Raw genomic sequence first — 56,591 nt, 5'->3', positions numbered from 1 at the left:
TCGATCGCCCTGGTCAGGTCGTCGGACTTCACCAGCACGTGATCGGTTTCGAAGGTGGACAGGGTGAACAGCGCCACCCCGGCCGCGGCCAGCTCGCTGGCCAGCGCGGCGATGATGCCGGTCAGCGTGAAGGCCAGCGGCCCGCGCACCGACAGCAGCCGCCAGTCGGCCTCCACCCGCGCGCCCTCCGGCGCGAACTTCACCGGGCAGATGATCGACACCTCGCGCTGCGTCCTGGTCACCGAGACCAGCACCTGCCCCGGGTGGGAGAACAGCTCGGACGGCACGGCCTGGTCCGGTTCCAGCCTGGCGACCGCGTACTCCAGCGGCTGGACGTCGATGACGAGTCGGCGCACGGGATCAGCCCTCGAGAACCTTCGGGCTGGTGGCGATCTCGGTACCGTCGGGCAGCGTCGAGATGGTGAAGTCGGCGAACACGTTCGCCGCCGCCTTCTGCAGCTGCCGCAGGCATTCCACGGCCAGCGCGCGGATCTCCACGTCGGCGTGCTCGGTGGCCCGCATGGCGACGAAGTGCCGCCACGCCCGGTAGTTGCCGGTCACCACGATCCGCGTTTCGGTGGCGTTCGGCAGCACCGACCGCGCGGCCTGGCGCGCCTGCTTGCGACGCAGCGTGGCACTCGGCGCGTCGGCGAACTTCTTCTCGAGACCGGCCAGCAGTTCGTTGTAGGCGTCCGCGCTGGCCTGCGTCGCGGCGACGAACTTCTCGTGCAGTTCCGGGTCTTCGCGAATCACGTCGGGCTCGACGAAGGCCGCGTCGCGCTCGGGCACGTACCGCTGCGAGAGCTGCGAGTAGGAGAAGTGCCGGTGACGGATCAGCTCGTGGGTCAGCGAGCGCGAGATGCCGGTCAGGTAGAAGGTCACCGAGCCGTGCTCCAGCACCGACAGGTGGCCCACCTCGATGATGTGGTCGAGATAGCCGGCGTTGGTCGCGGTTTTCGGGTTCGGCTTCTTCCAGGACTGGTAGCAGGCCCGGCCGGCGAACTCGGCGAGCGCCTCGCCGCCGTCGGCGTCGGTGGACCACGGCACGTCGTCGGGCGGGAAGAACTCCGTCTTCGCGATCAACTGCACCCTGGGTGCCAGCGTTCCGGCCACGTTCCGCTCCCTCGTTTCGCGCTCCCCGCCGATCCTCCGGCAGCCTAGGCGCTGCCCGGTGAGTCTGGTCGATGGGCTTCGTGATCCAGGTGGTTCCTGGCGGTGCGGGCGGGTCGGCCTCGTACTGGCCGTACTCGGCCGATCCGCCCGTGCCGCCAGGGGCCGCCTGGGCGCGAAGACCGCGACCGTGACTCACCGGGCAGCGCCTAGCCCGCCACTAGGGGGCGACTGGGGGATGTCACTGATGATGTCGCGATCGCCTTGAAAGACACCACGAATGACGTCACAGTGGTGTCATGGACCTGACGACGTACATCTCCAGCCTCCGCGAGGACCTCGCCACCGCGGCCTCGGCGGGTGACGAGCAGACGCGGCAGACCGCCGCGGTGCTCGCCGCCGCCCTCGAACCGGCCATGCGGCTGGCGCTGATGAACGCGCTCGCCGACCTCGCCGCCGAGGTCACCGCCAACCAGCCCGACTACCTGGTCGACGTCCGGCTCGACGGCCGCGACGTGCGCGTGGTGGTCACCGGCACCAGCTCCGCCGGTGCCAAGACCGAGAGCGAGCCCGCCGCCGAGAAACCGCGCGAACCCAAGCCCGAGAACAAGATGCCGTTCGACAGCGGGGAGATCAGCCGGATGACGCTGCGGCTGTTCGACCAGGTGAAGAACCAGGCCGAGCGAGCGGCGGCCTCGCAGGGCGTCTCGCTGAACACCTTCGTCACCCAGGCCGTGCAGGGCGCGCTCCAGGGCAAGGCCCCGTTCGAGCAGGGTGAGCAGCGGCGCGGGCCGAACAGCGGCACCCGCATGCACGGCTGGGTGCAGGGCTGATGAGCGCCGGAGTGACGGGCGAAGGCCCGCAGGAACAGCCGGACGAGCAGCTCGTGCGCACCGGGAACTTCGCCGCCACCGGCCCCATCGAGCTGGATGTCAGCATCACCGTCGGGCGCGTCGAGATCGTGCTGACCGACGCCGAAGCCGAAACCGAAGCCGAAGCCATCGTCGAGCTGCGCCATGAACCGAGCGCGCAGGCACCGTGGGCCGACGGCGTGAACGCGGTGCTGAGCTGGGTCACCGAGCGCTTCGGCGACCAGTTCGACACCGACATCCTCGGCTCACCGGCCGAGGCCGTGCGCCAGTCCCGCATCGAGCAGGTCGGCGACCAGGTCATCGTGCGCGGACCCAAGGCGCTGCCGCTGCGCAAGGTGCCGCTGCACGTGGTCGTGCACGCGCCACGCGGTTCGCACCTGGGCATCCGCGCGGGTGCCGCCGACGTGACGGTCACCGGCACCGCCGGACGCGCCAACATCTCCACCGGATCGGGTGACGTCTCGCTCGGCGAGACCAAGGCCGCGGCCAACGTGCGCACCGGCTCGGGCGAGATCCAGCTCGGGCCGACCACGTACGGGCTGCAGGTCCGCTCGGGCAGCGGCGCGGTGCGGCTGGCCGCGCCGTCCGGTTCGGCCACCGTGGTCACCGGCACCGGCGACATCTGGCTCGGCGCGGTCGCCGGGGACGTGATGGTCCGCAGCGGCAGCGGCGACCTCACCGTGGCCGAGGCGAAATCCGGCTCGATGGAGCTGAACACCGGCTCCGGCGAGATCCGGTTCGGCGTGGCTTCCGGGGTGATCGCGGAGGTCGACGTGTCCACCGTTTCCGGGCGCGTGTCGAGCGAGCTGCCGGTGCGCGAAACCCCGCCGGAGGAGCCGGCCGCGGTGCGGGCGCGGATGCGCACGGGCTCCGGCGACGCGGTGGTGACCAGCGCGGGGACGTGAAGCGGCGCCGATCACCCGATGCGGCGATAAACTCGGGGGCAAATGAGCCTCCAAGTGGTGAGCCCGGTGCTGGTCGGGCGCGACAGCGAGACGAGCAGGGTGGCCGATGCCTTCGACCGGGTCGCCGGTGGGGGCCTGGCCACCCTGCTCGTCGGCGGTGAGGCCGGGATCGGCAAGTCCCGGCTGGTGGCGGAGTTCACCGACCGCGCGGGCGCGAAGGCGACCGTGCTCTCCGGCTGCTGCGTCGAACTCGGCGCGGACGGCCTGCCGTTCGCGCCCTTTGTCGCCGCCCTGCGCGGGCTGGCCACGGCCGCCGGCCCGGATGTGTTCGACCGGCTGCTGCCGGACAAGGCCGCGCTCGCGCCGCTGCTGCCCGGCGCCGCCCGCGGGCAGGCCCCGCTCGGCGACGACGCGCGCCCGCGGCTGTTCGAAGGCGTGCTCGCGCTGCTCGCCGGGCTCGCCGCCGAACGGCCGGTGGTGCTGGTCATCGAGGACGCGCACTGGGCCGACCGGTCCAGTCGCGACCTGCTCGAGTTCCTGGTGCGCAACCAGGGCGCGGTGCCCGGCTCGATGATCGTGGTGACCCACCGGTCCGAGGAGCTGAACCGGGCGCACCCGCTGCGGCCGCTGCTGGCCGAGCTGACCCGGGTGCCGTGGGTGGACCGGCTCGAGCTGGGCAGGCTCGGCAAGCGCGAAGTGGTCCGGCTGGTGCGCCACATCCTCGACCGCGAACCGGATCCGGAGCTGGTCAGCGAGGTTTTCCAGCGCAGCGAAGGCAATCCGCTGTTCGTCGAAGCGATGCTGGACTGCCAGAACGCCTGCGAGGGCACGGCCGACCTGCCCGCGTCGCTGGAGGACCTGCTGTCGTCCCGGATCGACCGGCTGCCGCCGGACGCCGCCTACGTCGCCGGGCTGATCGGGCTGAGCGAGGTCACCGTCTGCCACGCGCTGCTGAGCGAGGTCGCCGAACTCGACGAGCGGGCGCTGTCCGCCGCCGTGCGTGCCGCGGTAGACGCGAACGTGCTGGTCATCGAGGGCGAGGGCTACCGCTTCCGGCACGCGCTCATCGGCGAGGCGGCCACCGCCGGGCTGATGCCGGGAGAACGGCGTGCCCTGCACGCGCGGTACGCCGAGGCCATGCGCGCGGACCCCGGCCTGTCGGCGGGTGCCCCGTCGATCACCGAACTCGCGCAGCACCTGTACCGCGCGGGCGATTTCCGCAGTGCGATCTGCGCGGCCTGGCAGGCCGCGGGTGAGGCGCAGCGGCTGCTCGCCTACGCCGAGCAGGTCCGCATGCTCGACCGCGTACGGGAACTGTGGCCGCTGGTACCCGACCCGTGCTGCGAACTCGGTGGCGTCGAGTACGCGACCGTGCTGGAGCAGGCCGTGGAAGCGGCAAGCCGGGCCGGGGACAACGTCAACGGCGAGCGCTTCGCCACGATGGCGCTGGCCGAGATCGACCGCGACGCGCAGCGCGTGCGCGCGGCCACCCTGCTCGACCAGCGCGCGCGGTTGCGGGCCCAGCTGGGCCAGCCCGGCGCGCTGGAGGACCACCGCGAAGCGATCCGGCTGGTGCCCGAGGACCACCCCGCGCGCGGGCACCTGCTGAACTCCTACGCCGCGCGCCTGATGGAAATCCCCCGTGCCGACGAGGCCCGCGACGCGGCCGAGGCCGCGCTCGATTCGGCCTGCCGCAACGGGGAACGGTCCGCCGAGGCCTCCGCGCTGATCACGCTCGCCGTGCTCGACGCGCGGCTCGGTGATCTCGAAGAGCAGCTGCCACGGCTCAAGCGCGCCGGGGCGATCGCCGAAACGCTGGGCGAGCACCGGGTCCGGCTGCGGGCCATCCACGCGGAATCCTCGCTGCTGCGGGCGTTCGGCAGGCTGGCCGAGGCGGAAGCCAAGGCACGCCACGGATTGGCGGTGGCACAGGAGGCCGGGCTGCGCCGCGCGGCCGGTGCGCAGCACAGCCTCGACCTGGCCGGCGCGATGATCGACGGCGGCCGCTGGGACGAGGCGATGACCGTGCTCGAGCAGGCGCTCGACCTCTCCCCCGCGCCCGCGTTCCGCGAACACCTGTTGTGCCTCAAGGGATACATCGCGCTGCACCGCGGTGATGCCGAACTGCCGGAGCGGCTGCTCGCTCGCGCGCACGAGCAGTACGGCGAGGACGTCCGGTTCAACCTGGACCCGTTCCTGGTGGCACGCCTGGAAACCGAGCTGCGCCTGACGCAGGGCCGGTACGGCGAAGCGCGGACCGTGCTCGAACGCGCGCTCACGCATCCGCAGCTGAACGCGGCGGGCAGGCTGCTCTGGCCGTTGCTGGTGCTGGGCAGCAGGCTCGCCGACCACGACCCGTCCTGGCGCGGCACCGAACTGCTCACCCGGCTGCGCCGCATTGCCGCGGAACTGCCGGTCGCCGGTCCGGTGCAGCACGCCTTCTCCCGGCTGTTCGACGCCCACCTCAGCGGTGAGCGCGGCGACTGGGACGCGGCGACCGCGGCCTGGCGTGAACTCGGCCAGCCGCTGCGGCTCGCGCAGGCCTGTCTCGGCGCGGCGGCAGCCGCGATCACCACCGACGGCGACCGCGAAGCCGCCACCGAACTGCTGCGCGAGGCCTACGGGCTGGCCGGGCAGCTGGGCGCGAAACCGCTGCGCGACCGCGTCGCCGACCTGGCCAGGCGGGCCCGCATCCAGGTGGTGCCCGGCACGCCGGAGCCGCTGGGCAACGGGCACACCCGGCTCGGGCTGACCCCGCGTGAGCTGGAGATCCTGCGCCTGGTGACGGCGGGCAAGGCCAACCGGGAGATCGCCGACGAGCTGTTCATCTCGGCGAAGACGGCCAGCGTGCACGTGTCGAACATTCTCGGCAAGCTCGGCGTGGCCAACCGCGTGGAGGCCGCCGCCACCGCCAACCAGCTCGGCCTGTTCGACTGACTTAGGCAGCATCCCCGCCTTAGGCAGGCAAATAGGGCTGGTGCCTCATGTGCGCCGGGGTGCCTTATCGCGAACCTCGATTCCAGCGGGCCGGAACCACCGGCCCCGGGGAATCGGGAGGACAAGATGGGCGCCACTGGGGTCAGGATCCTGGGCATCGCGGGCAGTCTGCGTGAGGGCTCGTTCAACGGCAGGCTGCTCACCGCGGCGAGCTACGAGCTGCCGCGTGGGCTGGAACTGCACCGCTGGGGCGGGCTGAGCCTGGTCCCGCCGTTCGACGAGGACGCCGAAGCGGGCCCGGAGCCGGCCGGGGTGGCCGAGCTGCGGCGGGCCATCGCGGAGGCCGACGGGCTGCTCTTCGCGACACCGGAGTACAACGGCTCGATCCCCGGCCAGCTGAAGAACGCGCTGGACTGGGCGTCGCGCCCGTACGGCGCAGGCGTGCTGACCGGCAAGCCAGCCGCGGTGATCGGCGCGAGCAACGGCGTGCACGGCGCCGCGTGGGCGCAGGACGAACTGCGGAAGGTGCTCAAGCTCGCCGGTGCCGAGGTGCTCGACAGCACGCTGCCGGTCGGCCGGGTGGCTCGGCAGCTGGACGAGGACGACCGGCTGCTCGACCACGACCTGCGGCGCGGGCTGAGCAGCCTGCTGCACGGCCTGCGCGACCGGATCCGGCTGGGTGCGTTCGCGTGACGGCACCGGTGGAGCGCACCAGCTGGGGCGCGATCACCGTGGCCGCGCTCGGGGTGGTGCTGGCCGCGCTGGACATGACGATCGTGGCGGTCGCGCTGCCGTCGATCGGCGAGGAGTTCGGGGTGCGGCCGTCGGCGGTGCAGTGGGTGCTGCTGGCGTATTCGCTGCCGCTGGTGGCGTTGAGCGTGCCCGCCGGGCGGTGGCTGGACCGGGCGGGCCCGCTGCCCGCGTTCGTGCTGGCGACCGCGGGGTTCGGGGTGACCAGCCTGCTGATCGCGGTGGCGCCGTCGTTCGGCGTGCTGCTGGCCGGGCGGGTGCTGCAGGGCGTGTTCGGCAGCCTGGTCGGGGTGGTCAGCCTGCCGATCGTGGCGCGGGCCGCGCGGCCGGAGCATCGGGCACGCGCGATGGGTGTGGTGCTGACGCTGATCCCGCTGAGCGGGGTGGCCGGGCCGGTGGCGGGTGGCTGGCTGGCCGAGGCGTTCGGCTGGCGGTCGGTGTTCGCGGTGAACCTGCCGATTGTGGTGGTCACGCTGTGGCTGGCGCGGCGGGTGATCCCGGGTGGCGGCGGGCTGCCGTGGCCGGACGGCGGGTTGCTGCGGGAGGCGCTGGTGCTCGGTGCGGCGGCGGTGTCGTTGTTCTCCGGGCTGCACTTCGCCGGGTCCTCGGCGGGGTTGCGCGCGGGCTTGGTGGCGCTGGCCGTGATGCTGACGGCGGTCTGGGCAAGGACGACCGGGGCCCGGCCGGTGCTGTCCCTGGTGCGCCGACGGGAGATCGCACTCGCGCTGGGCGCGATGGCGGGGGTGACCACGGGGGTCGGGGCGCTGCACTTCGTGGTGCCGTACCTGTTCGCCGACGTGCTGCGGGCGTCACCGAGCACGATCGGGGTGGCGCTGCTGAGCGTGTCGGCGGCGATGGCGGTGACTTCGCCGCTGGCCGGGGCGCTGGCCGACCGGGCCGGGAAGGCGCCGGTGGCGCTGGCGGGCACGGTGGTCGCGGCGGGCGGACTGGGCTGCCTGCTGCTGGTGGGGCCGGACGCCGGGCTGCTGGACGTCGCCTGGCCGCTGGCCGTGGTCGGGGTGGGGAACGGCCTGTTCGCGGGCCCGAACTCGGCCGCCATCCTGGAGGACACGCCACCTTCGCTGCTGGGCACCTCGAGCGGGGTGGCCACGCTGGTACGCACGCTGGGCTTCTCGATCGGCCCGGCGATCGGCGCCCTGACCTGGACCGGCACCACCGGCGGCTTCCACGCGGGCGTCCTGGCCCTGACCGCGGCAGGCGCGCTGAGCGTCGCCCTAACCACCCTCGGCAAACGCCCGACACACGCCGCCACCTAACCGTCCACCCTGGACTCACCCGCCCCCGGGTCAGCGCACAACCTCGCCTAATGCCGCTCGGCAAGCACCCCGCCCGACTGTCCACTCGGGACACACTTGGCTAGGCCAGTGCACAGCCCTGCCAAGCGGCGCCCGGGTCACCACACGGCCGAGCGCGCATACCCGGCGCGCGGTCCTCGCTCGGCAAACGCTCATCGCACACCCGGCCATTCACTCCGGACACCCAGCCCAGATCAGCGCACAACCTCGTCCAACACCGCTCGGCAAGCGCCCCGCCCCACCGTCCACTCGGAACACACCGGGCTAGGCCAGTGCACAGCCCTGCCAAGCGGCGCCCGGGTCACCACGCGGCCGAGCGCGCATACCCGGCGCGCGGTCATCGCTCGGCAAACGCTCATCGCACACCCGGCCATTCACTCCGGACACCCAGCCCAGATCAGCGCACAACCTCGTCCAACACCGCTCGGCAAGCGCCCCGCCCCACCGTCCACTCGGAACACACCGGGCTAGGCCAGTGCACAGCCCTGCCAAGCGGCGCCCGGGTCACCACGCGGCCGAGCGCGCATACCCGGCGCGCGGTCATCGCTCGGCAAACGCTCATCGCACACCTGGCCATTCACTCCGGACACCCGGCAGCGGCCAGCCCGGCGCCCGCCGGGCCAGGCCGCCCCGCGGCCACACGGGCGCATGCCCGGCAAGCCATCCAGGCCGGGCGCGCGTCCGTCTACCCGGCAAGCCGTCCGCGCCGGGCGAGCGTTCAGCCCACGCCTGACCGTCCACTCAGGACACGCCGGGGGCAGCCGGGCCTTGGTCATCGCACAATTTTGCCCAGCGCCGCCCCCAGATCTCCGCGCGGCTGCGCGACCACCCCCGAAAGGTCCAGCCACTCCGCCATGTGCGCCAGCTCCGCCGCCAGCTCCGGCAGCACGCGCCCGTGGTCCACCCCCGGCTCGGCGAAGGCGCCCTGCACCCGCAGCACCCCACCCGCCCGGTCGGCCTTCAGGTCCACCCGCGCCACCAGCTCGCCGTCCAGCAGGAACGGGAAAACGTAGTAGCCGTACTCCCGCTTCGGCTCCGGCACGTAGATCTCGATGCGGTACCGGAACCCGAACATCCGCTCGGTCCGCGCGCGCTCCCAGATCAGCGGGTCGAACGGGCACAGCAGCGCCCGCCCGGTGATCGAGCGCGGAGTCCGGGCGCCCACGTGCCGGTACGCCTGCGCCTTCCACCCGCGCACCCGCACCGGCTCCAGCTCACCCGCCTCGACCAGCTCCGCCACCGCCTGCCGCGCGACGTCCGGGCCGAGGCGGTAGTAGTCGCGCAAATCGGTCTCCGTGGCGATGCCCAGCGCGGTGGCCGACTTCCCGATCAGCCGCCGCGCCGCCTCGTCCTTCTCCACCCGCGTCGACAGGATCTCCGGCGGGATCACCCGTTCGGTCAGGTCGTAGAGCCGTTCGAAACTCCGCCGCGTACCGGTGGACAGCTGGCCCATGCCGAACAGCCACTCGCAGATCCGCTTCACCTCCGACCGGTCCCACCAGGCGCCCTGGCGGCGCATCTGACCACCGGCCAGCTCCCGCTCGATCGCCCCCGCCCCGATCGGGCCGTGCTCCTTGACCACCGCCAGCACGTCCTCGGCCAGCGTCGGCGAGCGTTCGAGCAGCTTTTCGTACCCGCGCCACCAGCCCATCCGCTTCGCCCCGGACCGCAGCAGCGGCCAGTCCTCCACCGGGATCAGGCTCGCCTCGTGCGCCCAGGTCTCCACCAGCAGCCGCGGCCGCCGCGCGGAATGCGACCAAGCCGCGTCGTCGACCAGCGAAGGCGCGTACGCCCCGAGCCGCGCGAACAACGGCGCGTAGTGCGCCCGGACCGCCACGTTCACCGAATCGAGCTGGAGCAGCTGCACCCGCGACAGCACCCGCTGCAAATGCCGCCGCGTGGGCTCGCCGCCCGGCCGCGGATCGGCGAACCCCTGCGCGGCCAGCGCCGTGCGCCGCGCCACCGAATCACTCACCGTCTGCATGATGGCGACATGGTGCCAGGGACCACCGACAGTCTCGGCGGGACCGGCCGATAGGTTGCCCCCATGAGCCAGGCCAAGGTCCGCGCGGCCACCGCAGCCGACGTCGCCGAAATCGCCCGGATCCAGCGGGACACCTGGCGGATCGCCTACGCGGAGTTCCTCGGTGAGCAGGCGCTGGCCGCGCTGGCGGACCCGGAGACCGAACAGCAGTGGGCCGCCGCCGTCGAGCACCCCGGCACGGCCGTGCTGGTGGCCACCGAAGGCGAGTTCACCGTCGGCTTCTGCGTCGCGGGCCCGGCCCCGGCCGACGAGGCCGCCTCCGCCGCGGGTGAGCTGCCCGAAGACGCGGACAGCGTCGGCCTGATCGCCACCGTGCTGGTCGAACCGCGCTGGGGCCGTCGCGGCCACGGCGGCCGCCTGCTCGCTCACGCGGCGACTGCGCTGCGTGAGCTCGGCGCGGCGCGAGGCATCACCTGGGTGGCCCAGTCCGATGCCGCCTCGCTCAGCTTCTACAAGCGCGCGGGCTGGCACCCCGACGGCACCGTCCGCACCCTGGACACCGGCGAGAAGACCATCCGCGAGCTGCGCCTCACCGGTCCGCTGGACCTGCAGCTGACTCCGCCGGCTTCCTGAACACCACCCAGCGCATCACGCTGTACATGAACACGCCCTCGCAGGCACCGGCGATCAGGCGCGACAGGTGGTACTGCACACCGAGCGCGACCAGCCCGCTGCCCACGCCGAGGATGAACGCCAGGTAGTTGATCGCCACCGCGATCGCGTACAGCACCGCCTGCTTGCCCACCGGCGCGTGCGACTGGAAGTTGAACGCGCGGTTCAGCACGAAGCTCAGCCCGAACGCGATCACGTAGGCCACCGTGATGGACAGCGGAACCGCCAGGCCCAGCTGTCCGTGCAGCAGGGTGAGCAGCAGCAGGTCCACCCCGAAGGTGAACCCGTTGATCACGCAGAAGCCGAGAAAGGTCGGCGGCACCAGCCGCGCGAGCCCGAACGGCAACCGGCTGGTGACCGCCGCGCACAGGTCGATGAACCGGTCGGCGGCGGTTTTCTCGGCGACGGCCACCCGGTCGACCCTGCCAGCGTCAGGTGTCCGGAATACGACAATCAGGTGATCTTCCGGTGCGCAAGCCGGGGGCTGGCCCCCGTGCGCGTCCTTAGGAACGGCAGCTAGCTTGGACAGCGGGATCCCCACAGGAGGTGCGATGATCGGCTGGCTCTGCGTGACGCTCGGCGTCGCGTTCGGCTCCGCCATCGTGCCCCTGATCAGCGTCGAGGTTTTTGTGATCGGCCTGGCCAGCAGCGAGCCGGGGGTGCACTGGCTGGCCATCGGCGCGGCGGTCGCGGTCGGCCAGGTGGCTGGCAAGCTGCTGTTCTACCTGGCCGCGAAGGGCTCGATCAAGCTGCCGAAGTTCCTGCACGACCGGCTGCACCGGGAACGCCCGATGACCCCGCGCCGCGCCCGCTGGCAACTGCGCACCAAGCGCCTGCGTGCCTGGCTGGAGGCGCTGCGGGAGCGCTGCCACCGCCATCCGGCCTGGATGACCGGCACCTACGGGGTCAGCGCCGTGGTCGGGCTGCCGCCGTTCATGGCCACCACCGTGCTGGCCGGGCTGGTGCGGATGCCGATGTCGTTGTTCCTCGGTGCCGGGCTGGCCGGGCGGTGGGCCCGGTTCAGCCTGCTCGCCGCGTCCCCGGCGATGTTCGCCGGCTGGCTACACTTCTGAGTCCGCCGGATCGGCGGCTTCCAGCTCGATCGCCTTGCGCATGGTCTCGCGGGCCCGCCGCCGGTCCCCGGCGATGTCGTAGGCGTGCGCCAGCCGGTACCAGTGCCGCCAGTTCTCCGGATCGGCCTCCAGCTCGGCCCGGCGCTGCTCGAACCACTCGTCCGCGGCGTCCCGGTCCACCCGGCCCGACGGACGGCGAGGCAGGTCGGAGACGTCGGGCAGGCCGCCTTCGCGCTCCAGCCGCCGCGCGAGCCGCTGGATACGCAGCCCGGACCGCCACGTGGTCACCACGATCCAGACGCCGAGCACCGGCAGCAGCAGCACGCCGACGCCGAACACCACCGGTACCACTTCACCGGTCTTGAGCAGCGCGATCGCCCGCCCGGCGAGCAGCACAAAATACAGCACCAGCGCCGCGGTCAGCAGCAGCGCGAAGTTGCGAGCCTTCACCGCTAGAGCTCCAGCACGTTCTCCAGCCCGACGGTCAGGCCGGGGCGCTTGGCGATCGACCGCACGCCGAGCAGCACCCCCGGCATGAACGAGGACCGGTCCATCGAGTCGTGGCGAATGGTCAGCGTCTCCCCCTCGGCGCCGAAGAGGATCTCCTCGTGCGCGATCAGCCCCGGCAGGCGCACCGAGTGCACCCGCACGTCGCCGACCAGCGCGCCGCGCGCACCGTCCACTTCGGAAGTGGTCGCGTCGGGGCCCGGCTCGATCCCGGCTTCCGCGCGGGCCTTGGAGATCAGGCGCGCGGTGTGCCCGGCGGTGCCCGAAGGCGCGTCGGCCTTGCGGTTGTGGTGCAGCTCGATCACCTCGGCCGAGGCGTAGAACCGCGCGGCCTGCTCGGCGAACCGCATGGCCAGCACCGCGCCGAGCGCGAAGTTCGGCGCGATCAGCACGCCCAGCTCCGGCTTGTCCGCCAGCCAGCCGGCCAGCGTCTCCAGCCGGTCCTGCGTCATCCCGGTGGTACCGACCACCGCGTGCACCCCGTGCTCCACGGCGAACTCCAGGTTGCCCATCACCGCGTCCGGGTGGGTGAAGTCGATGAGCACGTCGGCGCCGTTGTCCACCACGTCGAGCAGCCGGTCGCCGGCGTCGATCGCGGCGACCAGTTCGAGGTCCGCCGCACCCTCGACGGCGTTCACCGCCTGCGCGCCCATGCGCCCGCGCGCGCCCAGTACCGCCACCCGGATGCTCATGATGCGATCACCTCGTGCAGATCGTCGGGAAGGTCGTCGGCGTGAGCGTACGGCCCGACCACCGCGGCCGCGGACACCCCCACCGCCCGGCCCGGCGCCCTGAGCAGGGCTTTTGCCAGCGCGGCGGTGTCTTCGGCGGTGACCGCGTCGATCCGGTCGATGGTTTCGGTCACACCGAGGTACTCGCCGTAGTTCAGCTCACCCTTGCCGATGCGCGACATGCGTGAGGCGGAGTCCTCCAGGCCGAGCACCATCGCGCCACGCAACTGGCCCTTCGCCCTGGCGACCTCGGCGTCGGTGAGCCCGTCACGCGCGACCTCGGCGAGCACCTCGCGGATCACGCCAGCCACCTCGCCCAGCTTCTCCGGCTGGCACCCGGCGTAGACGGCCAGGTGCCCGGCGTCGGCGTAGCTCGCCACCGACGAGTACACCTGGTACGCCAGCCCGCGGCGCTCGCGGACCTCCTGGAACAGCCGGGAACTCATGCCGCCGCCGAGCGCGGCGTTGAGCACGGACAGCGTGAAGCGGCGCTCGTCGTGCCGGGTGAGCGCGCGCAGGCCGAGCATGACGTGCGCCTGCTCGGTGTCGTCGGTGTGCAGCGCCAGCTTCGGCGCCGACGCCAGCCGCGCGCGGCCACGGCGCGGCGGTACCGGGGTGTCCGAACCGGACAGCCGGTCGCGCAACGCCTTGCGCACCAGGCGGAGCACCCGCGTGTGGTCGATGTTGCCCGCCACCGCGAGCACCATGCGCGGCAGCGTGTAGCGGCGCTTGTAGAACCCGCGCAGCGCCTGCGGTGACATGCCGGCGATGGACGCCTCGGTGCCCAGCACCGGCCGCCCGAGCGGGTGGTCACCGAGGATCGCGCCGACGAAGGTCTCGTGCAGCAGGTCCTCGGCGTCGTCGTCGCGCATGGCGATCTCTTCGAGCACCACGCTGCGCTCGGTGTCCACATCGGAATCCGCGCACAGCGCCTCGAACACCACGTCGGTGACCAGGTCCACCGCCAGCGGCAGGTCCTCGTCGAGCACCTGCGCGTAGTAGCAGGTGTGCTCCTTCGCGGTGAACGCGTTGAACTCGCCGCCGACCGCGTCGATCTCCTCGGCGATCTGCTTGGCGTCGCGGTTCGCGGTGCCCTTGAACAGCAGGTGCTCCAGGTAGTGCGCGGCACCGGCCACCGGCAGCGGCTCGTCACGCGAGCCGACGCCGACCCACAGCCCGACCGTGGCCGAGCGCGAGGCCGGTACGTGCTCGGTGATCACGCGCAGGCCGCCCGGCAGCACCGTGCGCTTGACCACCGCGCCGTCGGCGGTGGAGTCGAGCAGGCGGGTCGACCCGGCGGGCTGGGCGTACCCGGGCGTCTTAGACGGCATGGAAGTTCTTTCTCCGGAAGTGCGAGAGGGGCATTCCCGGCGTCTCCACCGGGAATGCCCCACTCAGGAACGAGCTGTTCGCCTACTTGGCGTCGGCCTTCTCGGCCTTGGCGGCGTCACCGGACTCGGCGGGCTTGTCACCGGCGTTGTCCTCTTCGTTCACCAGCACCAGGCTGATCTTGCCGCGGTTGTCGATGTCCGCGATCTCCACGCGCAGCTTGTCGCCGACGTTCACCACGTCCTCGACCTTGCCGATGCGCTTGCCGTTGCCCAGCTTGGAGATGTGCACCAGGCCGTCCTTGCCCGGCAGCAGCGAAACGAACGCGCCGAACGCGGCGGTCTTCACCACGGTGCCGAGGAAGCGCTCCCCGACCTTGGGCAGCTGCGGGTTGGCGATGGCGTTGATCTTGTCGATCGCCGCCTCCGCCGACGGGCCGTCGGCCGCGCCCACGTAGATCGTGCCGTCGTCCTCGATGGAGATGTCGGCGCCGGTCTCCTCGGTGATCGAGTTGATCATCTTGCCCTTCGGGCCGATGACCTCGCCGATCTTGTCCACCGGGATCTTCACGCTGGTCACGCGCGGGGCGTACGGGCTCATCTCGTCCGGCCCGTCGATCGCCTCGGCGATCACCTCGAGAATGGTCAGGCGCGCGTCCTTGGCCTGGTTCAGCGCACCGGCCAGCACCTCGGACGGGATGCCGTCGAGCTTGGTGTCCAGCTGCAGCGCGGTGACGATCTCCTTGGTGCCCGCCACCTTGAAGTCCATGTCACCGAAGGCGTCCTCGGCCCCGAGGATGTCGGTCAGCGCGACGTAGCGGGTCTCACCGTCGACCTCGTCCGACACCAGGCCCATGGCGATGCCCGCGACCGGCGCCTTCAGCGGCACACCGGCGTTGAGCAGGCCCATGGTGGAGGCGCAGACCGAGCCCATCGAGGTGGAGCCGTTGGAGCCCAGCGCCTCGGAGACCTGGCGGATGGCGTACGGGAACTCGTCCCGCTTCGGCAGCACCGGCACCAGCGCGCGCTCGGCGAGCGCGCCGTGGCCGATCTCGCGCCGCTTCGGCGAACCGACGCGGCCGGTCTCGCCGGTGGAGAACGGCGGGAAGTTGTAGTGGTGCAGGTACCGCTTGGTGGTCTCCGGGGACAGCGAGTCGATCTGCTGCTCCATGCGGAGCATGTTCAGCGTGGTGACGCCCAGGATCTGGGTCTCGCCGCGCTCGAACAGCGCCGAGCCGTGTGCCCGCGGGATCACCGAGACCTCGGCGCCCAGCGACCGGATGTCGGTCAGGCCGCGGCCGTCGATGCGGACCTTGTCACGCAGGATGCGCTGGCGGATCAGCTGCTTGGTCAGCGCGCGGAACGCGGCACCGACCTCCTTCTCGCGGCCCTCGAAGGCCTCGCCCTCGCCGACACCGACCTTGGCCAGCACGGCGGCCTTGACCTCGTCGGTGGCGTTGTCGCGGTCCTGCTTGCCGGCGATGGCCAGCGCCTTGGCCAGGTCGTCGGTGGCCGCCGCGGCCACCGCTTCGTAGGCGTCGGCCTCGTAGGCCGGGAACAGCGGGAAGTCGCCGACCGGCTTCGCGGCCACCTTGGCCAGCTCCTGCTGGGCCTCGCAGAGCACCCGGATGAACGGCTTGGCCGCCTCCAGGCCCTCGGCGACGACCTGCTCGTTCGGCGCCTTGGCGCCACCGGCGACCAGGTCGAGCGTCTGCTCGGTGGCCTCGGCCTCGACCATCATGATGGCCACGTCGTTCGCGCCGTCACCGACGATGCGGCCGGCCACCACCATGTTGAAGGTGGCGCTCTCCAGCTGCTTCCAGGTCGGGAAGGCCACCCACTGGTCCTCGATCAGCGCCACGCGCACGCCGCCGATCGGGCCCGAGAAGGGCAGGCCGGCGATCTGGGTGGACGCCGAGGCGGCGTTGATCGCGAGCACGTCGTACGGGTCCTCCGGGTGGAGGCTCTGCACGGTGATCACGATCTGGATCTCGTTGCGGAGGCCCTCGGTGAACGACGGGCGCAGCGGCCGGTCGATCAGGCGGCAGGTCAGGATGGCGTCGGTGGAGGGACGGCCCTCGCGGCGGAAGAAGGCGCCCGGGATCCGGCCCGCGGCGTACATCCGCTCCTCGACGTCCACGGTCAGCGGGAAGAAGTCGAAGTGCTCCTTCGGGTGCTTCGACGCCGTGGTCGCCGACAGCAGCATGGTTTCGTCGTCCAGGTACGCGACGACCGAGCCGGCGGCCTGGCGGGCCAGCCGGCCGGTCTCGAAGCGGACCGTGCGGGTGCCGAAGCGGCCGTTGTCGATCACGGCTTCGGTCTCGTGCACGGCGGTGCCGCTCACGTCGGTCATGTAATTGTTCTCCTCGTTCGTCTCGGGCTGGGCGATCTCCCACCCTGGGACCCCATCCGGGGGACGCTCGAGGAACGAGGCCGGTCTTCGATCGAAGTCCCCGGGAAAGCTGTGCTCCCGGGAACCACTACCGAGGACCGGCGGACATGCCCTCGTGCGCGTCGCCTGCGCCCTTTGTGTTGTCTATCAGAAACACGCCGTCACCGGCCGGATACGGACCGGCCGCGGCAAGTCGTGTCCCTGCCTTCTTGCGCCGAGGGGGAGCGACCGCGTGGTCACTCCCCCTCGTCAACGCGCTATCGGCGGAGGCCGAGCCGCTGGATCAGCGACCGGTACCGCTCGATGTCCACCTTCGCCACGTAGTTGAGCAACCGGCGGCGGCGCCCGACCAGCAGCAGCAGGCCGCGGCGGGAGTGGTGGTCGTGCTTGTGCTGCTTCAGGTGTTCGGTGAGGCCGATGATCCGCTTGGTCAGCAGGGCCACCTGGGCCTCGGGGGATCCGGTGTCCGAGTCGTGCACGCCGTACTCGGAAAGGATCGACTTCTTCTCTTCGGTGGACAGCGCCACGCTGGGTTCTCCTTGAATCAGTGCCGTGCGGCCCGGACGAACCTTCACGCCGGGTGAGCCGGTCTCGGCCGCCACGGACTGCAGCCGGACCCAACTGTCAAGGCTACCAGCCTGGCTGCCCGTGCCCCGCACCCGTGTCCAGCGGGAACCGCTCCACCTGCGAATACACCCCCGCGGTGCTCTTCATCAGCACCACCTCGGCGGCGGTCCACGCGGGACTGGCGTACCCGCTCAGCCCGGCCGCGATCGCCTCCGCCTCGGGCTGGCTCGCCGCCGGGAAGCGCGCGAGGGTCAGGTGCGGGCGGTACGGCCGCTCGTCCAGGTCCGCCCCCGCGGCCGCGGCCAGCTCGGCCAGCCCGTCGCCTTCCACGCCCAGCCACAGCACCTTCGGGAAGGTGTCCGCCCCGGACAGTCGCAGGTGGACGGCGGGCCGCCCGGTCACCCTTTCGCGCAGCCAGGCCGCGCGCGTGGCGATGTCGTCCTCGCCGAAGAAACCCAGCGTGATGTGCCAGTTGACCGGCGGCGCCCAGCGGAACCCCGCCGCCCGCGTGTCGATTCGCGCTTCGATCGAGCGGACCACTTCGGACGGTGGGAGCAACGCGGAGAACAGCTGCAACTCAGGTGACCTTCGAGGCCTTGCGCAGCAGGTCGGCGATGGCGGGGAAGTCCTCGTCGAGCCGGTCGGCGGCCTCGGCCAGGTCCTCGTCCTCGGCGATCTCGCGGAGCGCGACCAGCACGGACTGGTCCTCGGAGACCGCGCCGACGGGGAAGCTGTCGCGGCCAACGGTCGGCCGCGAGTCGCGCACGTCCTCCAGCGCGGCACGCATCGCGGCCGGATTGCCCGCGGCCACGTCCGGGGTGAGGATCTTGCGCTCCAGCATGATCATCCTGGCCAGCACCACCGGGTTGCCGATCTTGGCCCGGCGGCCGCTCATCACCTGGCTCAGCATCGGCGCGCTGATCCCCAGCACCTCGGCCAGGAAGGCCTGGGAGATGTCGAAGGCCACCACCAGCCTGCGGACCCGATCGCCCAACGGCTCCCCATACCATTCGCGCTGCAGCGCGATGTTGCGCTGGACGATCTTGTGATCCTCCACGACTGCCCTTCTCCCCTGTTCAGCATCGCTCGATCGTGCGCACATCATCGCAGGCCCAGGGCCCGCGCGGGCGCGAAAGCCGAGATTACCCGGCCAGCACCTCCCTGGTGCGGACCACATCGGCCGCCATCTGGCGGATCAGGGGGTCGAGCGAGTCGTAGCGGATCTGGTCGCGGAGCTTGACCACGAAGTCCAGTGCCACGTCGTGGCCGTAGAAGTCCTCCTCCACGTCGAGCACGTACGCCTCGACGGTGCGCTCGCGGCCGGAGAAGGTCGGGTTGGTGCCCACCGACACCGCCGCCCGCAGCCGCTTGCCGGGGTCAGACGATCGGGTGAACCAGCAGCTGTACACCCCGTCGGCCGGGATGGCCGCGAACCGCGGGGTGGACAGGTTGGCGGTCGGGAAGCCGAGGTCCTTGCCACGCCCGGCACCCCGGACCACGATGCCCTCGACGCGGTGCGGACGGCCCAGCGCCTCGGCGGCGGCGGTCACGTCACCGGCGTCGATGCACGAGCGGACGTAGGTCGAGGAGAAGGTGATCTCGCCTTCGGCGTTCCCCTCCGCCGGACCGAGCGCCTGGCCCTGCAGTTCGGCGCCCTGCGCGGCGAAGCCGAACCGGCGGCCGAGCGTGCGCAGCAGCGCCACGTCCCCGGCGGCCTTGTTGCCGAAGGTGAAGTTCTCGCCGACGATCACCGCGGCCACGTGCAGCTGGTCCACCAGCACCTCGTGCACGAACTCGTGCGCGGTCAGCCGCGACAGCTCCGGGGTGAACGGCAGCACGCAGAACACGTCCACGCCGAGTTCCTCGACCAGCTCCGCCTTGCGCCGCAAGGTGGTCAGCTGCGCGGGATGGCTGCCGGGCCGGATCACCTCCGACGGGTGCGGGTCGAAGGTGAGCACCACGGCGGGCAGCTCGCGCGAGCGCGCCGCCTCCACCGTCCGCCTGATCAGGGCCTGGTGTCCGCGGTGCACCCCGTCGAACACCCCGATGGTCAGGACACACCGGCCCCAGCTGCCAGGAAGATCCGCCAAACCACGCCAACGCTGCACGGGCCCAACCCTATGCGGGCAGCAGGACAACCACCGCGCGGGCCACGGATCCGTCGTCCGCGGCGAGCGCGAGCGCGTGCCCGTCCGGGTCGAACACCCCGTAGGTGCCGCCGACCCCGGCCGCCGGGATGCGCTGCCCGTGCCGGACCGCGCGGGCGGTGGCGCCGTCGACGTCCCGGCGCGGGAACGCGGTGGCGACCGCTTCGTCCAGGTCGAACGACAGCTCCGGGCGCTCCTCGAGCACGTCGAGGGTGCGCGCGGCGGCGAGGGTGAACGGGCCGACCGTGGTCCGGCGCAGCGCGGCGAGGTGCCCGCCGGTGCCGAGCGCGGCGCCGAGGTCCCTGGCCAGCGCGCGGACGTAGGTGCCGGACGAGCATTCGACGACCACGTCGAGTTCGATGCCACCGGGTGCGCGCCGGGTGGCCAGCAGGTCGAAGCGGTACACCGTCACCGGGCGGGCGGCCAGTTCGACCTCCTCGCCCGCGCGGACCCGGGCGTAGGCGCGCTTGCCGTCCACCTTGACCGCGCTCACCGCGCTCGGGCGCTGCTGGATTTCGCCGGTGAGCGTGGCGATCCCGGCCGCGATCGCGTCGTCGGTGACGGCGTCGACCAGGCCGGGTTCGGCGGTGGCCAGCGGTTCGCCCTCGGCGTCGTCGGTGGTGGTCGAGGTGCCGAGCGAGATGGTCGCCAGATAGGTCTTGCGGTCGAGCGCGAGGTGCCCGAGCAGCTTGGTGGCGCGTTCGATGCCGAGCACCAGCACCCCAGTGGCCATCGGGTCCAGCGTGCCGGCGTGGCCGACCTTGCGGGTGCCCATGATGCGGCGGGCGCGGGCCACCACGTCGTGCGAGGTCATGCCCGACGGCTTGTCGACGACGAGGAGGCCGGGCGGCGGGGCGGGACGGCGTGGCTGTTGCTGGCGGGACACGCGCGAAACCCTATTTCGGGCTTCAGGCGGCGATCGCGGCGGGCTCGTTCTCCGGCGCGTCCCAGCGGCGCCGCCGGACCTGCACCGGGATCCGCTCACCGCGTGCCTGCGCGGCGAACAGCACCGCGCGGGCCCGGCGCCACCACACCAGCGTGCGGAAACTGCCCACCAGCAGCACCGCCACGATCGACAGCAGCGCGATCCGGAAGTTGCCGCCGGTCAGTTCGAGCAGCACGCCGACGCTGAGCGCGGCGATCGTGGTGGCCACAAAACCGCCGACGTTGACCACCCCGGTGGCCGTGCCGACGCGGCTGAGCGGGTTGTAGTCGCGGGCCAGCGCGAAACCGATCATCGACGCGGGCCCGCCGAGCGCGAAGAAGGCGAACGCGGGCGCCAGCACCGGCGCGGGCACCGCGCCCGGCCAGGACAGCAGCAGCGCCCAGATCAGCACCGCACCGGCCAGGAAGCCGACCACCAGCGGCATCCGCACCGACGGCCGCCGCCCGATCAGGTTGCCCACCACCGGGCCGCCGAGCATCGAGGTGAACACGAAGACGGTCAGCATGGCGCTGGCCGCGGCCGGGCTCATGCCCTGGTTCACCAGGAACGGCACGCCCCACAGCATCGACAGCACGTTGGCGCCGAACATGGTGGCGAAGTGCACCCAGAAGCCGAGCCGGGTGCCGGGCGTGCGCCAGGCCTCACGCACCCCGGCCAGCACGCGGCGGCCGGGTTGCACGGTGGTCACCGGCGGCTGGCCGGCGGGCACGTCCTTGATCCGCAGCGTGGCGACCACCGCGTAGAGCACGGTGACCAGCCCGGCGGCGAGAAAGGTCGGCGTCCAGCCGGGGCCGGCGAGCAGCAGGGTCAGCGGCACGGTGGCGGCGAGGTTGCCGACGTACCCGATGGCCGTGGTGAACGAGGTGACCACGGAGTACTGCCTGCCGGGGAAGTGCGCGGCGATCAGCCGCAGCACGCTGACGAAGGTGAGCGCGTCACCGAAGCCGAGCACCGCGCGGGCGAGCAGGCCCAGCGGGTAGGAGGTGGCCACCGCGAGCAGGACCTGGCCGAGGCCGAGGAAGAGCAGGGCGAAGGTGAGCACCTTGCGCGGGCCGAAGCGGTCGACCAGCACCCCGGTGGGGATCTGCATGGCGGCGTAGACACCGACCTGGAGCACGGTGAAGGTGCCGAGCGCGGCCGCGCCGACGCCGAAGCGCTCGGTGGCCTCCAGCCCGGCGACGCCGAAGGAGGTGCGGTGGAAGACGGCAAGCAGGTAGACGGCGGCGGCGGTCAGCCAGATGAACCACGACCGGCGGGTGGCGCGGCCGGTGGCGGGGGAAGGCAAGGGCTCCTCCTGGATCGGGATACGGGCAGGACGAGGACGCCGCCGATGCCGTCCCATTTGTTGTATCGCCTAAGCAACGCCGAAACATACCCGTTACCGAGGTGGCCTTCCCCACACCCGGGTTTCACGCGGCGCGGACCGCGCCCGCGCGGCCTTTGTCAGGGAGTGGTGACGTCACGAAGGTGGCCTTCGAGACGCTCGCCCGTCACCCACCGCCACCCTCTACGGGGCTTCGCCCGTCTCGAAAGCCACATTCGTGACATCGGCCGGCTCGCCACCCCGTCACGCGGCGCGGACCGCGCCGACCACCGCCCAGTTGCCGGATCGCCACCGCAGCACCACCGCAGCGAGCCGGAAGAACATGAACAGGGTCAGCCCCGTCCAGATCCCGGCCAACCCCCAGCCGAACGCCAGCGACAGCCAGATCAGCGGCAGGAACCCGGCCGCCGCGCTGACCAGCGTCGCCGTGCGCAGGAAGGCCGCGTCACCGGCGCCCAGCAGCACCCCGTCCAGCGCGAACACCACCCCCGCGATCGGCTGCAGCGCGACGAAGAACCACCACGCGTGCGGAATCTCCGCCAGCACCCCGGCGTCGGTGGTGAACACCTTCGGCAGCACCTGCGAAACCGCCGCGAACACCACGCAGAGCACGCAGCCCAGGATCAGCCCGTACCGGGTGATCTGCCCGGCGACCCCGCGTGCCTGCCGCCGCTCGCCCGCGCCCAGCGCGGCGCCGACCAGCGACTGCGCCGCGATCGCCACCGAGTCCAGCACCAGCGCGAGAAAGGTCCACAACTGCAGCACCACCTGGTGCGCGCCGACCGCCTCGGTCGAGGTCCGCGAGGCGACCGCCGCCGCGGACAGGAAGCACGCCTGGAACGCGAAGCTGCGCAGCACCAGGTCCCGCCCGAGCACCAGCTGCGCCCGCATCACACCGAACTCCGGCTTCAGCGGCACCCGCTCCTTCACCAGCGCGCGGACAAACAGCGCCGCCGAGATGACCTGCGCGACCACGTTCGCCACGGCCGAGCCCTCGAGCCCCCAGCCAACGCCGTAGACCAGCACCGGGCACAGCACCGCGGAGATCCCGTTGCCCGCGAGCACGTACCAGAGCGGGCGCTTGGCGTCCTGCACGCCGCGCATCCAGCCGTTGCCCGCCATGGTGATCAGGATCAGCGGCGCGCCGAACAACGCGATCCGCAGCCACGCCACCGCCTCACCGGCGATCTCGGCGTCCCCGGCCAGCCCGCGCGCGACAGGCGCCGCGAGCAGCTGACCCACCAGCAGGAGCACCAGGCCCACCCCGATGGCCAGCCAGGTCGCCTGCACGCCTTCCCGGACCGCTTCCTCACGGCGGCCGGCGCCGTGCAGCCGGGCGGTCCGCGCGGTCGTGCCGTACGACAGGAAGGTCAGCTGGGTGGACACCTGCGACAGCAGCACCCCGCCGAGCGCGAGCCCGGCCAGCGGCAGCGCGCCGAGGTGGCCCACGACGGCGGTGTCGACCAGGACGTAGAGGGGCTCGGCGGCGAGCACGCCGAGTGCTGGAACGGCTAATCCGAACACCCGTTTGGCGGGTACCCGGCCGGTGACGGAATCAGGCACTTGCTGAGCCTAACTATCCGTACCGACAATCCCCCGTTCGCTGGCCCGCAGCTAGCTCTGTCGGCGGTAGTAAACGCTCAGTTACCGACCATAAGCTGAGATTTGGTCTGGACCCGCCTTGAGCGCAACCCCAGGGGAGGACACGTGGGCAGCCCACGCGTGGTCGAAGTCGACTCGTCCGGCCTTCGCTGGATCAAGAGCTCCAGAAGCAAGGACGACGAAAACGACTGCGTGGAACTCGCCTTCGAGCCGCACCACGTGCTGGTCCGCGACTCCAAGGACCGACACGGCCCCCGCCTGCGGTTTTCCGCGGCGGGCTGGGCCGCTTTCCTCGCCGCCGTGCGCACCGGCGCCTGAGTTCTCCCTGACGTCACCGGATGAGGTGACCGCGGCGTTCTACCGCACCCCCGCACGCGCTCATTAGGGTGGACTAGGCCAGAATGGCCGCGTCAGCTGGCCGACCGCGCTTCGCCAGACCGAGACCCGTCACCCTGAAATCCAGCAGTCGGGAAGTGGTCCAACGGTAACCCGTCAGTCCGGCACCCGTCACATGGGTTCCGTCAGATGGACACCCGGCAAGCCGTGGTCCGTCAAAATGACACCCAACTTTCTGCGGTCGGCCCTTCGCTGGTAAGCACTGTGACTGATACCATCTGCCATATAGCAGGTGGCCAACCGACCACCAGGAGGACAGATACATGACGAGGGCGGACTCCCCCGTAGGCCAGCTCCGGAGACTGCGAGCTGTGCTGCGGCAGGAACGCGACAGCAAGGGGTACACCCAGCGCGACGTCGCGGAGGCCCTCGACTGGTCGCCGTCGAAGCTCATCCGCATCGAGAAGGGCACGGTCGGCATCTCGGTGACCGATCTGAAGGCCCTGCTGCTGCACTACGACATCACCGAACGCGAGCGGGTCGACCAGCTGGTCGACATGGTCAAGGCGGGCAAGAAGCCGGCCTGGTGGCACCAGTACCGCGACGTCTACCGCCCGCAGTTCATCAACCTGATCGGCCTGGAGTCCTCGGCCATCCGGATCCAGCAGTTCCAGGGCCTGGTCGTGCCGGGCACGCTGCAGACGCCGGAGTACGCCACGGCGATCATGCGCGCCTACGGCACGCCGGAGTCCAACCTCGAGCGCGGGGTCGAGGTCCGGATGCGGCGCCGGGACGAGCTGCTGCGCTCCGGCGGACCCGAGCTGTCCTACATCATCGACGAGGCCGCGTTGCGCCGGCAGGTCGGCGACCGTGAGGTGATGACCGGGCAGATCCGGCAACTGGTCGAGCTGTCCGCTTACAAGCAGATGCACATTCGCGTGATGCCGTTCAGCGCCGGGCCGAACTCCGCGATGGTCAGCTCGTTCATGGTGCTCGAGCTGTCCGAGGAGCAGGACGACTACGCGATGCTGCTCGAGACCCCGGACGGTGACCAGCTCATCGAGGAGCCGACCGAGCAGACCGCGCGCTACTCGAAGTTCTTCAACGAACTGCAGGACAAGGCGCTCTCCGAGGAGGACACCCTGGTGTTCCTCGACGAGCTGCTCGCACGGCTGGGAGAGGACGAATGAGATGAATAGTGGGGGCGGCCGCTGCTGGCACAGTGGCCGCCCCGGCGGAAACACACCACCACCCACGGCCAGCAGGCGGGAGTCGAACCGCGGTCTCAACGGTACCGCCGTCGCCACGCTCCCGGCCAGACAAGTAATTCCGGTGTCGTAAGGGGGAAGGGCGTCGGGGGCGTCCGGAAGGAGACCGATCCACATGCTGGAAGCCGGGAAAAACGTACCGTCACCAGGCAGGGCACCATGAGCGGGCTGGACCCGGGGCCGCCGGTGACCCGGGTCATCTTCGCGGTCGACATCGAGGGGTCGACCAAGCAGAACAACATGATGAAGGCGGGCCTGCGCGCGGCCATGTACAAGATGGTCGAGCAGAGCCTGCGGCAGGCGGGCATCGGCGAGAACCACCACGAACCGTGGGTCGACCGCGGTGACAGCGTGCTGGTGCTGGTCCGCCCGGTGGACGAGGTGCCGCGCACGGTGTTCCTCTCCGAGGTGGTGCCGTCGCTCGAAGAGATGCTCCAGGCGCACGCGGCCGCCGAATCCGGGCATCGCCTGCGCATGCGAGCCGTGCTGCACGCCGGTGAGGTGCACATCGACCGCTACGGCTGCTTCGGCGAGGCATTGGACATCGCCTTCCGGCTGCTGGACGCCCCGATGCTGAAGGACCTGTTCCGCAGCACCGAGACCCCGCTGCTGCTGGCCGTGTCCGACGCGATCTACCAGGGCGTGGTCCGCCAGGGCTACGACGGCATCGACCCGGCGTCGTTCACCCAGGCGCTCCAGGTCGAGGTGGCCAACCAGCTGCACCGCGGCTGGGTCCGGACCAAGGAAGGGGCACCACCGCAGCGGCACGGCGGCGAGGGCAAGGTGATCGACGTCAACCGGCGGCGCCTGTCCAGGGCGGTCGCGCTGGCGAAACGCATGCAGTCGGCCTGATCCCCGGGACTTCCCTGAGTTGTCCCGGAGATCGGGCCGGAACCAGTGCACAGGAACCTGTGCACAACTAACTTTGCCCTCATGCCCAGTCCGCCCGAGCCAGAGCAGGTCGACGATCCGGCCCGGCTCAAGGCCCTCACCCACCCGCGCCGCCTGCGGATCCTGACCGAACTCCGCCGCGGCCCGGCCACGGCCACCATGCTCGCCAGGGCGCTGGGGGAGAACAGCGGCGCCACCAGCTACCACCTGCGGCAACTGGCCGAGCACGGCTACGTGGAGGCGGCCGGAGACCACGCCGGAACCGCGCGCGGCAGGGAACGCTGGTGGCGGCTCCGGCCGCACGACCTGCGCTTCCCGCCGCGCAGTGCGCAGAGCCCGGCCATGCGGGCCCAGTTCGACGAGTTCGGCCGCCAGAAGTTCCAGGCGGACCTCGACCTGTTCGCCGCGTTCCAGGCCCAGCGCGAGGCGATGGGCGACTGGGGCGACGTGCTGCCGTTCAGCCGCGGCACCCTCCACCTCACCCGCGAGGAGGCCGTGCGCTTCTTCGAGGACTACCTCGAACTGTTCCGCCGTTACTGGCGCACCGGCGACGACGTCCCGCCGGACGCCAGGGCGCTGGCGGTGCGGTTCATCGCCTTCCCGATCCCGGAAACGGAGGCGCCCGTGGACTGAGCGGCCACCCCTCCCCCGCCGCCGGGCGGCCACCCGCGGCACGGGGATTCCCTTCACCCATTCGATGTGCACGAACCTCGTGGAAGGACCGCGGCCTCATGCTGCGCACCAGACGACCGGCGATCCTGCTCGCCGTCCTCGGAATCCTGTTGTCCCTGCTGGTCACGCCCGCCCAGGCGGACCAGCTCCAGAACGAGCCGATCTCCTTTCCCAGCGGGGCGAAAACCCTGCACGGCTCGATCGTCGGCCCGCCACCCGACGGCGTGCGCCGCCCGGCGATGGTGCTCGTCCACGGCTCCGGCCGGGTGACCAGGGAGAAGGTGCGGCGGGAGGCCGAGGCCTTCGCCGCGCAGGGCGTGGTCTCGCTCATCTACGACAAGGACGTCAGCGCGTACTCCACGGTCAGCCGCGACTTCTCCGCGCTGGCGGACGACGCGGTGGCGGCGCTGGCCTACCTGCGCACCCGCCCGGAGGCCGATCCGGCCCGCACCGGGCTGTGGGGGCTGAGCGAAGGCGCCTGGGTCGCGCCACTGGCCGCGACCCGGAGTGATCCCGCCTTCCTGGTGGTGGTCGGCGGCAACGGGGTCAGCCCGGTCCGCGCCCAGTCGTGGAGCTACCGCCGGTGGCTGGGGCACCAGGGCGTCACCTCGGACGCGGTGCTGGACCTGGTCTCGTCCACCGCCACCCGGATCGCGGCCGAGGCGGGCATGTTCCCCGAGGCGGACTTCGATCCGGTGCCGTCACTGGAAAGGCTGCGGCTGCCGGTGCTCGGCATCTGGGGCGGCAAGGACAACCAGAGCCCGCCGGGGGACGCCACCGCCGTCTACGCCCGCGCGCTGGCCGCGAATCCCAGCTACACCATGCGGGTGTTCCCCGACGCGCACCACGCGCTGATCCGGACCACCACCGGCTTCGACCGGCTCGATGCGCTGGCACCCGGCTACCCCGAACTGGTCGGCTCCTGGGTGCACGGCCTGGGCGCCGGCGCTCCTCCGTCCACTTCGGACACGCCACCGGCGCAGGCGGAACCGGCGCCGCCGCTGACCCCGCTCGCCTGGTGGGAATCGCTGTGGGGGCAGGCCGTCGCGCTGCTCGCGCTGGTGGTGGCGTTCGCCGGGTACCCGCTGACCGCCCGACGGCGGCGGCCGGGACTGGCCGCGGCACGCTGGACGTCGGCGGCCGGGCTGCTGACGCTGACCGGGTTCTTCGCGTTCCTGGTGACGGTGGTGCTGAGCAACGGGCAGGAGGTCGGCCCGGTGGTCGCGGGCAGGCCGCTGCTCTGGCTGGTGACGCAGCTGCTCGCGATCGGCGCGCTGGTCGCGGCGGGGTTCACCGCGATGGCCTGGCGCCGGTCCGGAACCGGCCGGATCCGGCTGGGCCTGCTGCTGGGTGGCGCGGTGCTGCTGGTGCCGTGGGGCCTCTACTGGGGACTGCTGCTGCCGTGACCAGGCCTGGGCCGCCGAGCGGCCACTCGGCGGCCCAGGAAAACGGAGCATTCGATGTGCACGAACCTCCGGTTGGCAGTCTAAAGCAGCGGAGCCGTTTCGAGGGCAGCGCGCAACTGTTCCAGCGCCTGGTCCGCGGTGCCGGTCAGGGTGCAGCCCGCGGCCAGCTTGTGCCCGCCGCCGCCGAGCGACACCGCCACCGCGGACACGTCCAGCCGCCCGGCCGAGCGCAGCGAGACCGTCCACTCCGGACTCGGCCCGGCCACCTCCTTCAGCACGACCGCCACGCCCGCCTCACCGACCGTGCGCACCACGTCGATCACGCCTTCGACCTCCTCGTACCGCACGGTGGCGGCGAGGTCGGCTGGCACCGTGGTGTGCACCAGGCCGAAGCCCTGCGCGGCGTCCGGTTCGAACCGGGCGGCCGAGAGCACCGAGCCGAGCATGGCCAGCGCCGCGAACGGCCGCTCGTCGACCACCTCCCTGGTCAGCGCGGCCGGGTCCACCCCGGCTTCGAGCAGCCGGACCGCCATCCGGTGGGTGTCCGGCCTGGCGAGGCGGAACATCGCGGTGTCGGTGACCAGCCCGGCGTACAGGCAGCTCGCGGTCACCGCGTCGAGCTTCTCCTCCAGCGCGTCGAGCACGCGGAGCACCAGCACCACGGTGGCCTCGGCGTGCGCGTCGATCAGGTTCAGCGTGCCGAAGCCGGGGTTGGAGGCGTGGTGGTCGATCACCAGCACGTCCCCACCGGCGGCGCGGGTGGCCTCGACACGATCGGCGAGCGCGCCGAGCCTGGCCACGCTGGCCACGTCCACGGTGATCAGCTGGGGCACCGACGCGGGCAGCTGGTCCTCGGGCACAAAGAGGCCGTCGGGGTCCAGCGAGCGCAGGCTGTCCGGCAGCGCGGAACCGCCGGAGTAGGACACGCGCACGGTCGCACCGCGGCGGCGCAGCACCCGGCCGAGGGCCAGCGCGCTGCCGAGCGTGTCGGCGTCGGGACGGACATGGGACAGGATGAGCACGTCACCGGAGCCCCGGAGCAGGGCCGCGGCACGATCGACGTCGAGCTGCGAGGTGGTCACCCCCGCAAGCTACGCTGTCGCGGATGTTCCAGTACGCGATCCTGGTGTATCCGTCGGCCAACCGGGTGTACACCGATTCCGCCCCGAAGCTGCTCCGCGCCGAGCTGGCCGTGTTCGGCGCGGCCGCGTTGTCGGCCGAGATCACCGAAAGCGCCGAAACCGAGATCGGCGGGGTCGGTTACGTCACTTTCACCACCACCGGCCCGCTGAGCGACGCGGACCTGGCGGCGCTGTCGAACCTTTCGGCGCTGTACGCGTTGTTCGAGGTGCGCGGCGAGCTGCTGCGGCCGCTGGCGGTGCGCCGCGCCGACCGGCTCGACTCGGACCTGCTGACCATCCAGAAGTACCCCGGCAAGACGAACGAGCTGTTCACCAAGCTCCTGCTCAACGTCACCCTGCTCACCGCCGGGCGCGGCTTCGGCGAGCAGCTGGAGCTGCTGGATCCCTTGTGCGGCCGGGGAACCACGCTCAACCAGGCGATGATGTACGGCTTCCACGGCACCGGGTTCGACGTGGACGCCAAGGACTTCGACGCCTACGAGCTGTTCATCAAGACCTGGCTGCGGAACAAGCGGATCAAGCACACCGCCGACGCGGGTGCCTTGCGGCGCAACAAGGTCCGCCTCGGTCGGCGGCTGGAGATCGAGTACGGGCTGACCAAGGAGCAGTACAAGGCCGGCGACACCCGGCGGCTGGCGGTGTACAACTGCGACACGCTGACCACCGACGAGCTGCTGCGCGCGAACTCGATCGACCTGATCGTCACCGACGCGCCCTACGGCGTGCAGCACGGCAGCCACCGGGAAGCCGCGCTTTCGCGCAGCCCCAGCGATCTGCTCGCGGCCGCGGTTCCGGTGTGGACCAGGGTGCTGCGCCCCGGTGGCGCGCTCGGCATCTCGTGGAACATCTACGTGACCAAGCGCGAGGAACTGGCGGCCATCCTGACGCGAGCGGGCCTGGAGGTCCGCGAAGGCGGGCCGTTCGAGGAGTTCGAGCACCGGGTGGACCAGTCGATCGTGCGAGACCTGATCGTGGCCCGCAAACCGGGCTAACCGACCGTGCCTATACCGGGGTCAGGTCGCTGGTCCAGGTGAATTCTCCGCCGTAGACCAGCCATGCGGCCGGTGCCCCGTAACCACCGGCAGGGAGAAACGCGGTGCCCGAACCCGACTCGGGTTCCAGGAGGCACAGCGCGGTGTAGTTCGGGTCCCAGGGGTCGCCAACCTGGCCCCACAGGTGGCACTGCCACCAGTACCAGCCCGCGGCCAGGTCGATCGGCCGGTTGACGGAGTGGTGGTCGCCGACGCTGCGAATGGTGTGCCGCCATTCGTAGCTGCCGCTGTCCAGCCAGATCCGGCGGCCGTCGCCGTAGGGCAACTCCGCCCAATCGGTCGACGACGGCTCGTCGTCGAGAATGATCACCCGGGTGATGGTCGCCGTCGCGGCAGCCTGCGCCGGCACCGCCGCGATGACCGAAGCGAACGTGACAAGACCGATGGCCATCCGGCCGAAAAATCGTCTTCGCATGGGCTGAGCTTGGCAGCGCGCGCGGCGCCGGGCGATGGCCGTCCGGCCGAGATCACCTGAACGGCCGCTCAGCCGACCCGTTCGCCGACGAACCGCAGCACGTCGGGCAGGACCTTCTTCCAGTACTTGTCGGTGTGCCCGCCCGGCGACAGCCGCGAGACCACCGGCCGCGCCGCCTGGATGTAGCGGCGGGCGGCACCGGCGAACGGGTCCTGCGTGCCGCACCAGACGCCCACCGGCACCGGCGCGGTGTCGTCGGCGTGCAGCAGCGGCTCGTGTGCTTCCCACTGCGCGCGGTCCCGGAACACCTTGCGCGAGCGCGCGTCACCCCAGCCGACAAAGAGAGCCGGGCTGATCGCCGCCGCTGCCCGCAGGTCCCGATGGTCGCGCGCGTACCGCAGCGCGCCGAACGCGCCCATCGAAATGCCCATGATCGCCGACGGCACCCCGCCGGTGCGCAGGCCGAGACCGCGGCGGGTCAGCCACTCCGGCACCTCACCGCTGAGCATGCGCTGCGGGTCATCTGCCTCGTCCACCGCCACCCAGTAGTGGTCCCCGTCGACGGCGGCCACGGTGAACGGCGGCACCCCCGCCCGCACCGCCTCGGTCAGCATCGACGGCAGCCCGAGGTCCACAAAGGTCTTCGCGCTCGACCCGCGCCCGTGCAACGCCAGGCAGACCGGCAGGTCCGCCGCCGGTACGCCCTCCGGCGTGATCAGCACGAGGTCCAGCTCGGCGCCCCGCGCCGCCGACCACACCCGGTCCACGGTCACCGGACCGGCCGGCGTCGGGGGCGCGGGCACCACCGGCGGGGCCGGACTGGCCGAGGGCGCGGCGGGCTCCGCCGGGTCACAGGCCGCAACCGCGAGGGCGCCGCCGCCCAGCAGCAGCGCCCGTCGCGAAAAGCCCTTGCCGGACAAGGAAAATCAGTGGGACAGCTCGTCGTCGTCCGCCCGCGGCGGGCGGTACGGGTCGGCTTCCCCGGCCGGCTGCGCCCCGGTCGCCCGGCGGGCCACCTCAGCGTCGGCCTCCCTGGCCTTGGCGAGCAGATCCTCGATCCGCTGCGCCTCCTCGGGAATGTTGTCGGTGACGAAGGTCAGCGTCGGGGTGTACCGGACGCCGGTCCCCTGCCCCACCTTCGACCGCAGCGCCCCGCGGGCCGACTCCAGCGCCGCCGCCGCACCCGCCATGTCAGGCGCGGAGTCCAGCGTTTCGCCGAGCACCGTGTAGTACACCGTCGCATCGTGCAGGTCCGCGGTGATCTTGGTGTCCGTGATCGTCACGTTCGCCAGCCGCGGGTCCTTGATGTCGTGCTCGATGGCGGACGCCACGATCTGGGAAATCCGCTTGGCGAGCTTGCGCGCGCGTGCCGGATCGGCCACGACGCACACCCCTTTCTAGTCTTCTGGTCCGATCAACCGGCGCCGCACCGAGAGCAGTTCCAGCTCCGGGCGACCGGCGATCAGGCGTTCACAGGCATCGAGAACGTCCCGCACATGCTCGCTGTCGGCGGCCACGATCGCCACTCCGACCAGCGCGCGGCGGTGCAGGTCGAGGTGACCGGCCTCGGCGACCGACACCTCGAACCGCTTGCGCACGTCCGCGATCAGCGGACGCACCACCGAGCGCTTCTGCTTGAGCGAGTGCACGTCCCCGAGCAGCACGTCGAACTCGAGCGCACCTACGTACATCTGCCCCTACCGGTAGTGGGTCGGTGCGTGAACCGGCCGGGGACCACTAGCCCGTCCCCGGCCGGTACCGCACGTCAGGCGCGCGGTTTCTCGCGCTGCTCGTAGGTCTCGATGATGTCCTCGACCTTGATGTCGCTGTACGAGCCCAGGGTCAGACCACATTCGTAGCCGTCCCTGACCTCGACCACGTCGTCCTTGAACCGCCGCAGCGAGCTGACCGGCAGGTTCTCGGCGACCACCACACCGTCCCGGATGAGCCGGGCCCTGGCGTTGCGGCGGATCTCGCCCGAGGTGACCAGGCAACCGGCGATGGTGCCGATCTTCGAGGACTTGAAGACCTCGCGGACCTCCGCCTTGCCCAGCTCGACCTCTTCGTACTCGGGCTTGAGCATGCCCTTGAGCGCCTGCTCGATCTCGTCGATCGCCTGGTAGATCACCGTGTAGTAGCGGACGTCCACGCCTTCACGCGTGGCCCGCTCGGTGGCCTTGCCCTGCGCACGGACGTTGAAGCCCAGCACGATGGCGTCCGAAGCGGTCGCCAGGTCGATGTCACTCTCGGTGACGCCACCGACACCGCGGTGCACCACGGTCAGGTCGACGTCCTCACCCACGTCCAGCTGCAGCAAGGATGCTTCGAGCGCCTCGACGGTACCCGAGTTGTCACCCTTGATGATCAGGTTGAGGGTGTTGGTCTCCTTCAGCGCGGAGTCCAGGTCCTCCAGGCTGACGCGCTTCCGCTTCGCCGCGTTCTGGGCGTTGCGGATGCGGGCCTGGCGCCGCTCGGCGATCTGCCGCGCGACCCGGTCCTCGTCCACCACCAGGAAGGTGTCGCCGGCACCCGGCACCGAGGTGAACCCGATGACCTGCACCGGACGCGAGGGCAGCGCCTCGGTGACGTCCTCGTTGTGCTCGTCGACCATGCGGCGGACGCGGCCGTAGGCGTCGCCCGCCACCACCGAGTCGCCGACCCGCAGCGTGCCGCGCTGCACCAGCACCGTGGCCACCGGGCCGCGACCGCGGTCCAGGTGCGCCTCGATCGCGACGCCCTGCGCCTCCATGTCCGGGTTGGCGCGGAGGTCCAGTGCGGCGTCGGCGGTGAGCAGGATCGCCTCGAGCAGACCGTCGATGTTGATGTTCTGCCGCGCGGAGATCTCGACGAACATGGTGTCGCCGCCGTACTCCTCGGCCACCAGGTTGTACTCGGTGAGCTGCTGCCGGATCTTGTCCGGGTTCGCGCCCTCCTTGTCGATCTTGTTGATCGCGACCACGATCGGCGCCTTGGCGGCCTGCGCGTGGTTGATCGCCTCGACCGTCTGCGGCATCACACCGTCGTCGGCGGCGACCACGATCACCGCGATGTCGGTGGAGTTCGCACCACGGGCACGCATGGCGGTGAACGCCTCGTGACCGGGGGTGTCGATGAAGGTGATCAGCCGCGGCTCGCCCTCGAGCTCGGTCTCGATCTGGTAGGCGCCGATGTGCTGGGTGATGCCACCGGCTTCACTCTCGCGCACCTTCGTCTTCCGGATCGTGTCCAGCAGGCGGGTCTTACCGTGGTCGACGTGACCCATGATGGTCACCACCGGCGGCCTGACCTGCAGGTCCTCCTCGTCACCGGCGTCGTCGCCGTAGGTGATGTCGAAGGTCTCCAGCAGCTCGCGGTCCTCCTCCTCGGGGCTGACCACCTGGACGACGTAGTTCATCTCGGAGCCGAGCAGCTCGAGCACGTCCTCCGACACCGACTGCGTGGCGGTGACCATCTCACCGAGGTGGAACAGCACCTGCACCAGCGAAGCCGGGTTCGCGTCGATCTTGTCCGCGAAGTCGGTCAGCGAGGCACCGCGGGGCAGCCGGATCGTCTCACCGGAGCCCTTGGGCAGACGGACACCACCGACGCTGGGCGCCTGCATGTTGTCCATGTACTCCTGGCGCTTCTGCCGCTTCGACTTGCGGCCCTTGCGCGAGGGACCACCGGGACGGCCGAAGGCACCAGCCGTGCCGCCGCGGCCACCGGGGCCGCCACGGCCACCGCCGCCACCGCGGAAACCGCCACCACCGGCGGGCGCGCCGCCACCGGGACGGAAGCCACCGCCACCGCCACCGGGACCGCCGCCACCGGGGCGGAAGCCGCCGCCACCGCCACCGCCACGGGGACCACCGGGGCCGCCACGAGCGCCGCCACCGGGACCACCACGGCCACCACCGGGACCACCGCGGCCGCCACCGGGGGCGGGGCGCTGGGTCCGGCCCGGCATCATGCCGGGGTTCGGGCGCGGGGGCATGTTGCCCGGGTTCGGGCGGTTGCCCGCGGGACGGTCACCGGCCGGACGGTCCCCACCGGGACGCGGGGCGCGGTCGCCGCCGGGACGCGGGGGCCGGTCGCCGCCGGACTGGCCGCCACCGGGACGCGGGCCGGACGGACGCGGCGCGGGCGCACCCGAGCCGACACCGAACGGGTTGTTGCCGACCCGCGGCGGGCGCGGACCGGGCTTCGGGCCACCGGGCTTGGGGCCCTGCGGCTTGGGCGGCACCACACCGGGGGAACCCGCGGCGGGCGTCTCCGGCTTCTGCCCGGAGGTGTCCGGCTTCGGCTGCGCCGGAGCCGACGGCGCGGCGGGCGCCTGCTCGGCCGGGGCGGCCTTGGCCGCCGGGGCCTCCTGCTCCGGCTTCGCCGCGGGCTGCTGCGGCGCGGGAGCCGCCGGGCGCGGGCCCGGACGCGGTCCGGGACGGGCGCCGGGGGCGGCCGGGCGCTGCTGCTGCGCGGCAGGCCGCTCCTGGGCGGGCTGCTGCGGCGCCGGAGCGGCGGGCTTGGGAGCCATCTTGGCCGGGCTCGGGCCCGGCTTGGCGCCGTTGGCGGGGCCGGGGACCGGCTTCTTGCCGCCCTTGGCGCCGTCCTTCTTGGCGTAGGCGTCACGGACGCGGCGGGCCACCGGGGCCTCCACCGTCGACGACGCCGACTTCACGAATTCGCCCTGCTCCTTGAGCTTGGCGAGTACTTCCTTGCTGGTAACCCCGAGCTCCTTCGCGAGCTCGTGTACACGGGCCTTGCCTGGCACAGCACTCCTGTTCTGGGGAGGCCGGCGGCAAGACCGCAGACCTCGTCCTATTGTCGCGCGTTCATGGCTTCAGCTTCACGGCTGACTCATGACGGGTCGACCTGCTTCCTTGATTCCTCTCGGCACGGGTACGTCCCGCGCCGCTGCCGGGCGGCGGGCTCGAGAGCCCGTCACCCGGTGACACTTCAGGTGGTGAACCGCCGGAGCGGCGCCGCGTCGAGCGGCCCGGGCACCCGCAACGCCCTGGGGAACGCCCGCCGCCGCTCGGCCTTGGCCAGGCAGTCCGCGACCGGGTGCACCCAGGCACCCCGCCCCGGCAACCGCCGACGTTCGTCGGCGACCAGCCTGCCCTCGACCGCGACCACTCGCAGCAACTCACCGCGCGAAGCCCGACCCCGGCAGCCGACACAGGTTCGCACCGGGTCACCCCGGTGCTCGCGTGCGGTTTCCGGTTCCGAGCTTCGAACCACTCCCAAGTCTAGCCCCTGACCCTTCAGTCGGCGGAACCGGTTGTGGCTGGACGCGGAGTTGAGTCCTGATCGAGTCCTGCGGGACCCGGATCCGGACCGTCCTCGGGCTCCGCCGACACCGCTTCGGCGGCGTCCGCGTTGTCCCCGGCGGCGTCGCTGCGGATGTCGATCCGCCACCCGGTCAGCCGCGCGGCGAGGCGGGCGTTCTGCCCCTCCTTGCCGATGGCCAGCGACAACTGGAAGTCCGGGACCACCACGCGCGCGGTCTTGGCCCGTTCGTCCACCACCCGTACCGACACAACCTTCGCCGGCGACAGGGCATTCCCGACGAAGCGCGCCGGGTCCTCCGAGTAGTCGATGATGTCGATCTTCTCGCCGGCCAGCTCGCTCATCACGTTGCGCACCCGGGCGCCGACCGGGCCGATGCAGGCGCCCTTGGCGTTCACCCCGGGCACCGTGGAGCGGACCGCGATCTTGGAACGGTGACCTGCCTCACGTGCCACCGCGGCGATCTCGACCGTGCCGTCGGCGATCTCCGGCACCTCCAGCGCGAACAGCTTGCGCACCAGGTTCGGGTGGCTGCGCGAGAGCATGATCTGCGGGCCGCGCGCGCTGCGGGAGACCGCGTAGACGTAGGCCTTGATCCGCATGCCGTGCTGGTACGACTCGCCTGCCACCTGCTCGGCCTGCGGCAGCACGCCCTCGGTGCCGCCGATCTGCACCACCACCATGCCGCGGGCGTTGGCCCGCGCGTCGCGCTGGATCACCCCGGCGACGATCTCGCCCTCCTTGGTGGCGAACTCGCCGAAGGTCTTCTCGTGCTCGGCGTCGCGCAGCCGCTGCAGGATGACCTGGCGGGCGGTGGTCGCCGCGATCCGGCCGAAGCCCTCGGGGGTGTCGTCCCACTCCTCGTCGACCTGGCCGCTGTCGTCGAGCGTGTGCGCGAGCACGCGCACGTAGCCGGTCTTGCGGTCGATGTCGATCCTGGCGTGCGGCTGGTGCCCCTCGGTGTGCTTGTAGGCGGTCAGCAGCGCGGTCTCGATGGCTTCCAGCACCGTTTCGAAGGGGATGTCCTTGTCCCGCTCGATCGCACGCAGCGCCGCGATGTCGACGTTCACTTCGACTCCTCCTCCGTATTGATTTTGTCGCCTTCCAGCAGCCGCAGCTCCTCGGCGGGCGGCTGCCGGAACTCGATCTCGATCACCGCTTTGGCGACGTCGGCGTACCGGACGGTGCGCAGCTCGCCGTCGACCAGCATGCGCGCGCCGTCCTCCCCGCAGTGCCCGACGCGGCCGACGAAGCCGGCGCCCTCGGCCGGGGTCACCCGGACCTGCCGGAACCGCGCGCGGCGCCAGTGCCGCGGCTTGCTCAGCGGGCGGTCCACGCCCGGCGAGGTGACCTCCAGGGTGTACGCGCCGGCCAGGATGTGCTCCTGCTCGTCCAGCGCGGCCGAAACGGTCCTGCTGACCTCGGCCACCTCATCCAACCCCACGCCGTCTTCGCCGTCGACGACGACCTTGACCAGCTTGCGGCGGCCCGCCTGCTGCACCTCGAGGGCATCGAGCTCGAAACCCGCGCCCGAAACGGCTTCGGCCACGATCGGCTCGAGCCGCCCGGCGAGTTCTCCTGCCACCTTGGCGCTCTCCTGTTCGGCTGTTCGGCTCAGTGATGGTCCAGCTTATCCGCAACTTATCCGCAACGCCGTCGGGCACGCACGAGCACGCCCGGCCGGGGTGTGCTGGCAGGATGGGGCGTCGTGAGAGCAAGACCGACGCCGCTGAGCCGACGGCGCTTCCTGACCGCGGGTGCGCTGCTGGGCACCACCGCGGTGGTGCTGCCGCTGGCCGCCGCGTGCGGCCCCGGCTACGAAACCGCGCCCGACGAGCTGGTCCCGCTGCTGGAGCAGGCCCGTGCGGACGCCTCCGCCGCCACCACACTGGCCTCGGGCGGCGGGGCGGCGGCCGAGCTGGCCAAGCAGGTCGCCGCCGCGCGCACCGCGCAGGCCGACGCGCTGCAGTCCGAAGTGGACAGGCTCAACCGGCCCAAGTCCTCGGTCACCGCCGACAGCGGGAAGGCCGCCGGGCTCGGCGACCTGAAAGAACGGCTGGAGCAGGCCCGCAAGCAGGCCGCGGACCTGGTGCCGTCGCTGCCGCGCCACCGCGCCGGGCTGGCCGGTTCGGTGGCCGCGGGCTGCGCGGCGCTGCAGCAGCTGTCCCCCGAGTTGGGGGCCGGGCAGGCCGACGACGACGTGCCGCCCCCGCAGGCCGGGCCGCTGCCCCAGGAGTCGGTGACCGCGCTGCAGGACGCGCTGTCCGCCGAGCACGCGGCGGTCTGGGTGTACGGCCTGGTCACCGCGTTCCTGCCGGGCGACTTCCGCAGCGGGACCGAGAACGGCGCGACCGCGCACCGCGACCGCCGCGACGCCTGCGAGCGGCTGCTGTCCGCGGCCGGGGCGACGCCGGTCGCCACCGAGCCCGCCTACCTGCCGCCCAAGCCGGTGACCGACGCGAAGTCGGCGATGGTGCTGGTGGCCACGGCCGAGGCGGACGCGGCCGCGGCCTGGCGCGGCGTGCTCGAACGCACCGACGACGCGGCGGTGCGCACGGTCGCGCTGCGCGCGCTGGTCGGCTCGGCCACGCGTGGCACGTCGTGGCGCAAGGAAGCGGGCGAGCAGCCCGCGGCGGTCGCGCTGCCGGGGACCTGAGGGGTTTCTAGGTTCCCGGGCGCAGCGCGTCCGACAGCCGCAGCGCGTCGGTGGTGATGCGCTTGAGCAGCTGGTCGTTCTTGTGCTTGTCGTAGAAGTCGCCCTCGACGATGGTCACCTCGGCGCCGCTGACCTTGGACTCGTAGTTGCCCTTGGCCACGTCCGGCGCCTTGGGCAGGTTGGCCGTGCCGTCGCGGAGCAGGTCGCTGATGTTGCCGGTGTTGTCGGTGTCGGTGACCGCCTTGAGCTGCGCGGCCAGCTCCGGGTCCGGCATGGTGACCAGCACCACCGAGACCAGCGCCCGCGCGCCCTCCCCGGCGTTGGTCACGTACAGCGCGCGCACCACCCGCTGGCACGGGTGCTCGCCGAACCAGCGCTTGATCTCGCCGTAGGAGTTGCCCGCGCAGTCGGCGCTGGTGGCGGGGCCCGCCACGCGCTCGTACTTGAACTCGCCGGAGACCAGCGGGTCCGGCTGGGCCTGCACCTCGGGCTCGGCCTCGTACCGGATCAGCCACCAGACCAGCCCGGACACCAGCGCGACGAGCACCAGCCCGACGCCCTGGAACACCGGGCCGCGGAACAGCGATCCGGACGGCCCGGACGAGCCAGGCGGCCCGGACGGGCGCGGCGCGGGCTGCCCGACACGTGGCAACGGCCGGGTGTCGCCCGTGGCGTCACCACCGGGGTAGGAGAAGTTGGCACCAACCACGAGGTGTCACGGTAACCGACGCCCGGCTGGGATGGTCACTCGAACGGGCGCAGCGCGTTCAGCACCAGCTCACAGTCCTCGGCGGAGTTGTAGAGGTGGAAGCCGAGCCGGGTCCGGCCGGCCCGCTTGCTGCACACCACCCCGGCCTCGGTGAGGCGGGCGGGGGCGTCCGGCTGCGGGAGCGAAATGATCGCGCTGCCCCGCTCCGGCAGGCCGAGGCCGATGAGCACGGAGTCGGCCAGCTTCACGCAGTGCGCCCGCACCTGCTCGAGGTCCAGGGAGGCGAGGTACGGCAGCGTGACCGCCGCGCCGACGTGCGACAACCAGGTCGGCGAGAGGTCCAGCGAGCGCGGGCCGTCGGCCAGCCGCATGGGCAGGCCGTAGACGGTCTCCCACGGGTTGCCGCCCGCGTACCAGTTCGCGCCGTGCGGGACCGTGCGCTCCAACGCACGCGGGTGCACCGCGATCCACGCGGCCCCGCGGGGCGCGAGCAGGAACTTGTAGCAGGCCGAGACCACCCAGTCGGCCCAGCCGAGGTCGAGCGGCTGCCAGCCGACGGCCTGCGTGGCGTCGAGCAGCACCGGCACCCCGGTGGCCCGCAGCGCCTCGAGATCGGCGTAGCTGCCGTCGGCGGACTGGACCACGCTCACCGCCACCAGGTCGTGCCCTTCGGCCCGGTCAGCGAGCTGCGCCAGCGGTACCTCGGTGACGGTGACACCGCGCCGGGCCTGGGCCGCGAACGGGAAGGTGACGCTGGTGAAGTCGCCCTCGGCGACCAGCACCTTCGCCCCGTCGGGCAGCCCGGCGGCGACCATCGAGATCAGCTGCGAGACGGTGGCGCCGGTGCCGATCCGGTCGGCACCAACCCCGATCAGGGCCGCGAAGCCCGCTCGTGAGGCCGCCACCACCTCGTCGAAGTCCGGCGGCCGGTCCGCGCCGTGCCGCCAGCGGTCCACCGCTTCGGCCACCGCGTCGGCGGCCGAAGCGGGTGGAACCCCGATGCTCGGCGTGTTCAGGTACCCGGCCGGGACGTCGAACCCTTCCCCGAAAGCGGTGCGCATACCGCCAATCTAGCCGCGTTCCAGGAACGGCCCGAGCAGTCCGGGCACCGCCTCGTCGGCGAACGCCAGCCCTTCGCCCTGCGCGGCGTCGTACACGTGGTACCCGCCGGCCCCGGCGGCCGTGGTGGCGGTCAGCGTGAGCAACCTGGCCCGCCGCTGGAAGATCGACTGCTTGACCGTCCAGCCGATCACGCCGTCGCGCTGCAGTGCCACCGTGGCCCGCCGCACCGCCCCGGACCTGGCCACCAGGTAGTCGCCGGAAATGGCGTGCCCCAGCGCCTTGTACGCCTCGAAGGCGAGCACCACCGCGATCGGCAGCCCGATCAGCGCGGCGATCCAGGCGATGTGCAGGAGTACGTCGGTGAGCAGCAGCCCGAGCACCACAAGAACGGCGCAGAGCAGCACCACGCTGCCGATGGACCACCTCAGCCGCCGCCCGCGCGCGGCGAGCGGATGCGCGGTGAGCAGCGCGGCCTCCGTCGGCGACCGTTCCTCCCGCAGCACCACCGCGGCGATCCGGTCGGCGAGTTCCTTGGGCGCGGCGGGCAGCAGCGTCCTGGTGTCGGTCTTGTCGTCCTCCTGGCGCTGCACCATGCCGGTGGCCACGGCGTCCACCCTGGCCGCGCCGGCCAGCCGGATGCCGAGCGGTTCGACCACCTCGACCCCGCGCAGCCGCCGTTCCTCCAGCGAGATCGAGCGCGTGGTGAGCAGCCCGCGGCGGACGCGCAGCGTGCCACCGGGTTCGCGTTCGAGGTGGTAGTTCCACCACATCTCGACGAACAACGCGAGCGAGCCGACGAAGCCGACCACCAGCAGGACGGCCGCGAGCACCAGGATCACCAGCACCAGCGGGAAGCCGCGGAACAGCTCGATCATCCAGCGGACGAACCCGTCCTGCAGGCCGAACCAGTCCGACACCTGCATCACCGCGCCACCGGCGGCCATGCCCAGCGCGGGCACCACGAAGGAGATCGGGGCGTACCGGATCCACGCCGGGTCCAGCCTGGCCAGCGTGCCGTCCACGCCCACCCGGGTGTCCACAGTGGACCCGCGGTTCAGCAGTTCCCGGCGCAGGCGGTCGGCCTCGGCCTTGGTGACCGGGTTGAGCACCAGCGTGCTCTCCCCGCCCTGCCGCTGCTCGCCGGTGCCGATCTTCACCGTGACCAGCCCGAAGATCCGCAGCAGCGGGTTCGCGGTCAGGTCCACGTTGCGGATGCGTTCCCTGGCCAGCGACCGGCGCTTCACCAGCAGCAGCCCGGTGTGCAGCTCGGCGCGCTCCGGCCCGACCCGGTACCGCGTCTTGAGCCAGCGCAGGTAGTCCGCCGCCGTGCCGCCGGCGATCAGCAGCGTGGCCGCGGGCAGCACCCAGGCCAGCGCGACGCCGAGCGAATTGGCCGAAGCGATCCCGATCCCGGTCGGCACCCCCGCGCCGACGGCGACCCCGGCCAGCACCAGCGCGCTCACGTAGATCGTGCGGCGGTCGAGCTTCTGCCAGGTGGCTTCGGTTTCCTCCGATGTGGTCATGTCGCGTCCCCTGGCGTGGCCTGGGTGGTCTCGGTGAGCTGCTGCGCCAGGTCGGCGGCGAGTTCGTGGTCGAGCCCGGCGATCTTGATCGGGCCCTTCGACGAAGCCGTGGTCACGGTGACCGTGGCCAGTTTGAACCCCTGCTCCAGCGGGCCGCGCACGGTGTCCACGGTCTGGATGCGCGACATCGGCGCGACGCGCCACTCCTGCCAGAAGAAGCCGGTGCGCACGTAGACCGCGGTGTCGGTGACCTCCCAGCGGTGCACGCGGTACCACCACAGCGGCATCAGCACGACAAACGGCAGCCCGGCCACCACCAGCACCACCGCGGGCAGCAGCAGCCAGAAGCGCGCCCCCGGCAGCAGCAGGCCCAGCACCACCAGCACCGCCACCGGCACGCCGAACAGCAGCGCGGACTGCGCGCGCCACCACCCGATCACCCGTGGATTCAGCTCATTGCTCGGCGGCCGCAGCCGCACCGTCCCCGACATGGTCTGTCCCCTGTCCCCATGTTTACAATGCGATCGCATGGTAAAGGAGGGGCGAGCAGCCAGGCAACGCGGCCTCCGGACAGTGGCAAGGGGGGCGGTTTGCCGAAGAAGGTCGACCAGGACGAACGCCGCCGTCGCATCGCCAGGGCGCTGGTGCGGCTGGCGACCGAGCGCGGGCTGGAGGCGGTGAGCCTGCGGCAGGTGGCCACCGAGGCCGGGTTGTCGATGGGCGCGGTGCAGCACTACTTCCGCACCAAGGACGAGATGTTGCTGTACGCGCTGCAGTACCAAAGCGCCGAGCGGGACCGGCGGATCACCGAGCGGGTGCGGGCCATCGCCGAGCACCCGTCCCCCAAGGACATCGTGCGCACCTGCCTGGCCGAGCTGCTGCCGGTCGACGAGATCACCCGCGCCGAGCAGCTGATCGAGATCGCGTTCTTCATCCGCGCGGTGACCGAGCCGGAGATGCGCCAGGTGATCACCGAAGGCACGCCGAAGCTGATCGAGTTCTTCGCCGGACTGCTGCGGACCGCGCAGGAAGCCGGGGACGTGGCCGCCGACCGCGATCCGGTGCAGGAGGCGCACCTGCTGTGGAGCATCGCCGATTCCTTGCGCACCACGGTCATTCTCGAGGAACGTCCGGCCGACGAGGTGATGGCCACCATCGACTACCACCTGGACCGCCTGTTCCGCCCCTAGGTGTACTTGGCCAGGACGTTGGTGGCAGCCGGCTGGTGGGTGGGTGCCCGCCGAGCGCGCTGTGGCGTCGTTGAGGGTTGTAGTGCTCGAGCCAGGGGGCAAGGGCGGCGGTGCGTTCGGTGTTGCTGGTGAAGGCTTGGCGGTAGGCCCATTCAGTTTGCAGGGTGCGGTTGAGGCGTTCGACCTTGCCGTTCTGCCAGGGGCAGTGGGGTGTGATGCACTTCTGCCGGATGCCGTGCTCGGCGCAGACCGCGCGTCGTGACCGGCGGTAGGCCAGGCGTTGTCGGTCACGAGCCGTTCGGTCCGAGTAATGCCGTGGTCGGCGAAGTAGGTGATCGCCCGGGTGAGGAAGGCGGCGCGGGTGGCTTCCCGTTGGGCCCGGCCGTGGACTCGCCAGCCTCCGCCGTCGGGATGCGGCCGATCTTCTTGACGTCCATGTGGACCAGCTCGCCCGGCCGGTCGCGCTCGTAGCGCACCGCGGTGGTCTTGCTGGCTCGGATCACCTGCCCGGTGATCGGGTCCAGCGCGGCCAGCCGCGGATCTGGTGACGCGCCAGTACCCGTGACACCGTGCGCACCGGGACACCCAGCTCACCCCCGAGCCAGGCCGGGCCGCGGCGTTCACGCTGGCGCAACGCGATGATCCGTGCTTCGAGTTCGTCGCTGGTCCGCCGCGGTGAGGTATGCGGTCGCGAGGATCGATCCCGCAGACCTGGCTGGCCCTCGCTGGCGTAGCGGTCCAGCCAGGTCTTCACGCACTTGCGGGAGATTCCCATCGCGCAGGCAAACTGCGCTTGCGGCCAGCTGGCCTGATGACGCTGGACGATCAGCAACCTGCCCAGGAACGTAGTCCGGGCATTAGGTGTGCCACGAGAGCCTCCGGTTGAGATGGGTCCTGGACAAACCACACCTCAACCGGAGGCTCTCCCTACGTCAACCAAGACCTTCCCGCCACCAACCTGATGGCCAAGGACACCTAGCCCGTGTGGTGTCTTCGGGGGACACCGACGCGGGAACGGCGCCGGTACTAGTGGGTATTCACCAACAACACCGACAACGTGGTCCGGCGCCCAAGGAGCAACATGTGTGAATCGTGTGGTGCGAAGTTGTCCCGCCGGCGGGCACTGACCGGGCTCGGGATTTCCGTGCTCGGAATGACCGCGCTGGGCGCGACCATTTCGGCGGCGCCAGCTTCCGCGGCCACGCTGAAGAACGCGGCCTGGTGCAATCCCGCGCTGGGCCGGTTCCCCGACGGCGGCCACTACGGCGCACCGCGCCCGGGCGGCCCGCACGCGGGCCAGGACGTCACCAACTCCACGGGCACCGCGGTCTACGCGGCGGCGGCCGGCACGGTGATCCGCCGCTCCTGGGGCGGCGGGCTCGGCGGCCGCACCGGCAACGCGATCGTGCTCTCCCACGGCGGCGGCATCTACACCTACTACGGCCACCTCGACGCCTATCGCGTCGCGCTCGGCAAGTCCGTGTCGGCGGGCCAGCGCATCGCCGACATGGGCGCGACGGGCAACGTGACCGGACCACACCTGCACTTCGAGGTCCACTCCGGTGGACTGGGCCCGACCGTGAACCCGGTGCCGTTCCTGGCCGCCCGCGGGGTCGATCTCGGCGGCGGCTGGCCCCGGATCGATCCCGGCGCCCGCGGGGCGACCGTGACGGTCATCCAGCACCTGCTGAACCAGCGCGGCTCCGAACTGGTGGCCGACGGCAACTACGGCTCGGTCTCGGTGACCGCGGTGAAGCGGTTCCAGCAGACGAACGGGCTCGCCGACGACGGCCAGGTCGGCCCGGCGACGTGGCCGAAGCTGGTCCCCTCGCTGAACCAAGGGGCCCGCGGCCATCACGTCCGCGGACTCCAGGTCGCGCTCAACAAACGCAGCGCGGGCCTGCTCGTGGACGGCGAGTTCGCTGGTGTGACCGCCACCGCGGTCCGCGACTTCCAGCGCGCGAACCGGCTGGTGGCCGACGGCAACGCGGGCCCGATCACCTGGCGAGCGCTGGTCGGTTAGCCGCCTAGCTGTACTGCCCCGGGAGGTTGCGAACGTGGGGACACGTAGTCGGATGATCTTGGTATGAGGGAGGGCCTCCGGGTTCGGTGTGGATTGCGACATCTGCACCAAGCCCACGGAGGCCCTCGTGACCCACGCTAACGCACCCTTGACCCCGGTAGGCAGGCTGCGCCTGGCTCGTTGTGTCGTGGACGATCAGTGGCCGCTGCGGCGGGCCGCGGAGCGGTTCCAGGTCTCGGTGTCCACCGCGCGGCGGTGGGCTGGCCGATACCGCGCCGAGGGCGAGGCGGGCATGATCGACCGGTCCTCACGCCCGCATTCCAGCCCGCGCAGAACCCCGACGCGCACCGAGCGGCGGATCATCAAGGTCCGGGTGTTGCGGCGGTGGGGGCCGGCGCGGATCGCGTTCTTCCTGCGCCTGGTGCCTTCCACCGTGCATCGGGTACTGGTCCGGTTCGGCCTGGCGCGGCTGGCCCATCTCGACCGGGCCACCGGCCGCCCGATCCGCCGCTACGAACGCGCCACCCCCGGCGAACTGGTGCACGTGGACATCAAGAAGCTGGGCAACATCCCCCACGGCGGCGGGCACCGGGTACTCGGGCGCGCTCAAGGCCGGCGCAACGCCCGGGCCACCACCACCGAACGCCGCAACAACCGGGCACCGATCGGCTACGGCTACCTGCACAACGCCCTCGACGACCACTCCAGGCTGGCCTACACCGAGATCCTGCCCGATGAGAAGAAGGAAACCGCTGTCGCGTTCTGGCACCGCGCTCAGATCTTCTTTGACACCCACGGAATCACTGTCCAACGGGTACTGACCGACAACGGATCCTGCTACAAGTCCCGCCTCTGGCGCGACACCCTCACCAGCGCGGGCATCAGCCACAAACGCATCCGCCCCTACCGGCCACAGGCCAACGGCAAAGTCGAACGGTTCAACCGCACCCTGCTCGACGAATGGGCCCACGCCCGCCCCTACCACTCCGAAACCGAACGCCGCGCGGCACTACCGCCATGGCTACACACCTACCATCACCACCGCGGCCACACCGCACTCGGCGGCCACCCACCGGCCAGCCGCGTTCCCAACCTCTCAGGTCAGTACACCTAGCCCGAGCCGCCACTGTTGGCCGCCGCCGCCATGCGCACCTGGCGCAGTTCGCGGAACACCTTGCGCAACGCCGGAACCGCTGCTCCACCACGTTCCTCCAGTTCTTGCAGTCGGTCCCGGAACCGGCGCCGGTCCCGGCCCGTGGCCACACCCTTCAACTCCACAGCGGCGACCAGCGCGACCAGCGCGGCGTCCTCGCGAGAAATGCGCGACACCGGACCGTCACCCCGAAGCGCTTTGTCGACCATGGCACGCAGCCTCGACACGGCCGCGGTGTCCCGGACGGCCACCCGGCGCCGGCCGAGAAAGCGCGACCGCTCCACCCGGATCACCCGCCCGTCGGACAGTTGGTCTTCCACCGAATCCAGCGTGCGCCGGTGTTCCTTGCGCACCCAGTGCCGCCATTTGCGTGGACCGCCCTCGACGATCTGCCCGAGCACCTCGTCGAGCACGGCGTCCCCGGTGGATCCGCCGGGCACCGCGCCGACGATGCCGTCGTGATCGAGCACCCGCCCGCGCAGCAGCAACTCGGTCAGCGCGGCGGCGCGCACCAGGTAGCCCACGCGCTGCCGATCGGGCACCCGTTCCCCTCGGCACGCCAGCAAGTACACCTTGGCGGGCAGCAAAAGTTCAGTCGGTGACATCGGCGACATCATTGGCTCCTCATTCCCGGCCACAGCGCAGTCCACGAACCCCGCCGTCCTTCGAACAACCACACCAAGCCTTCAATCACCGGCGTCTCACCGGCGAAGTGAGGTCGCAAACGTCCCGGATCCAGCCCGACAAAGAGCACATCCGCCGCCGAATCCGGTGGCGCGCCGAAGTACCAGTAACCGCGGTGCCCACTGTAAACCCGCTCGCCGCCGAAGTACTCGACCGAAGCGGCGAACGGGTACAGATCGGAGAACACCGCCGTCCTCGCGCGCTGATCCGGCGGCAGCGAAGCGAGAACCGACGCGCCGGTCCGGCCGAGCTCCCCTTGCGGACGCTCCCCCGCCGCGAAACTGGACCCGAGCACAAACGGACCCCACGAGGTGGGCACCTTGTCCACAATGGACGGCGGATAGATCGGCAGCATGGCCACCGCGGCCACGCCGGAGCACAGGTACACCGGCCACGCCACGAACGGCCGCCACCGCACGTCCGGCCGCTGCCAGATCGCCACCGCGGTGACCGCGAACGGCAATGCGTAAACCCCGAGCAGGTAGTAACTGCGTCCACTGGCGAGCAGGAACGCCACCACCAGGCCCAATATCGCCACGCCCAGAAAACGGTACTGGGCCAGGAAAAGCAGCCGCAGCAAGCCGAAAACGAAGGCCACCGCGCCGATGCCGATCCCGGCCATCAGCACCCCGTCCCGCAGGAACGGCCACTCCCCGGGGAACTCGGCCGCGACCACGTCGCTCATGTTCAAGTACGGCCAGTCGTGCAGCGCCTGCCAGACCAGCGTCGGCACCGTGGCCAGCGCGGCGATCCCCGCGCCGAGCCACAGTTTCGGCCGGCTGGCCAGCGAACGCGGGCCGAAAACCAGCGCGCTGAGCAACACGAGCACCCAGAACGCCGGGACCAGGAACTTCACCTGCAGCGAAACCGCGGTGACCAGCCCGGCCCAGAGCAGGAGCCGGTCGTCGCGGGTGCGCACCCAGCGCACGACCAGCCAGGTGAGCACCGTCCACAGGAACGGGTCGAGCGTGTAGGTGGCCAGCCAGTGCGAGACCACCACGGCGCCGGAAGCCGCATAGGTCGCCGCGGCGGTCACCTGCGCCGCCCGGCCGCCGCCGAGTTCCCGCGCGATCAACGCGGTGACCACCACACCACCGGTCGCCGCCAGCGTCACCGGCAACCGCAGCATCACCAGCGAACCGGGGAACCAGCTGTCCAGCAGCCCGGCGAGGAACGGCACCAATGGCGACTGGTCGAAATAACCCCACGCGAGGTGATCCCGCCCGGCGACGACGAAGTACAGCTCGTCGAAGCCGTGGCCGTAGTGCGCGCTGCTGTAGAACAGGACGCCCGCGGTCAGCGCGGCAACCGCCAGCACCGGCGGCCATGCCGTCCGGCGACTGTCCACAGCAGACTCGTTGGGTTTCCTCACCCGCTCAGCACACCGCACGGCGGGGTCGCGGCGAATCCTCATTTGGTAGCCGATCGGCGCAACTTTCGTTGCACGATCCGGGTCCGAAAGGATGAGGCGCCCCGCCCCACCACTCGCTACCGTGAGCTGGTGCGCCCAATGTCCAAAGCCGACCTCGTCGCGCTGACCGCCACCGCCCTGGCCCTGTCCGGGCTGGATGTCGCGCTGTACTTACTTGGTCAGCGGACCAGCGGCTGGGCCGGTCCGCAGGCGTGGCTGGTGCTCCAGCTGGTGCTGGACGTGTCGCTGGTGGCGGTGTGGCGGTTCCCGCGCACGGTGTCCGGTCTCTGCGTGGCCGGGGCGCTGACGATGCTGGCCGGGGACCTGTTCTCACCCGGCCTGCTGTCCCCGCTCGATCCGCTGACGCTGGCCACCGTGCCCACGGTCACGCCGGTGCTGATCGTGGCGATGATCCGCCTGCTGGACCGGCGGGTGGCGCTGACGCTGGTCGCGGTGCTGGCGGTGGTGGCGACGCGGGTCTGGACGCCCAGCTGGGACGTCACGCCGTTCGGCCTGGTCAGCACGGTGCTCCCGGCGCTGCTGATCATGTATGTGGACGCGCGCAAGGAGCTGCTGCGGTCGCTGCGGGACCGGGCCGAACGCGCGGAACGCGAGCAGACGCTGCTCGCCGAGCAGGCGCGAGCGCAGGAACGGCGGCGGCTGGCCGCCGAGATGCACGACGTGGTGACCCACCAGCTGAGCCTGATGGTGCTGCACGCCGGGGCGCTCGGGGTCAGCTCGCCGGATGAGTCGGTGCGCGCGGCGGCCGAGGAGATCCGCACCGCGGGCACCAAGGCCCTCGACGAACTGCGGGACCTGGTCGGCGTGCTGCGCACCAATCAGTCCGAAATGGACAGAGCGGACGGCAAGGTGGCGGAACGGGTGGACGCGGCGGCCGGGATGGACGCGTTGCGGGCACTGGCCGCCGAGTCGGAAGCGGTGGGGGTCAAGGTCCGGCTCGAGCTGGACGGCGACCCCGGCCTGCTGTCGCCGACCATTTCGCGCACCGCGCACCGGATCGTGCAGGAGGGGCTGACCAACGTGCGCAAGCACGCGCCGGGGTCCGTTGTGGACACCGAGGTCCGCTACCGGGAGGACGGGATCCGGATCAGGGTGCGGAACGGCCCCGCTTCGGCGCGGCCGGACCCGGTGCTGGCCGGGAGCGGTTCCGGGGCCGGGCTGGCCGGGTTGCGGCAACGGGTGGACCTGCTCGGCGGGTCGCTGCGGGCGCGGCCGGTGCCGGGCGGCGGGTTCGAACTCGGTGCGATACTGCCCGCGTACGTTCCCACGGCAGAGGGTGCACGGGATGATCCGGGTAGTCGTCGTTGATGACGAGCCAATGGTGTGCGCGCACCTGACCACCATCCTGTCCTCGGCCGCCGACATCGAGGTCGCCGGTTCGGCGGGCGACGGTGCGGAGGCCGTGGAGGCGGTGGTCCGGCACCGGCCGCGGGTGGTGCTGATGGACCTGCGCATGCCGGGCGTCGATGGGCTGACCGCGATCGAGCGCATCGGGAAGCTGCCCGATCCGCCCGCCGTGGTGGCGCTGACCACCTTCGACGCGGACAGCTACGTCATCCGCGCCCTACGCGCCGGCGCGGCAGGCTTCCTGGTGAAGTCGACGCCGCCGGAGGACCTGATCGGCCTGGTCCGGGTGGCGGCCGACGGGCACACCGTGCTCTCCCCGGAGGCGGCGCGTCGCCTGGTGGCCGCGTCCGCCGGGGAGCACCACCGCACCGAACGCGCGCGGGACCGGATTTCGGGGCTGTCCGAGCGGGAGGTGCAGGTGCTGACCTGCCTGGGTTCCGGACTGTCCAATGCGGACATCGCCAACCAACTCCACCTCTCCGAGGCGACGGTGAAGAGCTACGTCTCGCGCATGCTGGTGAAGCTGGACTGCTCGAACCGCACCCAAGCAGGCCTACTAGCCCACGAAGCAGGCCTCACCTAGGCGACGCCCTTACCGCGAACACGAATGAGGTTTTCTCAGTAGCGGTCTTGGTGCTCGAGTTGGGTGAGTACCAGGGCCGCTTTGATGATGGTGCCGATGTGGCTGGGGCTGAGAGTGACCCGCTGGAGGGCTCTCCAGCGGGTTTTGAGCAGGGCGGCGGCGCGTTCACCGCGGGCCCGCAGGCCGTTGTGGAGCGTGTTGTGGCTGTGCTGGTCGATGTGCAGCGGCCGTCCGTGCAGGGGGTGGTTGCCGGGGGCGCCTTTGAACGGGGTGCGGATACCGATCCCGGCGGCGTGGTAGGCCTTGTCGGCCAGGATGGTCAGGCCGTGTGCGGCGGCGGCGCAGAGTGGGCCGATGATGCCGTGGGTGCGGGCGGCGGTGAGGTCGTTGACGGTGCCGGGTAGCTGCTCGGAGCACCACAGGGGGAATCCGTCGGCGGTGGCCAGGAACTGGATGTTGGCGCCGAAGGCGCGGTGTTTGCCGGAGTACCAGCGATGCACCCGGCTACCGGCGGTCCGGCCGCGGGTTTTACCGACGGTGCCGGCGACGCGGGTGGTGCGGACCAGGGTGCCATCGAGGATGAGGTGGGTGTCCCCGGCGGCCAGGCGCTGGGCCAGCACGTCGGGCAACTCGGGGGCTTGGTCGGCCAGTGCGGTGAGGCCTTCGTGCAGGTAGCGGTAGGCGGTGGCCAGGCCGATGTGGTTGTCGGTGGCGAGGTTTTTCACCCGGGTGGCGTCGCGGAGCCAGCGCAGGACCAGCACGGCGTGGCCCCAGACCGTTAGTGCCCGGCGGCCGGTGCGGGTGCCGCGGCGGGCGCGTTCGTCGGCCAGCAGCTGGGCGAGGTACTGGCCGATCGGGCGGTCGACATCGAGCGTGGCACGATAGGTGGTCACGGAGAGCCTTCGCGGTCGGACTTGATCTTCGCAAATCCAGTCCTAGCAAGGCTCTCCGTCCTCGTTCCCACCACCCTCAACACCCGCTACTGAGAAAACCTCAATGTGGCTTTGGGGGCACTTTTCGCCCCGAAAGCCACATTCGTGTCCATCCCGCCGATGGTGATTCGCACGCCCCCCGCGTTCCAGCACCCCCAATTCCTGGACGATCTGCAGCCGCACTCCGCATTCCCGGCGGCCACGCCGCCCCTTCCCGCATTCCGGGGCCGGTCGGGCTCAACCCTTGTTCTGAGCATCCCGCCGACCCTGCAGCCTGGGCGACCAGGCGCCCGACCTCGCGTGCCCGGTGCCTGCCGCCCCACTTCCGGCTTCCGAGGGCGGCCTGCCGTCCGTCTCGTAGGTCAACGGTCCGCGCATCTCAACGGCCCGAGGCGGCCCGGTCGTATTCCTCTCGTGCCCGTGCCACCCGGTCCATGTGCTGCGTGGCCCATTCCGTCAGCACCCCGAGCGGCTCCGCCAGGTCCCGTCCCAGGTCGGTGAGTTCGTACTCCACGCGCGGCGGGATCTCCGGGTACATGCGCCGTTCGAGGATTCCGTCTCGGACCAGGGCGCGCAGCGTCTGGGTGAGCATCTTCTGCGAGATCCCCGCCACCCGCTTCCCGATCTCGGTGAACCGCAGCGGCCCGTCGCCGAGGGTGCCGACGATCAGCACCGTCCACTGGTCGCCGATGCGGTCGAGCAGCTGCCGTGTCGGGCAGTCGCGGTCGTACGGGTCGGGCGCAAACGCGGTCATGTCAATACTCTCCCACAGAGAGTTACAGACTTCAAAGTCATTACTCTCCGAACGGAATCAACTGCGCCGAAGCCCCGTTGACCCCGGCGAACAGCCAAAACACAGCATTAGGGAGCACAACCATGACGATCGTGGTGACCGGGGCGAACGGGCAGCTGGGCCGGCTGGTGGTCGAGCACCTGCGCAAGCGGGCCAACACCAGCGACATCGTCGCCAGCGTGCGGGAACCGGCCAAAGCCCAGGATCTGGGCGTCGAGGTCCGCCGGGGTGACTTCGACCAGCCGGAAACCCTCGACACGGCCTTCGCGGGTGCGGACAAGCTGCTGATCATCTCCACCGGCGACGCCTCCGACCACCGCCTCACCCAGCACCGCAACGCCATCGAGGCAGCCAAGCGCGCGGGCGTGGGGCACGTCTTCTACACCTCGCTGACCAAGGCCGACACCAGCAGCATGCTGCTCGCCCGCACGCACGCCCCGACCGAGGAACTGCTCAAGGCCAGCGGCCTGACCTACACCATCCTGCGCAACAACTGGTACCTGGAGAACGACCTCGGCACCATCGCCGCCGCGCTGGCCACCGGCACCGTCGCCAGCTCGGCCCGCGACGGCCGGACCGCCCCGGTCACCCGCGCCGAGTACGCCGAAGCGGCCGCCGTCGCGCTGACCACCGAGGGCCACGAGAACACCGTCTACGAGCTGGGCGCCCCGGTCACCTACTCCTACGCGGACTGGGCGACAGCGCTGAGCGAGGCCACCGGCCGCGAGATCACCTTCACCGCGCTCACCGACGAACAGGCCGAAGCGCAGCTCACCGAGGCGGGCCTGCCGGCGCACGTGGTCGGCGTGCTGGTCGACTCGAACCGCGGCATCACCCGCGGTGACCTGGCGCTGGCCGCGCCCGACCTGGCCAAGCTGCTCGGCCGCGAGCCGGTGACCCTGCGGGAGTGGGTGGAAGCTCAGGCCGCTTCGAGCAGCGCCGAGTAGAGCACCCGCAGGTGGCGCCGGGCGCGGGCCCAGCGCGCGTCCAGCTCGGCCTGGTCGCGCGTCGCCCAGCTGGCGATCAGGATCCCGCGCACGGTGTCCATCGCGGTGTAGACCGCGGGCAGGAACTCGGGGTGCCCGGCGTAGTCCGGCAGCAGCGCCTTGCCGAACTCGACCAGGCTCGACGTCGCGATCGGCTCCACCGCGGACATCTGCCGCCGCAGGTCGGGGTCGGTGCGCGAAGCCACCCACAGCTCGACGGTGGCCGAGAACACCGGCCCCTGGTGCATTTCCCACATCAGCTGCAGCGCGTCGCCGACCGGGTCGGCCGACGCCTTCAGCCGGTCGATCTCGGCCATCGCCACTTCGGTGCGCTTGGCGGCGAGGTGGCGGATGGCCGAGGTGACCAGGTCGGCCTTGGTCGGGAAGTGGTGCACCTGCGCGCCACGGGTGACCCCGGCGCGCTCGGCCACCCTGGTGGTCGTGGTGCCGGCGTACCCGTGCTCGACCAGGCAGTCGACGGTCGCGTCGAGCAGGCGCCGGCGCATGGCGGCGCTGCGCTCCTCCTGGGTACGGCGTTCCGCGGTCGGCATGCGGTTACTCTATGCGGTCGCCCCGGCGCCCAGTCCGGCGACCGCCTTGGCGTGGAAGTAGCCGAAGAACCAGCGGTAGAACCAGCCGGTACCGGGGATCTTCGGGCTGAATTCGCAGTGCCAGTGCAGCTCGGTGCCCCCGCCGACCGGGGTCAGCACGGCGTCCACCCGATAGTCCCGCAGCGGGAAGCCTCGTAGCAGTGTGTAGCTGAAGCGGCGGTTGGGCTCCAACTCGACGATCTGCTCGTAGCTGGCGAACGGCGGGGTCCGGAACACCCGGACCGCGCCCACGCCCTCGGGCTCGGTCTCCCCCGGCCGGTGCAGTTCGAACGAGCCGAGCGGGGTCAGTTCCGGCCACCGGGCACCGTCGCGGAGCACCGCGTACAGCTGCGCCGGTGTGGCCGCGAACTGGGAACGGAGGTCGATCACCTTGCGCGCCATGGGGTTCATCATGCCCGGCCGGCCGCCGCGTGGGAGCGGACCCGCGGTTTTGCCGGACCAGGGAACTGATCTCCACCGTCCGCATCACCGGGGTAGTCCGGTATCGGGGGATTCCCGCGTCCGGCTTTGCCACCACCGGGCGGTGGGTGACCATGACCGCGTGGGTGAGCCGAAATCGCCGTCGCGACCGCACGGCCGGGTCACCGGTGTGCGCGGTGCGCTCACCGCCGCCGTGGTGCGGCTCGGCCCGGCCGACCGCCGGTTGCTGAGCCGGCTCGCGGTGTTTCCCGGTCTGTTCACCACCGCCGCGGTGCGCGAGCTGACCGGCGAGGACGCGGCAGCCGCGCTGGCCCGGCTGGCCGACGCCGCGCTGGTGGTCCGCTGCGGCACGCGGTTCCGGTTGCTGCGGGTGGTGCGCGAGTACTTCGCCGACGAACCGGTCACCACCACCGGTCCGGTTTCCGGCGCCGACCGCGAACGCCTCGACCACCTGCTGGCCCAGGGCGCCGATCCCGACCGGCTCACCGAAGCGCTGGCCATCTGCGCCCGGTACGGCGACGTGCGCAACGCCGGGGTGGTGCTCGACGCGCTCGGGGACGCCGCGCTCGAAACCGGCGACTACGCGGGCGCGTTCGCCCGGCACGCGCAGAGCAGGCGGCTGGCGATGCGGCTGGCCGATCCGCTCTGGACCGCGGAATCGCTGAACCGGCTCGGCCTGCTTTCCTGGCTGGACGCCGACTTCGGCACCGCGCGCATGCTGTGTGCCGGCGCCGACGCGATCGCGAAGGCCCAGCGCGGCACCCGGGCGAAGCGCGCGTGGTCGCGTGCCTTGCTCGTGCGGGGCGCGGTCGCGCTCGGCCGAGGTGAGCACACGTCGGCCCATGCGCTGCTGTCGCAGAGTTTCGCCACCGCCGACCGGGTGTCCTGGCGTGACGGCAAGGCATGGGCGCTCGGCCAGCTCGGACTGCTGGCGCTGCACGAAGGCGACACCGCCGGGGCACGGCACCACCTGCGAGCCAGCCTGCGTAACCACCATTCGCTCAACGCGCGGTGGCGCGTCGCCAGTCAGCTGGAGTCCCTCGCCGCGGTCTCGCTGGCCGACCGCGAAGCCGAGCACGCGGTGCGCCTGCTCGGTGCCGCCGCCGAACTGCGGATGCGGACCGGCGCGCGTGTTCCGCCGGTCGAACGCGCCGCCAGGCAACGACTGCTGACCGCCGCGCAGGACAGCATGCCCCGGGCGCGGTACGCGCACCTGTGGTCCACGGTCACCGCCGACGAGCTGATCCGCGAGGAACTCGACGAACGGAAACCGCCCGCGCGGGTGGTGGATCCGCCGCTGCGGGTGTTCGCCTTCGGCCGGGCGGAGGTGTTCCTCGGCACCGAACCGCTGCTGCCCGCCGACTGGACCTTCGCGAAACCCCGGGAACTGCTGTACTTCCTGCTCACCGAAACCGACTGCACCAAGCACCGGATCGGGCGGGCGCTGTGGCCGTGGTGCACCGACGCGCAGGTCCGCAACAACTTCCACACCACCCTGCACCACCTGCGCCGCGCGCTGCGGCGGCCGGGCTGGGTGACCTACTCGAACGGGCGCTACCGCTTCGACCGCGCCGCCGGCTGCGAATTCGACGTCGACCGCTTCCGCAACGCGTTGCGCGACACCGAGCTGGCACCCGTGAAGTGGCTGGCCACCGCGGTCGAGGTGTACCGGGGCGACTTCCTCGACGGCGTGCCCGGTGAGCACTGGATCGCCGAACGCCGCGCGGCGCTGCGCGAGGACTACGAACGCGCGGTGAAAACCCTGGAAGTGCTGCGTCGCCGAGCGTGATCGCCCGGAGCCCGAAGCCGTAGGCTGCGGTGGTGACTTACATCGCTGCTGCCGACAGGTACGACTCCATGGTTTACCGGCGGTGCGGGCGCAGCGGGCTGCACCTGCCCGCCGTCTCGCTCGGCCTGTGGCACAACTTCGGCCACGACCGGCCGTTCGAGACCCAGCGCGCGATCTGCCGCCGGGCCTTCGACCTCGGCATCACCCATTTCGACCTGGCCAACAACTACGGCCCGCCCTACGGTTCCGCGGAAAGCAACTTCGGGCGCATGCTGGCCGAGGACTTCCGCCCGTACCGGGACGAGCTGGTCATTTCCACCAAGGCCGGGTACGACATGTGGCCGGGGCCGTACGGCAACCTCGGCTCGCGCAAGTACCTGCTGGCGTCGCTGGACCAGTCGCTGAAGCGGATGGGACTGGACTATGTGGACATCTTCTACTCGCACCGGTTCGATCCGGACACCCCGCTGGAAGAGACCGTCGGCGCGCTCGACACGGCCGTGCGCTCCGGGCGCGCGCTGTACGTCGGCATTTCGTCGTACTCCTCGGCCAAGACGGTCGAAGCCGCGCGGATCCTGCGTGAGCTGGGCACGCCGCTGCTGATCCACCAGCCGTCCTACTCGATGCTCAACCGCTGGATCGAGGAGCAGGACCTGCTGTCCACTCTGGACTCGGTCGGCGCGGGCTGCATCGCGTTTTCCCCGCTGGCACAGGGCCTCCTGACCGACCGCTACCTCGACGGCATTCCCGCCGATTCACGCGCGGCCACCGGTGGCGCGCTCAACGAGGGCATGCTCACCGAGGAGAACCTCACCCGCGTCCGCGCGCTGAACGAGGTCGCCCAGCGGCGCGGGCAGAGCCTCGCCCAGCTGGCGCTGGCGTGGGCCCTGCGTGACCAGCGGGTCACCTCGGTGCTGATCGGCGCCAGCAGCGTCGCCCAGCTGGAGGCGAACGTCGGCGCGCTCGGCAATCTCGAGTTCACCGACGAGGAACTGGCCGAGATCGAGCGCTACGCGGTCGAGGGCGACATCAACCTGTGGGCGCGCTCTTCCGCGCATTGACGTGTTGCTCGACGCCGTCGAGCAGGC

57 protein-coding genes and 1 pseudogene (2 of these 58 running past the window's edge) are annotated in these 56,591 nt (G+C 71.5%); 22 read left to right on the top strand and 36 right to left on the bottom strand.

All coding sequences use genetic code 11. The features are described 5' to 3' along the window. On the bottom strand, positions 1-356 hold the 5' portion of the coding sequence (locus A4R43_RS41845) for an ACT domain-containing protein (RefSeq protein WP_113697145.1). Its footprint begins 37 nt before the window's first position; 356 of the gene's 393 nt are visible here — the first part of the coding sequence; it begins with the start codon at positions 354-356; its stop codon lies off the left edge, out of view. Positions 357-360: 4 nt separating this feature from the next. Further along, positions 361-1,113 (bottom strand): FAD-dependent thymidylate synthase, encoded by a 753-nt coding sequence (gene thyX / locus A4R43_RS41840; RefSeq protein WP_113697144.1) that lies wholly within the window; start codon positions 1,111-1,113, stop codon positions 361-363. A gap of 296 nt (positions 1,114-1,409) precedes the next feature. On the opposite strand from thyX, the gene A4R43_RS41835 reads away from it, so the two are divergent. From A4R43_RS41835 to A4R43_RS41815, 5 genes are all read left to right on the top strand, one after another. Next, positions 1,410-1,943, top strand: a complete 534-nt coding sequence (locus tag A4R43_RS41835) for a toxin-antitoxin system HicB family antitoxin (RefSeq protein WP_113697143.1) — start codon at positions 1,410-1,412, stop codon at positions 1,941-1,943. Then, complete coding sequence (locus A4R43_RS41830) at positions 1,943-2,887, top strand: DUF4097 family beta strand repeat-containing protein (protein WP_113697142.1); 945 nt, start codon at positions 1,943-1,945, stop codon at positions 2,885-2,887. The genes A4R43_RS41835 and A4R43_RS41830 overlap by 1 nt, the downstream gene beginning before the upstream one ends. A 42-nt stretch (positions 2,888-2,929) precedes the next feature. Then, positions 2,930-5,824: a helix-turn-helix transcriptional regulator gene (locus A4R43_RS44555; protein WP_113697141.1), complete on the top strand. Its 2,895-nt coding sequence runs from the start codon at positions 2,930-2,932 to the stop codon at positions 5,822-5,824. Between the two features lie 126 nt (positions 5,825-5,950). Continuing rightward, positions 5,951-6,517: an NADPH-dependent FMN reductase gene (locus A4R43_RS41820; protein WP_113697140.1), complete on the top strand. Its 567-nt coding sequence runs from the start codon at positions 5,951-5,953 to the stop codon at positions 6,515-6,517. Further along, entirely contained in the window at positions 6,514-7,851 is a 1,338-nt protein-coding gene (locus A4R43_RS41815; protein WP_113697139.1) for an MFS transporter, read from the top strand. The genes A4R43_RS41820 and A4R43_RS41815 overlap by 4 nt, the downstream gene beginning before the upstream one ends. A gap of 811 nt (positions 7,852-8,662) precedes the next feature. On the opposite strand, the gene A4R43_RS41810 is transcribed toward A4R43_RS41815, so the two are convergent. Then, positions 8,663-9,874, bottom strand: a complete 1,212-nt coding sequence (locus A4R43_RS41810) for a winged helix-turn-helix domain-containing protein (RefSeq protein ID WP_113697138.1) — start codon at positions 9,872-9,874, stop codon at positions 8,663-8,665. A 63-nt stretch (positions 9,875-9,937) separates the two neighbouring features. On the opposite strand from A4R43_RS41810, the gene A4R43_RS41805 reads away from it, so the two are divergent. Beyond that, positions 9,938-10,507 (top strand): GNAT family N-acetyltransferase, encoded by a 570-nt coding sequence (locus A4R43_RS41805; protein WP_113697137.1) that lies wholly within the window; start codon positions 9,938-9,940, stop codon positions 10,505-10,507. Here A4R43_RS41805 and A4R43_RS41800 read toward each other — a convergent pair. Further along, a complete protein-coding gene (locus tag A4R43_RS41800; protein WP_236808635.1) occupies positions 10,464-10,958 on the bottom strand; it encodes a GtrA family protein in 495 nt (164 codons plus the stop codon). The genes A4R43_RS41805 and A4R43_RS41800 overlap by 44 nt on opposite strands. 139 nt (positions 10,959-11,097) lie before the next feature. Here A4R43_RS41800 and A4R43_RS41795 point away from each other — a divergent pair, with 139 nt between their 5' ends. After that, positions 11,098-11,619 (top strand): YqaA family protein, encoded by a 522-nt coding sequence (locus A4R43_RS41795; RefSeq protein WP_205215183.1) that lies wholly within the window; start codon positions 11,098-11,100, stop codon positions 11,617-11,619. Here the strand turns inward: A4R43_RS41795 and A4R43_RS41790 are convergent. The 11 genes from A4R43_RS41790 to A4R43_RS41740 all read right to left on the bottom strand — a co-directional run bounded on the left by A4R43_RS41790 (position 11,608) and on the right by A4R43_RS41740 (position 23,124). Further along, the gene (locus A4R43_RS41790) at positions 11,608-12,069 is read right to left on the bottom strand and encodes a tetratricopeptide repeat protein (RefSeq protein WP_113697136.1); all 462 of its coding nucleotides are present in this window, start codon (positions 12,067-12,069) and stop codon (positions 11,608-11,610) included. The genes A4R43_RS41795 and A4R43_RS41790 overlap by 12 nt on opposite strands. 2 nt (positions 12,070-12,071) lie before the next feature. Then, a complete protein-coding gene (gene dapB, locus A4R43_RS41785) occupies positions 12,072-12,818 on the bottom strand; it encodes a 4-hydroxy-tetrahydrodipicolinate reductase (protein WP_113697135.1) in 747 nt (248 codons plus the stop codon). Continuing rightward, the gene (locus A4R43_RS41780) at positions 12,815-14,188 is read right to left on the bottom strand and encodes a M16 family metallopeptidase (RefSeq protein WP_113697134.1); all 1,374 of its coding nucleotides are present in this window, start codon (positions 14,186-14,188) and stop codon (positions 12,815-12,817) included. Before A4R43_RS41780 ends, dapB begins: the two co-directional genes overlap by 4 nt. An 82-nt stretch (positions 14,189-14,270) precedes the next feature. Further along, a complete protein-coding gene (locus A4R43_RS41775) occupies positions 14,271-16,538 on the bottom strand; it encodes a polyribonucleotide nucleotidyltransferase (RefSeq protein WP_113697133.1) in 2,268 nt (755 codons plus the stop codon). A 296-nt stretch (positions 16,539-16,834) separates the two neighbouring features. Continuing rightward, positions 16,835-17,104: a 30S ribosomal protein S15 gene (gene rpsO / locus A4R43_RS41770; RefSeq protein WP_113697132.1), complete on the bottom strand. Its 270-nt coding sequence runs from the start codon at positions 17,102-17,104 to the stop codon at positions 16,835-16,837. A gap of 103 nt (positions 17,105-17,207) precedes the next feature. Beyond that, positions 17,208-17,720 (bottom strand): RNA 2',3'-cyclic phosphodiesterase, encoded by a 513-nt coding sequence (gene thpR, locus A4R43_RS41765; RefSeq protein ID WP_113697131.1) that lies wholly within the window; start codon positions 17,718-17,720, stop codon positions 17,208-17,210. Between the two features lies 1 nt (position 17,721). Beyond that, positions 17,722-18,201: a helix-turn-helix domain-containing protein gene (locus A4R43_RS41760; RefSeq protein WP_113697130.1), complete on the bottom strand. Its 480-nt coding sequence runs from the start codon at positions 18,199-18,201 to the stop codon at positions 17,722-17,724. Between the two features lie 85 nt (positions 18,202-18,286). After that, positions 18,287-19,252: a bifunctional riboflavin kinase/FAD synthetase gene (locus tag A4R43_RS41755; protein ID WP_113697129.1), complete on the bottom strand. Its 966-nt coding sequence runs from the start codon at positions 19,250-19,252 to the stop codon at positions 18,287-18,289. Positions 19,253-19,262: 10 nt separating this feature from the next. Beyond that, on the bottom strand, positions 19,263-20,105 hold the full coding sequence (truB, locus tag A4R43_RS41750) for a tRNA pseudouridine(55) synthase TruB (protein ID WP_418190865.1): 843 nt from the start codon (positions 20,103-20,105) through the stop codon (positions 19,263-19,265). Positions 20,106-20,199: 94 nt separating this feature from the next. Next, the gene (locus tag A4R43_RS41745; protein WP_236808633.1) at positions 20,200-21,522 is read right to left on the bottom strand and encodes an MFS transporter; all 1,323 of its coding nucleotides are present in this window, start codon (positions 21,520-21,522) and stop codon (positions 20,200-20,202) included. A gap of 282 nt (positions 21,523-21,804) precedes the next feature. After that, positions 21,805-23,124 carry an MATE family efflux transporter gene (locus tag A4R43_RS41740; protein WP_113697126.1) on the bottom strand — a complete coding sequence of 440 codons (1,320 nt, stop codon included), beginning with the start codon at positions 23,122-23,124 and terminating at the stop codon, positions 21,805-21,807. A gap of 144 nt (positions 23,125-23,268) precedes the next feature. Between A4R43_RS41740 and A4R43_RS41735 the strand changes: the two genes are divergently transcribed. The 5 genes from A4R43_RS41735 to A4R43_RS41715 all read left to right on the top strand — a co-directional run bounded on the left by A4R43_RS41735 (position 23,269) and on the right by A4R43_RS41715 (position 27,736). Then, entirely contained in the window at positions 23,269-23,481 is a 213-nt protein-coding gene (locus A4R43_RS41735; protein ID WP_236808632.1) for a DUF397 domain-containing protein, read from the top strand. Positions 23,482-23,870: 389 nt separating this feature from the next. After that, complete coding sequence (locus A4R43_RS41730) at positions 23,871-24,689, top strand: helix-turn-helix domain-containing protein (protein WP_162788790.1); 819 nt, start codon at positions 23,871-23,873, stop codon at positions 24,687-24,689. A gap of 237 nt (positions 24,690-24,926) precedes the next feature. Then, positions 24,927-25,619, top strand: a complete 693-nt coding sequence (locus A4R43_RS41725; protein ID WP_205215182.1) for an adenylate/guanylate cyclase domain-containing protein — start codon at positions 24,927-24,929, stop codon at positions 25,617-25,619. Between the two features lie 81 nt (positions 25,620-25,700). Continuing rightward, positions 25,701-26,291 carry an ArsR/SmtB family transcription factor gene (locus tag A4R43_RS41720; RefSeq protein ID WP_113697124.1) on the top strand — a complete coding sequence of 197 codons (591 nt, stop codon included), beginning with the start codon at positions 25,701-25,703 and terminating at the stop codon, positions 26,289-26,291. Positions 26,292-26,389: 98 nt separating this feature from the next. Continuing rightward, positions 26,390-27,736, top strand: a complete 1,347-nt coding sequence (locus A4R43_RS41715) for an alpha/beta hydrolase family protein (RefSeq protein ID WP_113697123.1) — start codon at positions 26,390-26,392, stop codon at positions 27,734-27,736. Between the two features lie 80 nt (positions 27,737-27,816). On the opposite strand, the gene A4R43_RS41710 is transcribed toward A4R43_RS41715, so the two are convergent. Continuing rightward, entirely contained in the window at positions 27,817-28,818 is a 1,002-nt protein-coding gene (locus tag A4R43_RS41710) for a DHH family phosphoesterase (RefSeq protein ID WP_113697122.1), read from the bottom strand. 23 nt (positions 28,819-28,841) lie between these two features. Here A4R43_RS41710 and A4R43_RS41705 point away from each other — a divergent pair, with 23 nt between their 5' ends. Then, positions 28,842-29,870, top strand: a complete 1,029-nt coding sequence (locus A4R43_RS41705; RefSeq protein ID WP_113697121.1) for a TRM11 family SAM-dependent methyltransferase — start codon at positions 28,842-28,844, stop codon at positions 29,868-29,870. A 10-nt stretch (positions 29,871-29,880) separates the two neighbouring features. Here the strand turns inward: A4R43_RS41705 and A4R43_RS41700 are convergent, their stop codons facing one another. From A4R43_RS41700 to rimP, 8 genes are all read right to left on the bottom strand, one after another. Next, complete coding sequence (locus A4R43_RS41700; RefSeq protein ID WP_162788789.1) at positions 29,881-30,345, bottom strand: hypothetical protein; 465 nt, start codon at positions 30,343-30,345, stop codon at positions 29,881-29,883. Between the two features lie 68 nt (positions 30,346-30,413). Beyond that, positions 30,414-31,265, bottom strand: a complete 852-nt coding sequence (locus tag A4R43_RS41695) for an alpha/beta hydrolase (protein ID WP_236808631.1) — start codon at positions 31,263-31,265, stop codon at positions 30,414-30,416. A 6-nt stretch (positions 31,266-31,271) separates the two neighbouring features. Beyond that, positions 31,272-31,727, bottom strand: coding sequence for a 30S ribosome-binding factor RbfA (gene rbfA / locus A4R43_RS41690; RefSeq protein ID WP_113697119.1), 456 nt, complete (start codon positions 31,725-31,727; stop codon positions 31,272-31,274). Positions 31,728-31,742: 15 nt separating this feature from the next. Continuing rightward, a complete protein-coding gene (locus A4R43_RS41685; RefSeq protein ID WP_113697118.1) occupies positions 31,743-32,036 on the bottom strand; it encodes a DUF503 domain-containing protein in 294 nt (97 codons plus the stop codon). A 74-nt stretch (positions 32,037-32,110) separates the two neighbouring features. Next, complete coding sequence (gene infB, locus A4R43_RS41680) at positions 32,111-35,092, bottom strand: translation initiation factor IF-2 (protein ID WP_113697117.1); 2,982 nt, start codon at positions 35,090-35,092, stop codon at positions 32,111-32,113. Between the two features lie 185 nt (positions 35,093-35,277). Beyond that, positions 35,278-35,457, bottom strand: a complete 180-nt coding sequence (locus tag A4R43_RS44920; RefSeq protein WP_236809376.1) for a YlxR family protein — start codon at positions 35,455-35,457, stop codon at positions 35,278-35,280. 128 nt (positions 35,458-35,585) lie between these two features. Continuing rightward, complete coding sequence (nusA, locus tag A4R43_RS41670; RefSeq protein WP_113697115.1) at positions 35,586-36,680, bottom strand: transcription termination factor NusA; 1,095 nt, start codon at positions 36,678-36,680, stop codon at positions 35,586-35,588. Next, positions 36,677-37,195 (bottom strand): ribosome maturation factor RimP, encoded by a 519-nt coding sequence (rimP, locus tag A4R43_RS41665; protein WP_113697114.1) that lies wholly within the window; start codon positions 37,193-37,195, stop codon positions 36,677-36,679. The genes nusA and rimP overlap by 4 nt, the downstream gene beginning before the upstream one ends. Before the next feature lie 123 nt (positions 37,196-37,318). On the opposite strand from rimP, the gene A4R43_RS41660 reads away from it, so the two are divergent. Then, positions 37,319-38,266, top strand: coding sequence for a ferritin-like domain-containing protein (locus A4R43_RS41660; RefSeq protein WP_113697113.1), 948 nt, complete (start codon positions 37,319-37,321; stop codon positions 38,264-38,266). 7 nt (positions 38,267-38,273) lie between these two features. Here A4R43_RS41660 and A4R43_RS41655 read toward each other — a convergent pair whose 3' ends face one another. The 4 genes from A4R43_RS41655 to A4R43_RS41640 are packed head-to-tail and all read right to left on the bottom strand — an operon-like array spanning position 38,274 to position 42,051. After that, on the bottom strand, positions 38,274-38,975 hold the full coding sequence (locus A4R43_RS41655; RefSeq protein ID WP_236808629.1) for a hypothetical protein: 702 nt from the start codon (positions 38,973-38,975) through the stop codon (positions 38,274-38,276). A gap of 35 nt (positions 38,976-39,010) precedes the next feature. Further along, positions 39,011-40,036: an aminotransferase class V-fold PLP-dependent enzyme gene (locus tag A4R43_RS41650; RefSeq protein WP_113697112.1), complete on the bottom strand. Its 1,026-nt coding sequence runs from the start codon at positions 40,034-40,036 to the stop codon at positions 39,011-39,013. A gap of 9 nt (positions 40,037-40,045) precedes the next feature. Continuing rightward, complete coding sequence (locus A4R43_RS41645; RefSeq protein WP_113697111.1) at positions 40,046-41,560, bottom strand: PH domain-containing protein; 1,515 nt, start codon at positions 41,558-41,560, stop codon at positions 40,046-40,048. After that, positions 41,557-42,051 carry a PH domain-containing protein gene (locus A4R43_RS41640; protein WP_113697110.1) on the bottom strand — a complete coding sequence of 165 codons (495 nt, stop codon included), beginning with the start codon at positions 42,049-42,051 and terminating at the stop codon, positions 41,557-41,559. The genes A4R43_RS41645 and A4R43_RS41640 overlap by 4 nt, the downstream gene beginning before the upstream one ends. 99 nt (positions 42,052-42,150) lie before the next feature. On the opposite strand from A4R43_RS41640, the gene A4R43_RS41635 reads away from it, so the two are divergent. Further along, on the top strand, positions 42,151-42,750 hold the full coding sequence (locus tag A4R43_RS41635) for a TetR/AcrR family transcriptional regulator (protein WP_236808626.1): 600 nt from the start codon (positions 42,151-42,153) through the stop codon (positions 42,748-42,750). Between the two features lie 16 nt (positions 42,751-42,766). Here A4R43_RS41635 and A4R43_RS41630 read toward each other — a convergent pair. Then, positions 42,767-43,639, bottom strand: a pseudogene (locus tag A4R43_RS41630) (integrase core domain-containing protein); the annotation flags it as partial. 216 nt (positions 43,640-43,855) lie between these two features. On the opposite strand from A4R43_RS41630, the gene A4R43_RS41625 reads away from it, so the two are divergent. Together A4R43_RS41625 and A4R43_RS41620 are read left to right on the top strand one after the other, a co-directional pair. After that, positions 43,856-44,773, top strand: coding sequence for a peptidoglycan-binding protein (locus A4R43_RS41625; protein ID WP_335645139.1), 918 nt, complete (start codon positions 43,856-43,858; stop codon positions 44,771-44,773). Between the two features lie 127 nt (positions 44,774-44,900). Next, positions 44,901-45,887, top strand: a complete 987-nt coding sequence (locus A4R43_RS41620; protein ID WP_113698236.1) for an IS481 family transposase — start codon at positions 44,901-44,903, stop codon at positions 45,885-45,887. Here A4R43_RS41620 and A4R43_RS41615 read toward each other — a convergent pair. Next, complete coding sequence (locus A4R43_RS41615; RefSeq protein ID WP_113698235.1) at positions 45,884-46,531, bottom strand: GOLPH3/VPS74 family protein; 648 nt, start codon at positions 46,529-46,531, stop codon at positions 45,884-45,886. The two genes, A4R43_RS41620 and A4R43_RS41615, sit on opposite strands and share 4 nt — an antisense overlap. Positions 46,532-46,539: 8 nt before the next feature. After that, the gene (locus tag A4R43_RS41610; RefSeq protein ID WP_236808624.1) at positions 46,540-47,982 is read right to left on the bottom strand and encodes an ArnT family glycosyltransferase; all 1,443 of its coding nucleotides are present in this window, start codon (positions 47,980-47,982) and stop codon (positions 46,540-46,542) included. A 138-nt stretch (positions 47,983-48,120) separates the two neighbouring features. Between A4R43_RS41610 and A4R43_RS41605 the strand changes: the two genes are divergently transcribed. Together A4R43_RS41605 and A4R43_RS41600 are read left to right on the top strand one after the other, a co-directional pair. Then, the gene (locus A4R43_RS41605; RefSeq protein ID WP_113697106.1) at positions 48,121-49,350 is read left to right on the top strand and encodes a sensor histidine kinase; all 1,230 of its coding nucleotides are present in this window, start codon (positions 48,121-48,123) and stop codon (positions 49,348-49,350) included. Beyond that, positions 49,328-49,972, top strand: a complete 645-nt coding sequence (locus tag A4R43_RS41600; RefSeq protein WP_113697105.1) for a response regulator — start codon at positions 49,328-49,330, stop codon at positions 49,970-49,972. Before A4R43_RS41605 ends, A4R43_RS41600 begins: the two co-directional genes overlap by 23 nt. 35 nt (positions 49,973-50,007) lie before the next feature. Here A4R43_RS41600 and A4R43_RS41595 read toward each other — a convergent pair whose 3' ends face one another. Both A4R43_RS41595 and A4R43_RS41590 read right to left on the bottom strand, forming a co-directional pair. Then, positions 50,008-50,865, bottom strand: coding sequence for a transposase family protein (locus tag A4R43_RS41595; RefSeq protein ID WP_113697104.1), 858 nt, complete (start codon positions 50,863-50,865; stop codon positions 50,008-50,010). A 418-nt stretch (positions 50,866-51,283) separates the two neighbouring features. Next, positions 51,284-51,658: a winged helix-turn-helix transcriptional regulator gene (locus A4R43_RS41590; protein WP_113697103.1), complete on the bottom strand. Its 375-nt coding sequence runs from the start codon at positions 51,656-51,658 to the stop codon at positions 51,284-51,286. A gap of 122 nt (positions 51,659-51,780) precedes the next feature. On the opposite strand from A4R43_RS41590, the gene A4R43_RS41585 reads away from it, so the two are divergent. Then, positions 51,781-52,644 (top strand): SDR family oxidoreductase, encoded by an 864-nt coding sequence (locus A4R43_RS41585; RefSeq protein WP_113697102.1) that lies wholly within the window; start codon positions 51,781-51,783, stop codon positions 52,642-52,644. On the opposite strand, the gene A4R43_RS41580 is transcribed toward A4R43_RS41585, so the two are convergent. After that, entirely contained in the window at positions 52,617-53,189 is a 573-nt protein-coding gene (locus A4R43_RS41580; protein ID WP_113698234.1) for a TetR/AcrR family transcriptional regulator, read from the bottom strand. The two genes, A4R43_RS41585 and A4R43_RS41580, sit on opposite strands and share 28 nt — an antisense overlap. Before the next feature lie 54 nt (positions 53,190-53,243). Continuing rightward, the gene (locus A4R43_RS41575; RefSeq protein WP_113697101.1) at positions 53,244-53,675 is read right to left on the bottom strand and encodes an SRPBCC family protein; all 432 of its coding nucleotides are present in this window, start codon (positions 53,673-53,675) and stop codon (positions 53,244-53,246) included. A 160-nt stretch (positions 53,676-53,835) separates the two neighbouring features. Between A4R43_RS41575 and A4R43_RS41570 the strand changes: the two genes are divergently transcribed. Both A4R43_RS41570 and mgrA read left to right on the top strand, forming a co-directional pair. Next, the gene (locus tag A4R43_RS41570) at positions 53,836-55,503 is read left to right on the top strand and encodes a hypothetical protein (protein ID WP_162788788.1); all 1,668 of its coding nucleotides are present in this window, start codon (positions 53,836-53,838) and stop codon (positions 55,501-55,503) included. 68 nt (positions 55,504-55,571) lie between these two features. Then, positions 55,572-56,564 carry an L-glyceraldehyde 3-phosphate reductase gene (gene mgrA, locus A4R43_RS41565; protein WP_472240955.1) on the top strand — a complete coding sequence of 331 codons (993 nt, stop codon included), beginning with the start codon at positions 55,572-55,574 and terminating at the stop codon, positions 56,562-56,564. On the opposite strand, the gene A4R43_RS41560 is transcribed toward mgrA, so the two are convergent. After that, positions 56,533-56,591 carry the 3' portion of a TetR/AcrR family transcriptional regulator gene (locus A4R43_RS41560; RefSeq protein ID WP_113697099.1) on the bottom strand. The gene runs 709 nt beyond the window's last position, so the window shows 59 of its 768 coding nt (coding positions 710-768); the start codon falls outside the window, past its right edge; it ends in the stop codon at positions 56,533-56,535. The genes mgrA and A4R43_RS41560 overlap by 32 nt on opposite strands.

The organism is Amycolatopsis albispora, from assembly GCF_003312875.1.
Classification (GTDB): Bacteria; Actinomycetota; Actinomycetes; order Mycobacteriales; family Pseudonocardiaceae; genus Amycolatopsis; species Amycolatopsis albispora.
Note: the sequence above shows the minus strand (reverse complement) of the source record. Positions and strands in the feature narration are given on the sequence as shown.

Coding starts and splice junctions, on each gene's coding strand:
- A4R43_RS41835 (WP_113697143.1), top strand. CDS start 1,410: ATGGACCTGACGACGTACATCTCCAGCCTCCGCGAGGACCTCGCCACC.
- A4R43_RS41830 (WP_113697142.1), top strand. CDS start 1,943: ATGAGCGCCGGAGTGACGGGCGAAGGCCCGCAGGAACAGCCGGACGAG.
- A4R43_RS44555 (WP_113697141.1), top strand. CDS start 2,930: ATGAGCCTCCAAGTGGTGAGCCCGGTGCTGGTCGGGCGCGACAGCGAG.
- A4R43_RS41820 (WP_113697140.1), top strand. CDS start 5,951: ATGGGCGCCACTGGGGTCAGGATCCTGGGCATCGCGGGCAGTCTGCGT.
- A4R43_RS41810 (WP_113697138.1), bottom strand. CDS start 9,874: ATGCAGACGGTGAGTGATTCGGTGGCGCGGCGCACGGCGCTGGCCGCG.
- A4R43_RS41805 (WP_113697137.1), top strand. CDS start 9,938: ATGAGCCAGGCCAAGGTCCGCGCGGCCACCGCAGCCGACGTCGCCGAA.
- A4R43_RS41795 (WP_205215183.1), top strand. CDS start 11,098: ATGATCGGCTGGCTCTGCGTGACGCTCGGCGTCGCGTTCGGCTCCGCC.
- dapB (WP_113697135.1), bottom strand. CDS start 12,818: ATGAGCATCCGGGTGGCGGTACTGGGCGCGCGCGGGCGCATGGGCGCG.
- A4R43_RS41780 (WP_113697134.1), bottom strand. CDS start 14,188: ATGCCGTCTAAGACGCCCGGGTACGCCCAGCCCGCCGGGTCGACCCGC.
- A4R43_RS41775 (WP_113697133.1), bottom strand. CDS start 16,538: ATGACCGACGTGAGCGGCACCGCCGTGCACGAGACCGAAGCCGTGATC.
- truB (WP_418190865.1), bottom strand. CDS start 20,105: ATGACCTCGCACGACGTGGTGGCCCGCGCCCGCCGCATCATGGGCACC.
- A4R43_RS41725 (WP_205215182.1), top strand. CDS start 24,927: ATGAGCGGGCTGGACCCGGGGCCGCCGGTGACCCGGGTCATCTTCGCG.
- A4R43_RS41720 (WP_113697124.1), top strand. CDS start 25,701: ATGCCCAGTCCGCCCGAGCCAGAGCAGGTCGACGATCCGGCCCGGCTC.
- A4R43_RS41715 (WP_113697123.1), top strand. CDS start 26,390: ATGCTGCGCACCAGACGACCGGCGATCCTGCTCGCCGTCCTCGGAATC.
- A4R43_RS41705 (WP_113697121.1), top strand. CDS start 28,842: ATGTTCCAGTACGCGATCCTGGTGTATCCGTCGGCCAACCGGGTGTAC.
- A4R43_RS41700 (WP_162788789.1), bottom strand. CDS start 30,345: ATGCGAAGACGATTTTTCGGCCGGATGGCCATCGGTCTTGTCACGTTC.
- A4R43_RS41685 (WP_113697118.1), bottom strand. CDS start 32,036: ATGTACGTAGGTGCGCTCGAGTTCGACGTGCTGCTCGGGGACGTGCAC.
- A4R43_RS41650 (WP_113697112.1), bottom strand. CDS start 40,036: ATGCGCACCGCTTTCGGGGAAGGGTTCGACGTCCCGGCCGGGTACCTG.
- A4R43_RS41645 (WP_113697111.1), bottom strand. CDS start 41,560: ATGACCACATCGGAGGAAACCGAAGCCACCTGGCAGAAGCTCGACCGC.
- A4R43_RS41640 (WP_113697110.1), bottom strand. CDS start 42,051: ATGTCGGGGACGGTGCGGCTGCGGCCGCCGAGCAATGAGCTGAATCCA.
- A4R43_RS41615 (WP_113698235.1), bottom strand. CDS start 46,531: ATGTCACCGACTGAACTTTTGCTGCCCGCCAAGGTGTACTTGCTGGCG.
- A4R43_RS41605 (WP_113697106.1), top strand. CDS start 48,121: ATGTCCAAAGCCGACCTCGTCGCGCTGACCGCCACCGCCCTGGCCCTG.
- A4R43_RS41600 (WP_113697105.1), top strand. CDS start 49,328: ATGATCCGGGTAGTCGTCGTTGATGACGAGCCAATGGTGTGCGCGCAC.
- A4R43_RS41590 (WP_113697103.1), bottom strand. CDS start 51,658: ATGACCGCGTTTGCGCCCGACCCGTACGACCGCGACTGCCCGACACGG.
- A4R43_RS41585 (WP_113697102.1), top strand. CDS start 51,781: ATGACGATCGTGGTGACCGGGGCGAACGGGCAGCTGGGCCGGCTGGTG.
- A4R43_RS41580 (WP_113698234.1), bottom strand. CDS start 53,189: ATGCGCCGGCGCCTGCTCGACGCGACCGTCGACTGCCTGGTCGAGCAC.
- A4R43_RS41575 (WP_113697101.1), bottom strand. CDS start 53,675: ATGGCGCGCAAGGTGATCGACCTCCGTTCCCAGTTCGCGGCCACACCG.
- mgrA (WP_472240955.1), top strand. CDS start 55,572: ATGGTTTACCGGCGGTGCGGGCGCAGCGGGCTGCACCTGCCCGCCGTC.